40 protein-coding genes, 7 tRNA genes, 6 rRNA genes and 1 riboswitch (1 of these 54 only partly in view) are annotated in these 57,671 nt (G+C 55.8%); of the genes, 43 read left to right on the top strand and 10 right to left on the bottom strand.

Annotated features, from left to right (window positions below; translation table 11 throughout):
* Positions 1-97: 97 nt before the first annotated feature.
* From tatA to tatD, 4 genes are all read left to right on the top strand, one after another.
* Positions 98-352: a Sec-independent protein translocase subunit TatA gene (tatA, locus tag J1C59_RS18015; protein WP_111139746.1), complete on the top strand. Its 255-nt coding sequence runs from the start codon at positions 98-100 to the stop codon at positions 350-352.
* A gap of 3 nt (positions 353-355) precedes the next feature.
* Complete coding sequence (tatB, locus tag J1C59_RS18010; RefSeq protein WP_140917367.1) at positions 356-1,021, top strand: Sec-independent protein translocase protein TatB; 666 nt, start codon at positions 356-358, stop codon at positions 1,019-1,021.
* Positions 1,021-1,779, top strand: a complete 759-nt coding sequence (tatC, locus tag J1C59_RS18005) for a Sec-independent protein translocase subunit TatC (protein WP_128086368.1) — start codon at positions 1,021-1,023, stop codon at positions 1,777-1,779. Before tatB ends, tatC begins: the two co-directional genes overlap by 1 nt.
* 90 nt (positions 1,780-1,869) lie before the next feature.
* Positions 1,870-2,652, top strand: coding sequence for a 3'-5' ssDNA/RNA exonuclease TatD (gene tatD, locus J1C59_RS18000; RefSeq protein WP_128086369.1), 783 nt, complete (start codon positions 1,870-1,872; stop codon positions 2,650-2,652).
* Here the strand turns inward: tatD and rfaH are convergent.
* Positions 2,649-3,137: a transcription/translation regulatory transformer protein RfaH gene (rfaH, locus tag J1C59_RS17995; protein ID WP_128086370.1), complete on the bottom strand. Its 489-nt coding sequence runs from the start codon at positions 3,135-3,137 to the stop codon at positions 2,649-2,651. The genes tatD and rfaH overlap by 4 nt on opposite strands.
* A 269-nt stretch (positions 3,138-3,406) precedes the next feature.
* Between rfaH and ubiD the strand changes: the two genes are divergently transcribed.
* Together ubiD and fre are read left to right on the top strand one after the other, a co-directional pair.
* The gene (ubiD, locus tag J1C59_RS17990) at positions 3,407-4,891 is read left to right on the top strand and encodes a 4-hydroxy-3-polyprenylbenzoate decarboxylase (RefSeq protein ID WP_111139741.1); all 1,485 of its coding nucleotides are present in this window, start codon (positions 3,407-3,409) and stop codon (positions 4,889-4,891) included.
* Between the two features lie 41 nt (positions 4,892-4,932).
* A complete protein-coding gene (fre, locus tag J1C59_RS17985; protein ID WP_128086371.1) occupies positions 4,933-5,634 on the top strand; it encodes an NAD(P)H-flavin reductase in 702 nt (233 codons plus the stop codon).
* A gap of 79 nt (positions 5,635-5,713) precedes the next feature.
* Here the strand turns inward: fre and fadA are convergent, their stop codons facing one another.
* Complete coding sequence (gene fadA / locus J1C59_RS17980) at positions 5,714-6,877, bottom strand: acetyl-CoA C-acyltransferase FadA (RefSeq protein ID WP_128086372.1); 1,164 nt, start codon at positions 6,875-6,877, stop codon at positions 5,714-5,716.
* Positions 6,878-6,887: 10 nt separating this feature from the next.
* Positions 6,888-9,071 carry a fatty acid oxidation complex subunit alpha FadB gene (gene fadB / locus J1C59_RS17975; RefSeq protein ID WP_140917370.1) on the bottom strand — a complete coding sequence of 728 codons (2,184 nt, stop codon included), beginning with the start codon at positions 9,069-9,071 and terminating at the stop codon, positions 6,888-6,890.
* A gap of 186 nt (positions 9,072-9,257) precedes the next feature.
* Between fadB and pepQ the strand changes: the two genes are divergently transcribed.
* From pepQ to birA, 10 genes are all read left to right on the top strand, one after another.
* Positions 9,258-10,589 carry a Xaa-Pro dipeptidase gene (gene pepQ, locus J1C59_RS17970; RefSeq protein WP_128086373.1) on the top strand — a complete coding sequence of 444 codons (1,332 nt, stop codon included), beginning with the start codon at positions 9,258-9,260 and terminating at the stop codon, positions 10,587-10,589.
* 1 nt (position 10,590) lies between these two features.
* On the top strand, positions 10,591-11,208 hold the full coding sequence (locus J1C59_RS17965; protein ID WP_128086374.1) for an IMPACT family protein: 618 nt from the start codon (positions 10,591-10,593) through the stop codon (positions 11,206-11,208).
* A 32-nt stretch (positions 11,209-11,240) separates the two neighbouring features.
* Positions 11,241-12,692: a Trk system potassium transporter TrkH gene (gene trkH / locus J1C59_RS17960; RefSeq protein WP_128086375.1), complete on the top strand. Its 1,452-nt coding sequence runs from the start codon at positions 11,241-11,243 to the stop codon at positions 12,690-12,692.
* A 17-nt stretch (positions 12,693-12,709) separates the two neighbouring features.
* The gene (gene hemG / locus J1C59_RS17955; protein ID WP_128086376.1) at positions 12,710-13,243 is read left to right on the top strand and encodes a menaquinone-dependent protoporphyrinogen IX dehydrogenase; all 534 of its coding nucleotides are present in this window, start codon (positions 12,710-12,712) and stop codon (positions 13,241-13,243) included.
* Between the two features lie 410 nt (positions 13,244-13,653).
* A 16S ribosomal RNA gene (locus J1C59_RS17950) occupies positions 13,654-15,195 on the top strand.
* Positions 15,196-15,283: 88 nt separating this feature from the next.
* A tRNA-Glu gene (locus J1C59_RS17945) sits at positions 15,284-15,358 on the top strand.
* Positions 15,359-15,583: 225 nt separating this feature from the next.
* Positions 15,584-18,490 (top strand): 23S ribosomal RNA (locus J1C59_RS17940).
* Positions 18,491-18,580: 90 nt separating this feature from the next.
* Positions 18,581-18,696: ribosomal RNA gene (gene rrf, locus J1C59_RS17935) — 5S ribosomal RNA — on the top strand.
* The 16S, 23S and 5S rRNA genes sit together here with 1 tRNA gene alongside, the layout of an rRNA operon.
* A gap of 150 nt (positions 18,697-18,846) precedes the next feature.
* A complete protein-coding gene (murB, locus tag J1C59_RS17930) occupies positions 18,847-19,884 on the top strand; it encodes a UDP-N-acetylmuramate dehydrogenase (protein ID WP_128086822.1) in 1,038 nt (345 codons plus the stop codon).
* Positions 19,881-20,840 carry a bifunctional biotin--[acetyl-CoA-carboxylase] ligase/biotin operon repressor BirA gene (gene birA, locus J1C59_RS17925; RefSeq protein WP_128086823.1) on the top strand — a complete coding sequence of 320 codons (960 nt, stop codon included), beginning with the start codon at positions 19,881-19,883 and terminating at the stop codon, positions 20,838-20,840. The genes murB and birA overlap by 4 nt, the downstream gene beginning before the upstream one ends.
* 42 nt (positions 20,841-20,882) lie before the next feature.
* On the opposite strand, the gene coaA is transcribed toward birA, so the two are convergent.
* Positions 20,883-21,830, bottom strand: a complete 948-nt coding sequence (coaA, locus tag J1C59_RS17920) for a type I pantothenate kinase (RefSeq protein WP_128086824.1) — start codon at positions 21,828-21,830, stop codon at positions 20,883-20,885.
* 767 nt (positions 21,831-22,597) lie between these two features.
* Here coaA and J1C59_RS17915 point away from each other — a divergent pair.
* From J1C59_RS17915 to rpoC, 13 genes are all read left to right on the top strand, one after another.
* Positions 22,598-22,673, top strand: a tRNA-Thr gene (locus tag J1C59_RS17915).
* 7 nt (positions 22,674-22,680) lie between these two features.
* A tRNA-Tyr gene (locus tag J1C59_RS17910) sits at positions 22,681-22,765 on the top strand.
* A gap of 190 nt (positions 22,766-22,955) precedes the next feature.
* A tRNA-Gly gene (locus J1C59_RS17905) sits at positions 22,956-23,030 on the top strand.
* A 5-nt stretch (positions 23,031-23,035) separates the two neighbouring features.
* Positions 23,036-23,111, top strand: a tRNA-Thr gene (locus J1C59_RS17900).
* Between the two features lie 108 nt (positions 23,112-23,219).
* Complete coding sequence (gene tuf, locus J1C59_RS17895) at positions 23,220-24,404, top strand: elongation factor Tu (protein WP_167429651.1); 1,185 nt, start codon at positions 23,220-23,222, stop codon at positions 24,402-24,404.
* Positions 24,405-24,635: 231 nt separating this feature from the next.
* Positions 24,636-25,019, top strand: coding sequence for a preprotein translocase subunit SecE (gene secE, locus J1C59_RS17890; protein WP_111142233.1), 384 nt, complete (start codon positions 24,636-24,638; stop codon positions 25,017-25,019).
* Position 25,020: 1 nt separating this feature from the next.
* Entirely contained in the window at positions 25,021-25,566 is a 546-nt protein-coding gene (gene nusG, locus J1C59_RS17885) for a transcription termination/antitermination protein NusG (RefSeq protein WP_003848088.1), read from the top strand.
* A 149-nt stretch (positions 25,567-25,715) separates the two neighbouring features.
* Positions 25,716-26,144 (top strand): 50S ribosomal protein L11, encoded by a 429-nt coding sequence (rplK, locus tag J1C59_RS17880; RefSeq protein ID WP_006121495.1) that lies wholly within the window; start codon positions 25,716-25,718, stop codon positions 26,142-26,144.
* A gap of 3 nt (positions 26,145-26,147) precedes the next feature.
* Complete coding sequence (gene rplA, locus J1C59_RS17875) at positions 26,148-26,852, top strand: 50S ribosomal protein L1 (RefSeq protein WP_009092662.1); 705 nt, start codon at positions 26,148-26,150, stop codon at positions 26,850-26,852.
* A 363-nt stretch (positions 26,853-27,215) separates the two neighbouring features.
* Positions 27,216-27,713, top strand: coding sequence for a 50S ribosomal protein L10 (rplJ, locus tag J1C59_RS17870; RefSeq protein ID WP_003848098.1), 498 nt, complete (start codon positions 27,216-27,218; stop codon positions 27,711-27,713).
* A 66-nt stretch (positions 27,714-27,779) separates the two neighbouring features.
* Positions 27,780-28,142 (top strand): 50S ribosomal protein L7/L12, encoded by a 363-nt coding sequence (rplL, locus tag J1C59_RS17865; RefSeq protein WP_009092660.1) that lies wholly within the window; start codon positions 27,780-27,782, stop codon positions 28,140-28,142.
* A gap of 329 nt (positions 28,143-28,471) precedes the next feature.
* On the top strand, positions 28,472-32,500 hold the full coding sequence (rpoB, locus tag J1C59_RS17860) for a DNA-directed RNA polymerase subunit beta (protein ID WP_111141251.1): 4,029 nt from the start codon (positions 28,472-28,474) through the stop codon (positions 32,498-32,500).
* Between the two features lie 129 nt (positions 32,501-32,629).
* The gene (gene rpoC / locus J1C59_RS17855; protein ID WP_128085723.1) at positions 32,630-36,853 is read left to right on the top strand and encodes a DNA-directed RNA polymerase subunit beta'; all 4,224 of its coding nucleotides are present in this window, start codon (positions 32,630-32,632) and stop codon (positions 36,851-36,853) included.
* A gap of 55 nt (positions 36,854-36,908) precedes the next feature.
* On the opposite strand, the gene J1C59_RS17850 is transcribed toward rpoC, so the two are convergent.
* On the bottom strand, positions 36,909-37,091 hold the full coding sequence (locus tag J1C59_RS17850) for a DUF1127 domain-containing protein (protein ID WP_128085724.1): 183 nt from the start codon (positions 37,089-37,091) through the stop codon (positions 36,909-36,911).
* Between the two features lie 171 nt (positions 37,092-37,262).
* Between J1C59_RS17850 and J1C59_RS17845 the strand changes: the two genes are divergently transcribed.
* Positions 37,263-38,720: an aminotransferase-like domain-containing protein gene (locus J1C59_RS17845; protein ID WP_140917105.1), complete on the top strand. Its 1,458-nt coding sequence runs from the start codon at positions 37,263-37,265 to the stop codon at positions 38,718-38,720.
* A gap of 179 nt (positions 38,721-38,899) precedes the next feature.
* Here J1C59_RS17845 and thiE read toward each other — a convergent pair whose 3' ends face one another.
* The 3 genes from thiE to rsd form a co-directional block, all read right to left on the bottom strand.
* A complete protein-coding gene (gene thiE, locus J1C59_RS17840; protein WP_128085725.1) occupies positions 38,900-39,535 on the bottom strand; it encodes a thiamine phosphate synthase in 636 nt (211 codons plus the stop codon).
* Positions 39,536-39,537: 2 nt separating this feature from the next.
* Positions 39,538-41,460: a phosphomethylpyrimidine synthase ThiC gene (gene thiC, locus J1C59_RS17835; protein WP_128085726.1), complete on the bottom strand. Its 1,923-nt coding sequence runs from the start codon at positions 41,458-41,460 to the stop codon at positions 39,538-39,540.
* 87 nt (positions 41,461-41,547) lie between these two features.
* Positions 41,548-41,648, bottom strand: a riboswitch (TPP riboswitch).
* A 151-nt stretch (positions 41,649-41,799) separates the two neighbouring features.
* A complete protein-coding gene (gene rsd, locus J1C59_RS17830; RefSeq protein WP_128085727.1) occupies positions 41,800-42,306 on the bottom strand; it encodes a sigma D regulator in 507 nt (168 codons plus the stop codon).
* An 89-nt stretch (positions 42,307-42,395) separates the two neighbouring features.
* Between rsd and nudC the strand changes: the two genes are divergently transcribed.
* From nudC to J1C59_RS17800, 6 genes are all read left to right on the top strand, one after another.
* The gene (gene nudC / locus J1C59_RS17825; RefSeq protein WP_128085728.1) at positions 42,396-43,166 is read left to right on the top strand and encodes an NAD(+) diphosphatase; all 771 of its coding nucleotides are present in this window, start codon (positions 42,396-42,398) and stop codon (positions 43,164-43,166) included.
* 40 nt (positions 43,167-43,206) lie between these two features.
* Positions 43,207-44,274, top strand: coding sequence for a uroporphyrinogen decarboxylase (hemE, locus tag J1C59_RS17820; protein WP_128085729.1), 1,068 nt, complete (start codon positions 43,207-43,209; stop codon positions 44,272-44,274).
* A gap of 2 nt (positions 44,275-44,276) precedes the next feature.
* The gene (gene nfi, locus J1C59_RS17815; RefSeq protein WP_128085730.1) at positions 44,277-44,945 is read left to right on the top strand and encodes a deoxyribonuclease V; all 669 of its coding nucleotides are present in this window, start codon (positions 44,277-44,279) and stop codon (positions 44,943-44,945) included.
* 63 nt (positions 44,946-45,008) lie between these two features.
* Positions 45,009-45,599, top strand: coding sequence for a YjaG family protein (locus J1C59_RS17810; RefSeq protein WP_111141241.1), 591 nt, complete (start codon positions 45,009-45,011; stop codon positions 45,597-45,599).
* Between the two features lie 188 nt (positions 45,600-45,787).
* On the top strand, positions 45,788-46,060 hold the full coding sequence (hupA, locus tag J1C59_RS17805; protein ID WP_003850136.1) for a nucleoid-associated protein HU-alpha: 273 nt from the start codon (positions 45,788-45,790) through the stop codon (positions 46,058-46,060).
* A 69-nt stretch (positions 46,061-46,129) separates the two neighbouring features.
* Positions 46,130-46,792, top strand: coding sequence for a DUF1481 domain-containing protein (locus J1C59_RS17800; RefSeq protein ID WP_128085731.1), 663 nt, complete (start codon positions 46,130-46,132; stop codon positions 46,790-46,792).
* Between the two features lie 32 nt (positions 46,793-46,824).
* Here J1C59_RS17800 and purD read toward each other — a convergent pair whose 3' ends face one another.
* Together purD and purH are read right to left on the bottom strand one after the other, a co-directional pair.
* On the bottom strand, positions 46,825-48,105 hold the full coding sequence (gene purD, locus J1C59_RS17795; protein WP_128085732.1) for a phosphoribosylamine--glycine ligase: 1,281 nt from the start codon (positions 48,103-48,105) through the stop codon (positions 46,825-46,827).
* A 19-nt stretch (positions 48,106-48,124) separates the two neighbouring features.
* Positions 48,125-49,714, bottom strand: coding sequence for a bifunctional phosphoribosylaminoimidazolecarboxamide formyltransferase/IMP cyclohydrolase (purH, locus tag J1C59_RS17790; protein WP_128085733.1), 1,590 nt, complete (start codon positions 49,712-49,714; stop codon positions 48,125-48,127).
* 632 nt (positions 49,715-50,346) lie between these two features.
* Here purH and J1C59_RS17785 point away from each other — a divergent pair.
* The 7 genes from J1C59_RS17785 to aceB form a co-directional block, all read left to right on the top strand.
* Positions 50,347-51,886 (top strand): 16S ribosomal RNA (locus tag J1C59_RS17785).
* A gap of 73 nt (positions 51,887-51,959) precedes the next feature.
* Positions 51,960-52,036: transfer RNA gene (locus J1C59_RS17780), tRNA-Ile, on the top strand.
* A 138-nt stretch (positions 52,037-52,174) separates the two neighbouring features.
* Positions 52,175-52,250, top strand: a tRNA-Ala gene (locus J1C59_RS17775).
* A 206-nt stretch (positions 52,251-52,456) separates the two neighbouring features.
* Positions 52,457-55,363 (top strand): 23S ribosomal RNA (locus J1C59_RS17770).
* 88 nt (positions 55,364-55,451) lie between these two features.
* Positions 55,452-55,567 (top strand): 5S ribosomal RNA (rrf, locus tag J1C59_RS17765).
* A gap of 179 nt (positions 55,568-55,746) precedes the next feature.
* Complete coding sequence (metA, locus tag J1C59_RS17760) at positions 55,747-56,676, top strand: homoserine O-acetyltransferase MetA (protein ID WP_140916789.1); 930 nt, start codon at positions 55,747-55,749, stop codon at positions 56,674-56,676.
* Between the two features lie 262 nt (positions 56,677-56,938).
* Positions 56,939-57,671 carry the beginning of a malate synthase A gene (gene aceB / locus J1C59_RS17755; protein WP_140916790.1) on the top strand. 887 nt of this gene lie beyond the right edge of the window, so 733 of the gene's 1,620 nt are visible here — the first part of the coding sequence; the start codon lies at positions 56,939-56,941; its stop codon lies off the right edge, out of view.

Here is a 57,671-nt window from a genome sequence, read left to right as displayed (position 1 = left end):
GCAAAAAAAAGGTAATGTCGCTGGTTCAGGCCCGGTTAAAAAGGGCTCGCTGTGGTGCATTACCTCATCATTTTCACAGAACATCAGAGGCTATCTCATGGGCGGTATCAGTATCTGGCAATTATTAATCATTGCCGTGATTGTTGTACTTCTGTTCGGTACCAATAAGTTACGTAATCTGGGGTCAGATTTAGGTTCGTCGATTCGTGGTTTCAAAAAAGCCATGAGCGATGAGGATGACAAAAAGGATCAACCGAAAGATCAGGATGCTGACTTCGCGGCGAAAACGCTGGCGGACAAACAGCCCACGTCGGCTAACAAAGAAGAAGCCAAGAACGACAAGCAGGTGTAAACCGTGTTCGATATTGGTTTTAGTGAACTGGTTTTGGTGTTCGTTATCGGGCTGATTGTTCTCGGCCCGCAACGTTTACCGGTTGCGGTGAAAACCGTGGTCGGCTGGATCCGGGCGATTCGTTCGCTGGCAGCCAATGTACAACATGAACTGGCGCAGGAGCTGAAACTGCAGGAGCTGCAGGACAGCCTGAAAAAGGTGGAAGAGGCGAGCCGCGGCACACTCTCCCCTGAGCTGAAAGAGTCGATGGAAGAGCTGCGTAAAACCGCGGATTCAATGAAGCGCTCGGTCAGCCAGAGCATCGACATTGAAAAAGAGGAAGACGAGGCTAACACCATCCATTCTGCCCGGCACACCGTCGCGCCACAGCCGGCTTCCGAGCCTGCGGCGACTCCGGCAACGACAGAACAGCAGGCCAGCGCTCCGGCGCAGGCACCCGCTGCGGTCTCCGCCGATCCGGCTGTGCACACCCCGGCTGCCGCGTCCGGTGCGGCCAGCGCTCCGGCGCAGGCACCGGCTGCGGGCTCCGCCGATCCGGCTGTACGCGCCCCGGCTGCCGCTTCCGGTGTCGCCAGCGCCCCCGCGCAGGCACCCACGGGCGAGGTGACCAGAAACGCCGATTCCGGGCGGCCTGCCGCACCCTCCTCTTCTGCAAGTGATGAACGATAATGGCCGTTGAAGATACCCAACCGCTCATCAGCCATCTGATTGAGCTGCGTAAGCGATTACTGAACTGCATCATCGCCGTCTTAGCCATTTTTCTGGTGCTGGTTTTCTTCGCCAACGACATCTACCAGCTGATTGCGGCCCCGTTAATCAGCCAGATGCCGGTCGGCTCCAGCATGATTGCGACCGATGTGGCTTCGCCTTTTTTCACCCCGATTAAGCTGACCATCATCGTGTCGGTGTTTCTTGCAGTGCCGGTGATCCTCTATCAGGTCTGGGCTTTCGTCGCCCCGGCGCTATACCGGCATGAACGCCGGCTGGTGATGCCGCTGCTGTTTTCCAGCACCTTCCTGTTCTACTTCGGCGTAGCCTTTGCCTATTTCGTGGTCTTCCCGCTGGCATTCGGCTTCTTCACCAAGACCGCGCCGATTGGCGTCACCGTCGCGACCGATATCGCCAAGTATCTCGATTTTGTCATGACGCTGTTTATGGCCTTTGGTGTGGCGTTTGAGGTGCCGGTGGCGATCGTGCTGCTCTGCTGGACCGGCATTACCAGCCCGGAAGATCTGAAAAAGAAACGTCCCTATATTCTGGTAGGCGCGTTTGTGGTCGGGATGCTGCTCACACCACCGGATGTTTTTTCCCAAACTTTGCTCGCTATTCCGATGTACTGCCTGTTTGAAGTCGGCGTATTCTTTTCCCGTTACTACGTGGGTAAAGGCCGCCGCTTGCAGGATGAGGACGAGAACACCGACTCCTGACGCTGACAGTCTTACCCGCCCTGGCGGGAAGCTATCGCTGCAAACCGCCCTGATGGGCGGTTTTTTGTTTTATAAACTATGGGAAAAATTATGTTTGATATCGGTGTAAACCTGACCAGCACGCAATTCGCCGCCGATCGGCAAAAGGTGGTTAAACGCGCGCGTGATGCGGGCGTCACCGGCATGCTGATTACCGGCACCAATGCGCTGGAGAGCCAGCAGGCGCAGCGGCTGGCTGAAGATCAACCGGGTTTCTGCTGGTCCACCGCGGGCGTTCACCCGCATCACGCCAGCGAGTGGTCGGCGGAGATCGCCAGTACCCTGCGTCGTCTGGCTGAAAAACCGGAAGTGGTGGCTATCGGTGAGTGCGGGCTCGATTTCAACCGCAACCTCTCCGCTCATGAGCAGCAGGAGTATGCGTTTGACGCGCAGCTGGCGCTGGCGGCAGAACTCAATATGCCGGTGTTCCTGCACTGTCGCGAAGCCCATGCGCGTTTCGCCGCGGTCCTGGCACCCTGGCTGCCAAAACTGCCGGGCGCAGTGATCCACTGCTTTACCGGCACGCGCGATGAGCTGGAAGCCTGTCTGGCGATGGGCTTATCGGTAGGGATTACGGGCTGGGTATGCGATGAACGACGCGGGCTGGAGCTGCGCGAGCTGCTGCCACTGATTCCGGCCGATCGTCTGCTGCTGGAGACGGATGCGCCCTATCTGCTGCCGCGCGATATGCGCCCGCGTCCGACCTCGCGCCGCAACGAGCCCTGCTTTTTACCGCATATTGTGAATCAGGTGGCGACATGGCGTGGCGAACATGCTGAGGCGCTGGCGGCCCGCGTCGATCAAAATGCGCGGACGCTGTTCAGACTGGCTTAAACCTTGCGGAACTGCTTGTTATCGACGCTGCGCATCACCTGCTTGTTCAGCAGATTGAGCAACAGAATAGAGCGCGTTTCACCATCCGGTTCGGCAAAGATGGCGCGCAGCCCCTCAAATGTGCCTTCGGTGATCACCACTTCATCGCCGCTTTGAGGGGTTTCCGGATCGAGCAGGATTTGCGGAACGTCGGTTTCCAGCGCTTCAATCACGGCCGACGGCACCGTGGCGGGCGTGGTGCCGAAGCGCACAAAGTGGCTGACGCCGCGCGTGCTGCTGATCGTCGTCGTGTGAATCGCTTCCGGATCGAACTCGATGAACAGGTAATTAGGAAACAGAGGCTCACTCACGGTGGTGCGTTTACCGCGCACGATCTTTTCCAGAGCGATCATCGGGCTCAGGCAATGCACTTCCTGCCGCTCCAGATGCTCCTTCGCGCGTAATAGCTGTCCACGTTTGCAATAGAGTAAGTACCAGGATTCCATAACTGCTCCCATCGAATGGACGCTAAGAATAGCAAACCTGCTGCCAGAGTTATAGCGCAGGGGCAGCGTAAAGCGTCCCCTGGTGAAAATAAACTGAGACTTTTCTTAACCTGCCGGATCGCGGCAGAAAGGGCGACGGAAAATTGACGTCAGCCACCGCGCTGTATCAGACTCGATAACCATCACGGCGGCTGTCGTATAAACCTCAGCATATCCGCCTAATCAGACCTATAATGGCCGATTCACTCTGGCCGGAAAGTTAAAGCCGCATGAAATATCACGATTTAAGAGACTTTCTCGCGCTGCTCGAACAGCGCGGTGAGCTAAAGCGCATTACCCAGTCGATCGATCCCGAACTGGAGATGACCGAAATTGCCGACCGCACCCTGCGCGCCGGTGGCCCCGCTCTGCTGTTTGAAAACCCGAAAGGGTATGACATGCCGGTGCTGTGCAACCTGTTTGGCACGCCAAAGCGCGTGGCCATGGGCATGGGTCAGGAGGATGTCAGCGCCCTGCGTGAAGTGGGTAAGCTGCTGGCCTTCCTGAAAGAGCCGGAGCCGCCAAGAGGCTTCCGCGATCTGTTCGACAAGATGCCGCAGTTTAAGCAGGTGCTGAATATGCCGACCAAACGGCTGCGTAATGCGCCCTGTCAGGAGGTGGTGTTCAGCGGCGATGAGGTCGATCTGACGCGCATCCCGGTGATGCGGTGCTGGCCGGGCGATGCGGCTCCGCTGATTACCTGGGGCCTGACCGTGACACGCGGACCGCACAAAGAGCGGCAGAACCTCGGCATCTATCGCCAGCAGGTGATTGGCAAAAACCGGCTGATTATGCGCTGGCTGTCGCACCGTGGTGGCGCGCTGGATTATCTGGAGTGGACGAAGGCGCATCCGGGCGAGCGTTTTCCGGTGTCAGTGGCGCTGGGTGCCGATCCGGCCACTATCCTCGGTGCCGTAACGCCGGTGCCGGATACCCTGTCGGAATATGCCTTTGCCGGCCTGCTGCGCGGTAACAAAACCGAAGTGGTGAAGTGCCTGTCGAACAACCTCGAAGTGCCCGCCAGCGCGGAGATCGTGCTCGAAGGGTATATCGAAGCGGGCGATATGGCCCCTGAAGGCCCTTACGGCGACCACACCGGCTACTACAATGAAGTGGATAGCTTCCCGGTCTTTACCGTCACGCATATTACACAGCGTCGTCAGGCCATCTATCACTCCACCTACACCGGCCGTCCGCCGGATGAGCCTGCGGTGCTGGGTGTGGCGCTGAACGAAGTGCTGGTGCCGATTCTGGTGAAGCAGTTCCCGGAGATCGTGGACTTCTATCTGCCGCCAGAAGGATGCTCTTACCGGCTGGCTGTCGTCACCATTAAAAAGCAGTACGCAGGACACGCCAAACGTGTCATGTTTGGCGTCTGGTCGTTTTTACGGCAGTTCATGTACACCAAATTTGTTATTGTGTGTGACGATGATGTTAATGCGCGTGACTGGAACGATGTGATCTGGGCGATTACGACGCGAATGGATCCGGCCCGCGATACGGTATTAGTGGAAAATACCCCGATCGATTATCTCGATTTCGCTTCACCTGTCTCCGGACTGGGGTCGAAGATGGGGATGGACGCAACCAATAAGTGGCCGGGTGAAACGCAGCGCGAATGGGGTACCCCCATCGTTAAAGATCCTGCGGTGACGGCGCGCATTGATGCTATCTGGGATGAGCTAGGTATTTTTGATCAGCCGCCACAGCGTTGATGGCGAGCACAACCATAAAGACGACCCGACAGAGGGAACGCATGACAACGTTAAGCTGTAAAGTAACTTCGGTTGAGGCGATTACCGACACGGTCTATCGCGTTCGCCTGATCCCCGAAGCGGAATTCACCTTTCGCGCGGGACAGTATCTGATGGTAGTGATGGATGAGCGTGACAAGCGTCCCTTCTCACTGGCCTCCACGCCGATGGAAAAAGAGATCATTGAGCTGCACATCGGTGCCTCCGATCTCAATCTCTACGCCATGGCGGTGATGGATCGGATCCGCAACGATCGTCAGATCACGGTAGATATCCCGCACGGCGATGCCTGGCTGCGCGAAGAGAGCCGCAAGCCGCTGATTCTGATCGCAGGCGGCACCGGCTTCTCCTATGCCCGCTCGATTCTGCTGACCGCGCTGGCGGAACAGCCTGAGCGCGATATCGCCATTTACTGGGGCGGACGTGAACTCAAGCACCTGTACGATCTGGACGAGCTGGATGCGCTGGCCGTGAAGCATCCCAACCTGAAGGTCATTCCGGTGGTCGAGCAGCCTGAAGCGGGCTGGCAGGGTCGTTCAGGTACGGTCCTGACGGCAGTGATGCAGGACTTCAGCACGCTGAGCGAGCATGAGATCTACATTGCCGGTCGTTTTGAGATGGCGAAAATCGCCCGCGATCGCTTCTGTGCCGAACGCGGCGCCGTGGAATCACAGATGTATGGCGATGCGTTTGCCTTTATCTGAGGCCCGGTAGCGGTCTGCCGCAGACAGAAAAAACCCGCCGGTAACGGCGGGTAAATCTGACAAAGTAAGACTCAACGTATTACAGACGTTCGAACACGGTGGCGATCCCCTGGCCCAGCCCGATACACATGGAGGCCAGACCAAAACGGGCATCCCGTCGTTCCATAATATTCAGCAGCGTCGTACTGATGCGTGCGCCGGAGCAGCCGAGCGGATGACCCAGCGCGATCGCGCCACCGTTCAGATTGACCTTCTCATCCATCATCTCCAGTAAACCCAGATCTTTAATGCAGGGCAGCGTCTGCGCGGCAAAGGCTTCGTTCAGTTCAAAGACATCAATGTCGCTGACGCTCAGTCCCGCCCGTTTCAGTGCCAGCCGGCTTGCCGGTACCGGTCCGTAGCCCATGATCGACGGATCGCAGCCTACCACCGCCATGCTGCGGATGCGGGCGCGTGGCGTCAGCCCCAATTCACGGGCGCGTGATTCACTCATCACCAGCATTGCGGCTGCGCCATCTGACAGCGCTGATGAGGTGCCGGCCGTAACGGTGCCATTCGCCGGATCGAACGCGGGTTTCAGCGCGGCGAGGCCTTCGGCGCTGGTCTCCTCGCGGATCACCTCATCGAACGTATAGCGTTTAAGGATGCCGTCACTGTCATGGCCATAGGTCGCGACAATCTCGTTTGCAAAGTCCCCGCGCTGTGTCGCCTGCCAGGCACGCTGATGGGAGCGCAGGGCAAAGGCATCCTGCTGCTCACGGCTGATGTGATGCATACGCGCCAGCATTTCGGCGGTTAAGCCCATCATGCCCGCCGCTTTCGCCACGGTGCGGCTCAGGCCCGGATGAAAGTCGACGCCGTGACTCATCGGTACGTGCCCCATATGCTCCACGCCCCCAATCAGGCAGCTCTGCGCATCACCGACCATAATGGCGCGGGCCGCGTCGTGCAGTGCCTGCATAGAGGAGCCGCATAACCGGTTAACGGTCGTGGCGGGCACCGAATGCGGTATTTCGGCCAGCAGCGCGGCGTTACGCGCGATATTAAACCCCTGTTCCAGCGTCTGCTGAACGCAGCCCCAGACGATATCGTCCAGGGATGCCGGATCCACCGCCGGGTTGCGGCTCAGGATTTCACGCATCAGATGCGCAGAGAGATCTTCAGCACGCACATGACGAAAGGCGCCGCCTTTTGAGCGGCCCATCGGCGTACGCACCGCATCAACAATCACCACATTTTCCATTTTTATGCCCTCAGGCGCTTTTCAGCGCGGCTTCGTCAATCGGTTTGGCGGCGGGATACCAGCTTTCATGCTGATGGGCTTTCTCTACCAGGAGCGCGGGCAGGGCGTACAGGCCGCCGAGCGCGCTGTAGCGCCGGGCCTGATCGACAACGTTGCTGTTGCCCAGCGTATCGAGGTAGCGGAAAGCCCCGCCACGGAAAGGCGGGAAGCCGAGACCGTAAACCAGCGCCATATCGGCTTCTGCAGGCGAAGCGATGATCTTCTCTTCCAGACAGCGCACGACCTCATTCAGCATCGGCAGCATCATACGGTTCAGGATCTCTTCATCGCTGAAGGCCCGTGCGGGCTGGCAGACCTGCTGCAGCAGCGTATCCACCTCTGCATCCGGCACTTTCTTCAGCTTGCCCTTTTTGTCATCTTCCCAGCGCCAGAACCCTTTGCCATTTTTCTGGCCAAAGCGCCCGGCTTCAAACAGCAGGTCGATCGCATCGCGGTAGTCATGCTTCATACGATCCGGGAAACCATCAGCCATCACGCTTTGCGCGTGGTGCGCGGTATCAATGCCGACCACATCCAGCAGCCAGGAGGGCCCCATCGGCCAGCCGAACTGTTTTTCCATTACCTTATCGATCTGGCGGAAGTCGGCGCCGTCGCGCAGCAGCAGGCTGAATGCGGCGAAGTAGGGGAACAGCACCCGGTTAACGAAGAAGCCGGGGCAGTCATTCACCACAATCGGGGTTTTCCCCATCTTACTGGCCCAGGCCACCACTTTGCTCAGGGTCGCTTCGCTGGTTTTCTCGCCGCGCACCACTTCAACCAGCGGCATACGCGGCACCGGATTAAAGAAGTGCATGCCGCAGAAGTTTTCGGGGCGCTGCAACGCCTGAGCCAGCTGGCTGATCGGAATCGTCGAGGTGTTAGAGGCGAGAATCGCATCCTCACGCAGATGCTGTTCGGTTTCGGCCAGCACTCTGGCTTTGATCTGCGGGTTCTCGACCACCGCCTCGACCACCACATCAGCCTGTTCAAAACCGGCGTAGTCCAGTGTCGGCTGGATGGTGGCAATCACGCTGGCGAGTTTATTACCGTCGATTTTGCCGCGCGTCAGCAGCTTATTCAGCAACTTGCTGGCTTCGTTCATCCCCAGCGTTAACGCCTGCGGATTAATGTCTTTCATTCTGACCGGCACGCCTTTCCACGCAGACTGGTAGCTGATGCCACCTCCCATAATCCCGGCGCCCAGCACCGCAGCCTGGGCGGGCGCGCCGCTTTCGGCGGCTCGCTTTTTCGCCAGACTTTTAACGTATTGATCGTTGAGAAAGATGCCGACCAGGGCACGCGCTTCATCGGATTGCGCCAGCGGCACAAACGCGGCAGTTTCGAGTTTCAGGGCGTCATCGCGACCCAGCGTGGCCGCCGCATCGATGGTTTTCACGGCCATCAGCGGCGCGGGATAGTGCTTACCGGCGGTCTGCATCACCATGGCTTTGGCGATCGTAAAACTCATGGCCGCTTCGATCGGGCTGAGTTTTAACGGAGCCAGTTTAGGTGCGCGGCGCGCGCGCCAGCTGCCATCGCTGGCCACGGCTTTGAGCATGATGATGCCCGCCTCGCGCAGTTTGTCGCGGGCAACCACCGCATCGACCAGACCGAGTTTAAGGGCTGCGGCTCCGTCGACATCTTTGCCTGCGGCGATGATCTCCAGCGCGCTGTCGGCGCCCAGCAGGCGCGGCAACCTGACGCTGCCGCCAAAGCCCGGCATGATGCCGAGTTTTGTCTCCGGCAGACCGATGCGGGCGTCCGCAGTAGCGATACGCAGATCGGTGGCCAGCACGCATTCACATCCTCCGCCCAGCGCATAGCCGTCGATGGCGCACAGGGTCGGCACCGGCAGATCTTCCAGGCGGTTGAAGATGCTGTTGGCGTAGCTCAGCCACTGGCTCAGCTTTTCGGTCGGGGCATCAAACAGCGAGAGAAACTCGGTGATGTCCGCGCCGACAATGAAAGCGGGTTTAGCGGAGCTCAGCAGCAGGCCGCGCAGGTCGGGCTGCTGTTCCAGCACGGCGATCGCCTCGCCCAGACTGGCGACAGTCTGCGTATCAAGCTTGTTGACCGAGCCGGTAGCGTCAAAAACCAGCTCGGCGATGCCATCGTCCAGCCAGTGAAGAGTAAGGTTAGCGCCTTGGTAGAGCATGTGCGTCTCCTGAAACCGCGAAAGGTGATCTGGTCATACCAGATGATCGTGAGTGTGGGAGCGATGTTAATTTTTTGCAAACGGGTCTTTGCTTATTTGCTAACAAGATCACAGCTGCGCCAGCTTCGTCATCTGTGCAAGGGGTGTGCTAAACTGCGGCCATTTCGCGACACTGGAGAGACGTCAATGGATTCACTGAAGACCTTGTATCACGCGCACATCGCCACGTTGCAACAACGGGCGCAGCAGGTGCTGGCACGCAATAAACTGGATGCGATGTTGATCCATTCCGGTGAGCTGTTGACGGTGTTTCTGGATGATCACACCTATCCCTTCAAGGTGAACCCCCAGTTTAAAGCCTGGGTTCCGGTGACGCAGGTTCCAAACTGCTGGTTATGGATCGACGGGGTGAACAAACCGAAACTCTGGTTCTACTCGCCGGTCGATTACTGGCATAACGTGGAGCCGCTGCCGGATAGCTTCTGGACGAAAGATGTTGAGGTTATTGGCCTGAAAAATGCGGATGAGATCGGGCAGTTGCTGCCTGCTCAGCGTGATAACGTCGCCTATATCGGCCCGGTCAGCGCGCGCGCCACCCAGCTCGGCATCGCCTCCGGCAATATCAACCCCAAAGCGGTTATCGACTTCCTGCACTTCCACCGCAGCATTAAAACAGATTATGAGCTGGCCTGTATGCGCCAGGCGCAAAAGCTGGCCGTGGCGGGCCATCGGGCAGCGAAAGAGGCCTTTTCGGCGGGATTAAGCGAGTTCGACATCAATCAGGCTTACCTGACCGCGACCGGCCACCGCGACACCGACGTGCCATACGGCAATATCATTGCGCTGAATGAACACGCCGCGGTGCTGCACTACACCCGTCTGGACCATCAGCCGCCCGCGAAACGTCACAGTTTTCTGATTGATGCCGGCGCTGAGTATCTGGGCTATGCCGCCGATCTGACCCGCAGCTATGCCGCCCAGAGCAGTTCTCTCTATGCCAGAATGGTGGAGGCGATGAATGCTGAAGAGCTGGCGCTGATCGCCACGCTGAAACCCGGCGTGCGTTACACCGATTATCATCTTCAGATGCACCATCGTATTGCGAAGATGTTGCTGAAGTTCGAGCTGGTGCGTGGAATCAGCGAAGAGGCGCTGGTGGCGGAAGACCTGACCGGGCCGTTTATGCCGCACGGTCTGGGGCATCCTCTGGGTCTGCAGGTGCACGATGTGGCCGGTTTCATGCAGGATGAGCAGGGCACCCATCTGGCTGCGCCTGCGCAGTATCCTTATCTTCGCTGCACGCGCGTCCTGCAACCGGGCATGGTGTTAACCATCGAGCCGGGCTTCTATATTATTGATTCGCTCCTGGCACCGCTGCGCGAAGGGCGTTTCAGTCAGCACTTCAACTGGCAGGCGATCGATGCGCTGCGGCCTTATGGCGGCATTCGTATCGAGGATAACGTGGTGATCCATGCGCATCGCGTTGAGAACATGACCCGCGATCTGCATCTGGCCTGACATGGAGGCCTTTGATATTCCGGCTGTGCCAGTGAGCAGCAGTGAAGAGACCATCAAGAAGAGTCGCTTCATTACGCTACTGGCACACACCGAGGGAGCAGAGGCGGCGCGTGCTTTTGTTCAGCAGGTGAAAAGTGAGCATCCCACTGCCCGCCATCACTGCTGGGCCTGGGTCGCGGGCGCGCCGGATGACTCTCAGCAGCTCGGCTTCTCCGATGATGGTGAGCCGTCGGGCACGGCGGGGAAGCCGATGCTGGCGCAGCTGATGGGCGCCGGGATTGGCGAGATTACCGCCGTGGTGGTGCGCTATTACGGCGGCATCATGCTGGGAACCGGCGGCTTAGTGAAAGCGTATGGCGGCGGCGTCCAGCAGGGCCTTAAGCAGCTGCCCCGGCAGCGTAAAGTGCCGATGAAATACTTCACTCTGCAATGTGACTATCCGCAGCTGAGTGATATCGAACGGCTGGTACAGCGTTTCGACGCGAAGGTGACGGAGAGCGACTATCAGGATCGTATCGCGTTGACGCTGGCCGTGCCTTACGGGCAGATCGACGGTTTCAAACAAAATCTGTCAGACTTTAGTCGGGGAGCGTTATCGCTTATCCCGCTCACACCCTGATCTTCATCTCTTTTATTTAAAGGAACGGCTGAATGCACTTTCGCGCCATTACCCGCATAGTCGGTCTGCTGGTGATCCTCTTTTCAGTGACGATGATTTTGCCTGGCCTGGTCGCATTGATCTATCGCGATGGCGCAGGACGGGCGTTTAGCCAGACCTTTATGATGGCGCTGGTGATCGGCTCGCTGCTGTGGTGGCCGAACCGCAAAAAGAAAACCGAGCTTAAGCCGCGGGAAGGATTTCTGATCGTCGTGCTGTTCTGGACGGTGCTGGGCAGCGTGGGGGCGATGCCCTTTATCTTTGCCGAGCAGCCGCATCTTTCGGTGACGGACGCCTTCTTTGAATCTTTCTCCGGCCTGACGACCACCGGTGCCACGACCCTGGTGGGGCTGGACTCGCTGCCTAAAGCAATCCTCTTCTACCGGCAGATGCTGCAGTGGCTGGGCGGGATGGGGATCATCGTGTTAGCGGTGGCGATTCTGCCGATTCTGGGCGTCGGCGGCATGCAGCTCTATCGTGCTGAGATGCCGGGGCCGCTAAAAGATAACAAGATGCGGCCACGTATTGCCGAGACGGCGAAAACACTCTGGCTGATCTACGTTCTGCTGACGGTCGCCTGTGCACTGGCGTTGTGGCTGGCGGGCATGCCGGCGTTCGATGCCATCGGTCACAGTTTCTCAACCATCGCTATCGGCGGCTTCTCAACCCACGATGCCAGCATCGGCTATTTTAACAGTGGCACCATCAACACTATCGTGGCGGTGTTTCTGCTGATCTCCGGCTGTAACTATGGTCTGCACTTTGCCATGCTCAGCGGACGCAATCCGCGCGTCTACTGGCGCGACCCGGAGTTCCGCATGTTTATTGGCGTACAGCTGACGCTGGTGCTGATCTGCACGCTGGTACTCTGGTTCCACCATGTCTACTCGGATGGCTGGCAAACGCTGAACCAGGCCTTTTTCCAGGTGGTGTCGATGGCCACGACGGCGGGATTCACTACCGACAGCATCTCGCGCTGGCCGCTGTTCCTGCCAGTGCTGCTGTTGTGCTCTGCCTTTATCGGCGGATGTGCCGGTTCAACCGGCGGTGGCCTGAAGGTGATCCGTATCCTGCTGCTGTGCAAGCAGGGCAACCGTGAACTTAAGCGTCTGGTTCACCCGAATGCGGTTTACACCATTAAGCTGGGCAACCGCGCGCTGCCGGAACGTATCCTCGAAGCCGTATGGGGATTCTTCTCGGCGTATGCGCTGGTATTCCTGGTCAGTATGCTGGCGATCATCGCCACAGGCGTAGATGATTTCTCGGCTTTTGCCGCCGTTGCCGCCACCCTGAATAACCTCGGGCCAGGCTTAGGGGTGGTCGCCGATAACTTCACTTCGATGAATGACGTAGCGAAATGGATACTGATCTCGACTATGTTATTCGGACGCCTCGAGGTATTTACCTTGCTGGTGCTGTTCACGCCGACTTTCTGGCGTGAATAATTAATAAGGATGCTGAAATGAAAGCCCTGATTCTCTATTCGACCCGTGACGGACAAACCCGGAAGATTGCCTCTGCGCTTGCTGAAGCGATCCGTACGCAGCAACCCTGTGACCTGATGAACATTCAGGATGCGCCGCAGCCGGTATGGGCAGACTACGATCGCGTGCTGATCGGCGCCTCTATTCGTTACGGTCATTTTCAGCCGGTCGTCGAAACCTTTGTGAAGCAACATCTCCAGGCGCTGCAGCAGTGTACCAGCGGATTCTTCTCGGTGAACCTGACGGCGCGTAAACCGGAGAAGCGCTCTCCCGAGACGAATGCCTATACCCGGAAGTTCCTGGCGGCGTCACCGTGGCAGCCCGATTGCTGCGCCGTCTTCGCCGGAGCGCTCTACTATCCGCGCTATCGCTGGTTTGATCGGGTCATGATTCAGCTCATTATGCGGATGACTGGCGGAGAAACCGATTCAACGAAAGAAGTGGAGTACACAGACTGGGCGCAGGTCCGTGCTTTTGCTCAGGAATTTGCACAGTTACCAGGCAAATCGTAGCGAAATAACGCGATTTGATGAAAATTACTTCGAACAGTAATCTTTTTGCAATAAACGCTTGTCAGGGCGCGCGAACTCCCTATAATGCGCCTCCATCAACACGGCACACCGGCAACGGGAAACGGGCTGAGAGGCACAGGAGACTGCGCCGCCGGAGAAAACTTCTGAAAAAAGAGGTTGACTCTGAAGGAGGAAAGCGTAATATACGCCACCTCGCGACAGGACGCTAACGCACTGTTCGCACTGCTCTTTAACAATTTATCAGACAATCTGTGTGGGCACTCGCAGGATTGATATCAGCGTCTCCGGACGCAAAAAAATATTAAGCCTCACGAGTGAACACATAATGAAATTCATTATGACGTTTTACAGATGAGCATCGCTGGACTTGTTCCGGCAAATCAAACTTTAAATTGAAGAGTTTGATCATGGCTCAGATTGAACGCTGGCGGCAGGCCTAACACATGCAAGTCGGACGGTAGCACAGAGGAGCTTGCTCCTCGGGTGACGAGTGGCGGACGGGTGAGTAATGTCTGGGGATCTGCCCGATAGAGGGGGATAACCACTGGAAACGGTGGCTAATACCGCATAACGTCGCAAGACCAAAGAGGGGGACCTTCGGGCCTCTCACTATCGGATGAACCCAGATGGGATTAGCTAGTAGGCGGGGTAATGGCCCACCTAGGCGACGATCCCTAGCTGGTCTGAGAGGATGACCAGCCACACTGGAACTGAGACACGGTCCAGACTCCTACGGGAGGCAGCAGTGGGGAATATTGCACAATGGGCGCAAGCCTGATGCAGCCATGCCGCGTGTATGAAGAAGGCCTTCGGGTTGTAAAGTACTTTCAGCGGGGAGGAAGGCGGTGCGGTTAATAACCGCGCCGATTGACGTTACCCGCAGAAGAAGCACCGGCTAACTCCGTGCCAGCAGCCGCGGTAATACGGAGGGTGCAAGCGTTAATCGGAATTACTGGGCGTAAAGCGCACGCAGGCGGTCTGTTAAGTCAGATGTGAAATCCCCGGGCTTAACCTGGGAACTGCATTTGAAACTGGCAGGCTTGAGTCTCGTAGAGGGGGGTAGAATTCCAGGTGTAGCGGTGAAATGCGTAGAGATCTGGAGGAATACCGGTGGCGAAGGCGGCCCCCTGGACGAAGACTGACGCTCAGGTGCGAAAGCGTGGGGAGCAAACAGGATTAGATACCCTGGTAGTCCACGCCGTAAACGATGTCGACTTGGAGGTTGTTCCCTTGAGGAGTGGCTTCCGGAGCTAACGCGTTAAGTCGACCGCCTGGGGAGTACGGCCGCAAGGTTAAAACTCAAATGAATTGACGGGGGCCCGCACAAGCGGTGGAGCATGTGGTTTAATTCGATGCAACGCGAAGAACCTTACCTACTCTTGACATCCAGCGAACGGGGCAGAGATGCCCCGGTGCCTTCGGGAACGCTGAGACAGGTGCTGCATGGCTGTCGTCAGCTCGTGTTGTGAAATGTTGGGTTAAGTCCCGCAACGAGCGCAACCCTTATCCTTTGTTGCCAGCGATTCGGTCGGGAACTCAAAGGAGACTGCCGGTGATAAACCGGAGGAAGGTGGGGATGACGTCAAGTCATCATGGCCCTTACGAGTAGGGCTACACACGTGCTACAATGGCGCATACAAAGAGAAGCGACCTCGCGAGAGCAAGCGGACCTCACAAAGTGCGTCGTAGTCCGGATCGGAGTCTGCAACTCGACTCCGTGAAGTCGGAATCGCTAGTAATCGTGGATCAGAATGCCACGGTGAATACGTTCCCGGGCCTTGTACACACCGCCCGTCACACCATGGGAGTGGGTTGCAAAAGAAGTAGGTAGCTTAACCTTCGGGAGGGCGCTTACCACTTTGTGATTCATGACTGGGGTGAAGTCGTAACAAGGTAACCGTAGGGGAACCTGCGGTTGGATCACCTCCTTACCTTAAGATACCTTCCCGCGCAGTGCTCACACAGATTGTCTGATAAAAAGTAATGAGCAGGACGGCTGCGAAGTCGTGACACTATCGTGTCCCCTTCGTCTAGCGGTTAGGACTCCGCCCTTTCACGGCGGCAACAGGGGTTCGAATCCCCTAGGGGACGCCACCTGCTTGGTGACAGGTGAAAGGTGTCTCCACAGTATCTCAAAACCGGTTCGGCTGCGTAAGCGGCGGAGACGCGTTTGAGATATTTGCTCTTTAACAATCCGGAACAAGCTGAAAATTGAAACGACGTAGCGCGTCATCCCTCCGTAATAAGGGATGGCAGAGCGATACGGTCGGGTCTCTCAATGCTTGCAGTCCGCAGCGTGAAAACGCCTGTGGGTTGTGAGGTTAAGCGACTAAGCGTACACGGTGGATGCCCAGGCAGTCAGAGGCGATGAAGGACGTGCTAATCTGCGTAAAGCGACGGTAAGGTGATATGAACCGCTACAGCCGTCGATGTCCGAATGGGGAAACCCGGTGCACTCTGTGCATCATTGCAGCATGAATACATAGTGCTGCAAGGCGAACCGGGGGAACTGAAACATCTAAGTACCCCGAGGAAAAGAAATCAACCGAGATTCCCCCAGTAGCGGCGAGCGAACGGGGAGCAGCCCAGAGCCTGAATCAGCCTGTGTGTTAGTGGAAGCGTCTGGAAAGTCGCAGGGTACAGGGTGATACTCCCGTACACAAAAACACACGGTCTGTGAGCTCGATGAGTAAGGCGGGACACGTGGTATCCTGTCTGAATATGGGGGGACCATCCTCCAAGGCTAAATACTCCTGACTGACCGATAGTGAACCAGTACCGTGAGGGAAAGGCGAAAAGAACCCCGGCGAGGGGAGTGAAACAGAACCTGAAACCGTGTACGTACAAGCAGTGGGAGCCTCTTTTATGGGGTGACTGCGTACCTTTTGTATAATGGGTCAGCGACTTATATTCTGTAGCAAGGTTAACCGTATAGGGGAGCCGCAGGGAAACCGAGTCTTAACTGGGCGTTAAGTTGCAGGGTATAGACCCGAAACCCGGTGATCTAGCCATGGGCAGGTTGAAGGTTGGGTAACACTAACTGGAGGACCGAACCGACTAATGTTGAAAAATTAGCGGATGACCTGTGGCTGGGGGTGAAAGGCCAATCAAACCGGGAGATAGCTGGTTCTCCCCGAAAGCTATTTAGGTAGCGCCTCGTGAACTCATCTCCGGGGGTAGAGCACTGTTTCGGCTAGGGGGCCATCCCGGCTTACCAACCCGATGCAAACTGCGAATACCGGAGAATGTTATCACGGGAGACACACGGCGGGTGCTAACGTCCGTCGTGAAGAGGGAAACAACCCAGACCGCCAGCTAAGGTCCCAAAGTCATGGTTAAGTGGGAAACGATGTGGGAAGGCACAGACAGCCAGGATGTTGGCTTAGAAGCAGCCATCATTTAAAGAAAGCGTAATAGCTCACTGGTCGAGTCGGCCTGCGCGGAAGATGTAACGGGGCTAAACCATGCACCGAAGCTGCGGCAGCGGCGCGTATGCGTTGCTGGGTAGGGGAGCGTTCTGTAAGCCGTCGAAGGTGTGCTGTGAGGCATGCTGGAGGTATCAGAAGTGCGAATGCTGACATAAGTAACGATAAAGCGGGTGAAAAGCCCGCTCGCCGGAAGACCAAGGGTTCCTGTTCAACGTTAATCGGAGCAGGGTGAGTCGACCCCTAAGGCGAGGCCGAAAGGCGTAGTCGATGGGAAACAGGTTAATATTCCTGTACTCGGTGTTACTGCGAAGGGGGGACGGAGAAGGCTATATCAGCCGGGCGACGGTTGTCCCGGTTTAAGCGTGTAGGCGGAGGGTCCAGGTAAATCCGGACTCTTTTAACGCTGAGGCGTGACGACGAGGCACTACGGTGCTGAAGTGATAAATGCCCTGCTTCCAGGAAAAGCCTCTAAGCATCAGGTAACACAGAATCGTACCCCAAACCGACACAGGTGGTCAGGTAGAGAATACCAAGGCGCTTGAGAGAACTCGGGTGAAGGAACTAGGCAAAATGGTGCCGTAACTTCGGGAGAAGGCACGCTGGCGCGTAGGTGAAGGGACTTGCTCCCGGAGCTGAAGCCAGTCGAAGATACCAGCTGGCTGCAACTGTTTATTAAAAACACAGCACTGTGCAAACACGAAAGTGGACGTATACGGTGTGACGCCTGCCCGGTGCCGGAAGGTTAATTGATGGGGTTATCCGTAAGGAGAAGCTCTTGATCGAAGCCCCGGTAAACGGCGGCCGTAACTATAACGGTCCTAAGGTAGCGAAATTCCTTGTCGGGTAAGTTCCGACCTGCACGAATGGCGTAATGATGGCCAGGCTGTCTCCACCCGAGACTCAGTGAAATTGAACTCGCTGTGAAGATGCAGTGTACCCGCGGCAAGACGGAAAGACCCCGTGAACCTTTACTACAGCTTGACACTGAACATTGAGCCTTGATGTGTAGGATAGGTGGGAGGCTTTGAAGCGCGGACGCCAGTCTGCGTGGAGCCATCCTTGAAATACCACCCTTTAATGTTTGATGTTCTAACGTGGCCCCGTAATCCGGGGTGCGGACAGTGTCTGGTGGGTAGTTTGACTGGGGCGGTCTCCTCCTAAAGAGTAACGGAGGAGCACGAAGGTCAGCTAATCACGGTCGGACATCGTGAGGTTAGTGCAATGGCATAAGCTGGCTTGACTGCGAGAGTGACGGCTCGAGCAGGTGCGAAAGCAGGTCATAGTGATCCGGTGGTTCTGAATGGAAGGGCCATCGCTCAACGGATAAAAGGTACTCCGGGGATAACAGGCTGATACCGCCCAAGAGTTCATATCGACGGCGGTGTTTGGCACCTCGATGTCGGCTCATCACATCCTGGGGCTGAAGTAGGTCCCAAGGGTACGGCTGTTCGCCGTTTAAAGTGGTACGCGAGCTGGGTTTAGAACGTCGTGAGACAGTTCGGTCCCTATCTGCCGTGGGCGCTGGAGAATTGAGGGGGGTTGCTCCTAGTACGAGAGGACCGGAGTGAACGCACCACTGGTGTTCGGGTTGTCATGCCAATGGCACTGCCCGGTAGCTAAGTGCGGAAAAGATAAGTGCTGAAAGCATCTAAGCACGAAACTTGCCCCGAGATGAGTTCTCCCTGACTCCTTGAGAGTCCTGAAGGGACGTTGAAGACGACGACGTTGATAGGCCGGGTGTGTAAGCGCAGCGATGCGTTGAGCTAACCGGTACTAATGACCCGTGAGGCTTAACCTTACAACGCCAGAGGCGTTTTTTGAGAGACGATTTTCAGCCTGAACCGGATAAGTCTGCGCGGCCCCAGGGCGGCGCGGAAGACAGAATCTGCCTGGCGGCTTTAGCGCGGTGGTCCCACCTGACCCCATGCCGAACTCAGAAGTGAAACGCCGTAGCGCCGATGGTAGTGTGGGGCCTCCCCATGCGAGAGTAGGGAACTGCCAGGCATTGTATAAGTGAAGAAGCCCCGCACGCGAGTGCGGGGCTTTTTTACGTCTGTCGATCGTGAAAAACCTCATCCCGATCCCCGAAAACAGCCTGAGAACCCCTCTCTGATACGGTAAACTACGGCCAGATAACTCAGTAAAGGCCGTCAAATGTCCAGCCAGTATCCTTCCTTAAAAGCCGACAATACGCTCGGACTCGAAGTACATACACAAAAACGCATCGTCGCTGAGACGCCAGCGGCCATTCTGGCGGCCTGGCAGGCCAGCCAGCAGGATCAGACACCCTTCCTGGTGCTGGGCGAAGGTAGCAATGTCCTCTTCCTTGAAGATTTTGCCGGAACCGTCGTATTAAACCGTATTCAGGGCATCCGCATTCAGGATGACAACGAACAGTGGCGATTACATGTCGGCGCCGGTGAGAACTGGCATCAGCTGGTCAAAAGTACGCTGGAAAAAGGGATCACTGGCCTGGAAAACCTGGCGCTGATCCCGGGAATGACGGGCTCTGCACCCATTCAGAATATCGGCGCTTACGGAGTCGAGTTAAAAGATGTCTGCGACTACGTCGACGTCCTGAATCTGCACAATGGCCAGACAGAGCGTCTCGATTGCCAGGCGTGTGAGTTTGGCTATCGCGACAGCATTTTTAAGCATCGCTATCAGTCAGGCTATGTGATCGTCGCGGTAGGGTTCATATTGGCTAAGCATTGGCAGCCGGTACTGACCTACGGCGATTTGAAGACGCTCGATCCGCTGACTGCCAGTGCCTGGGATGTCTATCATGCGGTGTGCCGGATGCGCCAGAGCAAGTTACCTGACCCAAAAGTCACCGGCAACGTCGGCAGTTTCTTCAAAAATCCGGTGATCTCCGCAGCGCAGTGCCGTTCACTGCTGGCGCAGTTCCCGGCGATGCCACACTATCCGATGCCGGATGGCGAAACCAAGCTGGCCGCAGGGTGGCTTATCGACCAGTGCCAGCTGAAAGGTTATCGCATCGGAGGCGCAGCCGTTCATCAGCAACAGGCGCTGGTCCTGATCAATGCCGATAACGCCACCTCAGAGGACATCGTGGCGCTGGCAAAAGCCGTGCGCGCCCGGGTAGGGGAAAAATTTGATGTCTGGCTGGAGCCTGAAGTGCGCTTTATCGAGGCGCGGGGCGAGTGTAACGCCGTCGGAGTAATCGCATGAAAGACCACAGTGTTCCGCTAAAGCTGGTCGATATTTTATCTGATGGTGAATTTCATTCCGGTGAGCAGCTAGGCGAAACGCTGGGGATGAGCCGGGCTGCCATCAATAAGCATATCCAGACCCTGAAAAGCTGGGGACTTGACGTTTTTACCGTAACAGGAAAGGGCTATAGCCTCTCTGCGCCGATTCAGTTGCTGGATGAGCAGCTGATTCTCTCACTGGTCAAACAGGGCAACGTCTCAGTGATCCCGGTCATTGATTCGACGAATCAGTATCTGCTGGAGCGGATGAACGAACTGGCGTCGGGCGCTGCCTGCATCGCGGAATATCAGCAGGCTGGTCGCGGCCGTCGTGGCCGTCAGTGGTTCTCTCCCTTTGGGGCCAATCTTTACATGTCCATGTACTGGCGTCTGGAGCAGGGACCCGCTGCGGCGATGGGTCTGAGCCTGGTGATTGGGATTATCATGGCGGAGACACTGCGCTCGTCAGGTGCCAGCGACGTCCGCGTTAAGTGGCCTAATGATATCTATCTGAACGATCGCAAACTGGCCGGGATCCTGGTTGAGTTGACAGGCAAAACCGGCGATGCTGCGCAGATTGTGATGGGGGCCGGGATTAATCTGGCGATGCGTTCAGCGGATGCCGCCCAGATAAATCAGGGCTGGATCAACCTGCAGGAGGCCGGGGTCACCGTGAATCGCAATGAACTGGCGGCCCGCCTGATTAACAGCCTGCGTGATGCCCTGCCGCTCTTCGAACAGGAGGGGTTAACGCCCTTTATTGAACGCTGGGCCGCGCTGGATAATTTTATCAACCGGCCGGTTAAGCTGCTGATTGGCGAACGGGAAGTGCACGGCATCGCGCGGGGGGTCGACAGTCAGGGTGGCCTGCTGCTGGAACAGGAGGGCGAAATCAAATCCTGGGTAGGCGGTGAGATATCGCTGCGGCCGGTGTGAGTCAGCGAGCCTGCATGAATGCAGGCTCTCAGACGGTAGCGTCTATTTACGCAGGCGAACCCTGTCGACCGCATGGTCGCCGCTTTTAGTCATAATCAGGCTGGCCCGTTCACGTGTCGGCAGGATATTCTCCTGCAGGTTGAGCCAGTTGATTTCTTTCCATAAATTCCCTGCAACCTCAATCGCTTCCGCTTCTGAAAGCCGGGCATAGTGATGGAAGTAGGAGTCGGGATCGGTAAAGGCGCCCTGACGGAATTTCAGGAATCGATTGATATACCAGTTCTGCAGGAGATCTTCTTCCGCATCCACATAGATAGAGAAATCGACGAAGTCTGACACAAAGACATGATGAGGATCGTGGGGATAGTCCATCCCGCTCTGCAATACATTCAGGCCTTCAAGAATAAGAATATCAGGCTGCTGGATCACTTTATCCCCATCAGGGATGACATCATAAATCAGATGCGAATAGACCGGAGCGGTGACCTGACTGGCGCCCGACTTTAAGTCAGACACGAAATTAACCAGCCGGTGCATATCATAGGATTGCGGAAACCCTTTCTTCTTCATCAGGCCACGCTCTTTCAGCACGGCATTAGGATGAAGGAAGCCGTCCGTGGTGATCAATTCCACCTTACGGTGTTCAGGCCAGCGGCTCAGCAACGCCTGCAATACACGCGCCGTGGTGCTTTTCCCGACCGCTACGCTGCCCGCAATACTGATGATATAGGGGATCTTCTGGCCATTCGTGCCGAGGAACTGCTCCAGTACCGCCTGCCGGCGAACATTCGAACTGATATAAAAATTAAGCAGACGCGAAAGCGGCAGATAAATTTCTGCCACCTCTTCCAGTGAGAGATCCTCGTTAATACCTTTCAGCTGCGCGATCTCATCTTCTGACAGTGTCATAGGAACAGAATCACGTAATGCAGCCCACTGCTCGCGAGTGAACTCCAGATAAGGCGTTGTCAGGGGTGTCGTTTTATCCATAAGCATGCATCTGACCGCAGATTCAGTGCAATCAACCGCGCGTTATCCGATAAGCAGGACAGCACAGGTGAATTGGATCACGAATCGCTGGTTTATCAGTGAGAACAATGGGCTGGAGGGTATCACCAGTATGGCTTTCAACAGAAGTAAAAAGATAGAGGCGATCTCGCTTTCGTCGGCATACCCACAAAACGTGACGATAGTCGCTGTTTTCGCCGAACCGGGGTTGTTTATTCTCTTATCGCGCTTCACAGCCACAGGGTGACGATTATCCCTTTTATCTGATTACGGGCCTCGCCTGCGAGCGTGAACGCGGGAGAGCAGCGTAAAGCGGACGGGGGAAAGAGAAAACCCGATGCCGGATGATATCCCCGGCAAAACCGGCTGCCTTTCTGAGACCGCGTTCGTCACGGTGGCACCAAAAAAACGGGTTTTTTTAGTCGCAAAGCGGTTTTCTTTTCTGCTGAAGCACGACGGTGAATAAAAAAATGCGGCAGCATGGTTCAAAAAAGCATCACTCAGTTCGTACAGGTAAAATAAATGCGCAGGCCGTGGATCATTTATCTGCCTGAAAGCGCACTTTCGCGCGGAGTGAAGCGTTGGTCAGAACCGGCTGAGATGCTAAAAACAGGGCCGGATTGCACAAATATTCTGCAGGAAATCGCGAAAATGCGACGATTTGCACAAATAGTAAGCGATAGAAAAAAAATATGCGATTTTTTAGTTGCATCCGGCGCCCGACCTTCCTAGAATGCGCACCACTTGATGCCGGCTTAGCTCAGTTGGTAGAGCAACTGACTTGTAATCAGTAGGTCACCAGTTCGATTCCGGTAGCCGGCACCATCAAGTAGGTGGGATTCCCGAGCGGCCAAAGGGAGCAGACTGTAAATCTGCCGTCACAGACTTCGAAGGTTCGAATCCTTCTCCCACCACCATCTCAGCCTCGCGGTTGAGTACAGATAGACAACCTGTTTATCTGTCAGGTGAGTCATCTATCACCCTGAATTCAGACTGAGCGTTAGCGAAGTCAAAGCCGGTCAGCTTCGCTGGCAGGCAGTAGATAACAGAGAGTCATTCTCTGTTTTCTGCAAGCTACAGAAAGAACAGGTAGCCGAGTTCCAGGATGCGGGCATCGTATAATGGCTATTACCTCAGCCTTCCAAGCTGATGATGCGGGTTCGATTCCCGCTGCCCGCTCCAGATGTGCTGATATGGCTCAGTTGGTAGAGCGCACCCTTGGTAAGGGTGAGGTCCCCAGTTCGACTCTGGGTATCAGCACCACTTCCTTTAATCTCCCTCCTGATTTTCTCTGTAACTTCCTTGCAGTCAGGCATTGCCTGGTTAATGTGATGATATCATTGATATATCCGTGTCTTAGAGGGACTAGCGATGGCTAAAGAGCAATTTCAACGTAACAAACTGCACGTAAACGTGGGCACCATCGGTCACGTTGACCACGGTAAAACCACCCTGACTGCAGCTATCACTACCGTACTGGCTAAAACCAACGGCGGCCAGGCGCGTGCATTCGACCAGATCGACAGCACCCCTGAAGAAAAAGCCCGCGGTATTACCATCAACACCGCACACGTTGAGTATGAGACGGCTTCACGTCACTATGCTCACGTTGACTGCCCAGGCCACGCCGACTATGTGAAAAACATGATCACCGGTGCTGCGCAGATGGACGGCGCGATCCTGGTTGTTGCTGCGACTGATGGCCCGATGCCACAGACCCGTGAGCACATCCTGCTGGGTCGTCAGGTTGGCGTTCCTTACATCATCGTGTTCCTGAACAAGTGTGACATGGTTGATGATGAAGAGCTGCTGGAGCTGGTTGAGATGGAAGTTCGTGACCTGCTGTCACAGTACGACTTCCCAGGCGATGACACTCCAATCGTTCGTGGTTCTGCGCTGAAAGCGCTGGAAGGCGAAGCGGAGTGGGAAGCTAAAATCATCGAGCTGGCTGAACACCTGGACAACTACATCCCGGATCCAGTCCGTGCGATCGACATGCCGTTCCTGCTGCCAATCGAAGACGTCTTCTCAATCTCTGGCCGTGGTACCGTTGTTACCGGTCGTGTTGAGCGCGGCATCGTTAAAGTCGGCGACGAAGTTGAAATCGTTGGTATCAAAGATACTGCGAAATCAACCTGTACCGGTGTTGAGATGTTCCGTAAGCTGCTGGACCAGGGTCAGGCAGGCGAAAACTGTGGTGTTCTGCTGCGCGGTATCAAGCGTGAAGACATCCAGCGTGGTCAGGTTCTGGCTAAGCCAGGCACCATCAAGCCACACACCCAGTTCGAGTCAGAAGTTTACGTTCTGTCTAAAGACGAAGGTGGCCGCCATACTCCGTTCTTCAAGGGCTACCGTCCACAGTTCTACTTCCGTACCACTGACGTGACCGGTTCAGTAGAGCTGCCAGAAGGCGTTGAAATGGTTATGCCAGGCGACAACATCAAAATGGTTGTTACCCTGATCCACCCAATCGCTATGGACGAAGGTCTGCGCTTCGCAATCCGCGAAGGTGGCCGTACCGTTGGCGCGGGTGTTGTTGCTAAAGTTATCGCATAATTACCGATAACGTTTGACGCAATGCACACGGAAAGGGCATCATTTGATGCCCTTTTTGCACGCTGTTTTATAGAACCTGGCTCATCAGTGATTTTTTCGATCATAATCATTGCTGAGACAGGCTCTGTCATGCGGCGTTAGATACCGAGTTACGCCTCAAAAGCTCATTCGGTTTGGACGCCTCGCACTGCGGGGCAGAATAGTTTCTGAATTATTGTGGCAGGTTGGTTTATGAGTGCGAATACCGAAGCTCAAGGGAGCGGGCGTGGCCTGGAAGCGGTAAAGTGGGTAGCAGTCGTGGTACTGCTGCTTGCGGCGATTGTAGGTAACTACCTCTATCGTGATGTGTCACTGCCACTGCGCGCGTTAGCCGTAGTTGTACTGATTGCAGCGGCTGGCGGCATTGCGCTTTTAACGACCAAAGGCAAAGCGACCGTGGCTTTTGCTCGTGAAGCAAGAACAGAAATGCGTAAGGTTATCTGGCCAACCCGCCAGGAAACGCTGCACACCACGTTAATCGTTGCCGCGGTGACTGCCGTGATGTCACTGATTTTGTGGGGGCTGGATGGTATTCTGGTCCGTCTGGTATCGTTTATCACTGGCCTGAGGTTCTGAGATGTCTGAAGCTCCAAAGAAACGCTGGTACGTCGTACAGGCGTTTTCCGGTTTTGAAGGCCGCGTAGCCCAATCGCTGCGCGAGCATATCAAATTGCACAACATGGAAGAGCTGTTTGGCGACGTCATGGTTCCGACTGAAGAAGTCGTTGAGATTCGTGGTGGCCAGCGTCGTAAGAGCGAGCGCAAGTTTTTCCCGGGATACGTACTGGTTCAGATGGTGATGAATGACGCCAGCTGGCACCTGGTGCGCAGTGTCCCGCGCGTGATGGGTTTCATCGGCGGGACCTCTGACCGTCCGGCACCGATCAGCGACAAAGAAGTTGATGCGATCATGAACCGTCTGCAGCAGGTCGGTGACAAGCCGCGTCCGAAAACGCTGTTTGAGCCAGGTGAAATGGTTCGCGTTAACGATGGTCCCTTTGCTGACTTTAACGGTGTCGTTGAAGATGTGGATTACGAGAAGAGCCGCCTGACGGTTTCCGTTTCCATCTTCGGACGTGCAACGCCGGTTGAACTCGACTTCGGTCAGGTGGAGAAAGGTTAACCTCTTTCCGCTCACAAATTAGCTGTTGCAGCAGGCGCGAAATTTAACTACAATTTCGCGCCTTTTGTTTTTATGCGCTGGCAACAGCGTATAAATCGTTATCACGGGGAGCCTTTTTACAGGCGCTATAACCCAATTGAGGAAATATCATGGCTAAGAAAGTCCAAGCCTACGTCAAGCTGCAGGTTGCAGCTGGTATGGCGAACCCAAGTCCACCGGTTGGTCCAGCTCTGGGTCAGCAGGGTGTTAACATCATGGAATTCTGTAAAGCGTTCAACGCGAAGACCGAATCTCTGGAAAAAGGTCTGCCGACTCCTGTTGTTATCACCGTATACAGCGACCGCTCTTTCACTTTCATTACCAAAACGCCTCCGGCTGCCGTACTGCTGAAAAAAGCAGCGGGCATCAAGTCTGGTTCTGGTAAGCCGAACAAAGATAAAGTCGGTAAAGTGACTCGTGCTCAGGTACGTGAAATCGCAGAAACCAAAGCTGCGGACATGACTGGTTCTGACGTTGAAGCGATGACTCGCTCAATCGAAGGTACTGCTCGTTCCATGGGCCTGGTAGTAGAGGACTAAGAAATGGCTAAGCTGACCAAGCGCATGACCGTAATTCGCGACAAAGTTGACGCGACCAAGCAGTATGACATTGCTGAAGCTGTTGCTCTGCTGAAAGAACTGGCTACTGCCAAGTTCGTTGAAAGCGTTGACGTTGCTGTCAACCTCGGCATCGATGCACGTAAATCTGATCAGAACGTACGCGGCGCGACCGTTCTGCCACACGGTACTGGTCGTTCAGTACGTGTGGCTGTCTTCACCCAGGGTGCTAACGCTGAAGCGGCTAAAGCTGCCGGCGCTGAGCTGGTTGGTATGGAAGACCTGGCTGAGCAGATCAAGAAAGGCGAAATGAATTTTGACGTTGTTATTGCTTCTCCGGATGCAATGCGCGTTGTTGGCCAGCTGGGCCAGATTCTGGGTCCACGTGGCCTGATGCCAAACCCGAAAGTCGGTACTGTAACCCCTAACGTTGCTGAAGCGGTTAAGAACGCTAAAGCGGGTCAGGTTCGTTATCGTAACGACAAAAACGGCATCATCCACACTACCATCGGTAAAGTGGACTTTGACGCTGACAAACTGAAAGAAAACCTGGAATCTCTGCTGGTTGCGCTGAAAAAAGCAAAACCCTCTCAGGCGAAAGGCGTGTACATCAAGAAAGTCAGCCTTTCAACCACCATGGGCGCCGGCGTTGCCGTTGACCAGGCTGGTCTGAACGCAACAGCAAACTAATTGCTGCTTGAAACGGGCGAAAAATTCACCTAGAATCTTACGCCCGTTGTTCTGTTATTAGCAGAACAGGACACCAGAGAGCCGGAACGGAGTAGGGCGTTATCGCTTTTCCCTCTGACTCTGCTGCGTCGCACAGAATTTAGGTTGGAGCCAGGCCTTATCCTGGCCTCCGTCCAAGACCGCAGGAGCCGCTTATCTCCGGATAAATGGCTTAATATCCTGCGTAGACGGTGACAGAACCAAAAGAATTTTTTCTTAGCTGGATTCTGCTCACCGTGTTCGAGCGCTTATTTTCCTTCGGGGGGATAAGTGAAGTGAGTTCCGGGGAAATCCTTTCCCGGTCAAATCCAGGAGCAAAAGCTAATGGCATTAAATCTTCAAGACAAACAAGCGATTGTTGCTGAAGTCAGCGAAGTAGCCAAAGGTGCGCTTTCAGCGGTTGTTGCGGATTCCCGTGGCGTTACCGTTGATAAAATGACCGAACTGCGTAAAGCAGGTCGTGAAGCTGGCGTTTACATGCGTGTTGTTCGTAACACCCTGCTGCGCCGCGTCGTTGAAGGTACTCAGTTTGAGTGCCTGAAAGACACGTTTGTTGGTCCGACCCTGATTGCATATTCTATGGAACACCCGGGCGCTGCTGCTCGTCTGTTCAAAGATTTCGCGAAAGCGAATGCAAAATTTGAGGTCAAAGCTGCAGCCTTTGAAGGTGAGCTGATCACGGCGGCCAATATTGACCGTCTGGCAACGCTGCCGACCTACGAAGAAGCACTGGCACGTCTGATGTCGACCATGAAAGAAGCCGCTGCTGGCAAACTGGTCCGCACTCTGGCTGCTGTACGCGACGCAAAAGAAGCGGCTTAAGGCCAGCCTCTTTTCCTTCGTGTTTGCTAACGTATAAACTTTTTCTGATTCTTAGGAACAATTGTTATGTCTATCACTAAAGACCAAATTCTGGAAGCTGTTGCAGCTATGTCCGTAATGGAAGTAGTTGAGCTGGTTTCTGCTATGGAAGAAAAATTCGGCGTTTCTGCTGCTGCTGCTGTAGCTGTTGCTGCGGGCCCGGCTGAAGCTGTTGAAGAAAAAACTGAATTCGACGTCGTACTGAAAGCTGTTGGCGCGAACAAAGTAGCAGTAATCAAAGCCGTACGTACTGCAACTGGTCTGGGCCTGAAAGAAGCCAAAGATCTGGTTGAAGCAACTGGCGTGATCAAAGAAGGCATCAGCAAAGACGACGCAGCTGCACTTGAAGCTGCTCTGAAAGAAGCTGGCGCTGAAGTTGAAGTTAAGTAAGACAACCCTCGGGTTGCAGTCTGAGTAGTTTCAGACTGATGGCTGGTGACTTTTTGGTCACCAGCCTTTTTGCGCTACAGGGTTTCAATGGGGTTTCACACTGTTTGTCCATTGCTACTCTTCAATATCTTTCTCTATCGACGACTTAATATACCGCTTTCCTGAGTGGGTTCCCTGCCTTCGCAAAAGCGATGAAATGATTTAAGCGTGATAGAAAGAGGTATTGCACTGCTGCCCCGCAGCCAGTGAATCAAACAAAATCGTGTTGCATGAACTGTCCTGTCAGGACGGACAGCGTGGGTCGACTTGTCAGCTAGCTGAGGAACCCTATGGTTTACTCCTATACCGAGAAAAAACGTATTCGTAAGGATTTTGGTAAACGTCCACAAGTACTGGACATACCTTATCTCCTTTCCATCCAGCTCGACTCGTTCCAGAAGTTTATCGAGCAAGATCCAGAAGGTCAGTACGGGCTGGAAGCTGCATTCCGCTCTGTATTCCCTATTGCGAGCTACAGCGGCAACTCTGAGCTGCAGTATGTCAGCTATCGCCTGGGCGAACCTGTCTTTGACGTGAAAGAGTGTCAGATCCGTGGCGTGACCTATTCGGCACCGCTGCGCGTGAAACTGCGTCTGGTGATCTATGAGCGCGAAGCGCCAGAAGGCACCGTAAAAGATATTAAAGAACAAGAAGTCTACATGGGCGAAATTCCGCTCATGACCGACAACGGTACCTTTGTCATCAATGGTACCGAGCGCGTTATCGTTTCTCAGCTGCACCGTAGTCCTGGCGTGTTCTTTGATAGCGATAAGGGTAAAACCCACTCTTCGGGTAAAGTGCTTTATAACGCACGTATCATCCCTTACCGCGGTTCATGGCTCGACTTTGAGTTTGACCCGAAAGATAACCTGTTTGTCCGTATTGACCGTCGTCGTAAGCTGCCGGCCACTATCATCCTGCGTGCGTTACAGTTCACGACGCCTCAGATCCTCGATCTCTTCTTTGAGAAAGTGGTCTTTGAAATCCGTGACAACAAGCTGCAGATGGAGCTGGTGCCTGAGCGCCTGCGCGGTGAAACTGCGACCTTCGATATCGAAGCGAACGGCACCGTCTACGTCGAAAAAGGTCGCCGCATCACTGCGCGCCATATCCGTCAGCTGGAAAAAGATGGCATTCAGCACATCGAAGTCCCGGTTGAATATATCGCGGGCAAAGTGGTCGCTAAAGATTACATCGATGAGAGCACCGGTGAGCTGATTGTTGCAGCGAACATGGAGCTGTCGCTGGATCTGCTGGCGAAACTGAGCCAGTCCGGTCACAAGCGCATCGAAACGCTGTTCACCAACGATCTGGACCACGGTCCATATATGTCTGAGACCCTGCGTGTTGACCCAACCAGCGATCGCCTGAGCGCCCTGGTTGAGATCTACCGCATGATGCGTCCTGGTGAGCCGCCAACGCGTGAAGCCGCAGAGAACCTGTTCGAAAACCTGTTCTTCTCTGAAGATCGTTACGACCTGTCTGCTGTCGGCCGTATGAAATTCAACCGCTCATTGCTGCGTGATGAAATCGAAGGTTCAGGTATCCTGAGCAAAGAAGACATCATCGAAGTGATGAAGAAGCTGATCGACATCCGTAACGGTAAAGGCGAAGTGGACGATATCGACCACCTCGGCAACCGTCGTATTCGTTCAGTCGGCGAAATGGCTGAGAACCAGTTCCGCGTAGGTCTGGTACGTGTTGAGCGTGCGGTTAAAGAGCGTCTGTCACTGGGCGATCTGGATACCCTGATGCCACAGGACATGATCAACGCCAAGCCGATTTCGGCCGCGGTGAAAGAGTTCTTTGGTTCAAGCCAGCTGTCTCAGTTTATGGACCAGAACAACCCGCTGTCAGAGATCACGCACAAACGTCGTATCTCTGCTCTCGGCCCGGGTGGTCTGACTCGTGAGCGTGCCGGCTTCGAAGTGCGTGACGTACACCCAACGCACTACGGTCGTGTCTGCCCAATCGAGACCCCGGAAGGTCCGAACATCGGTCTGATCAACTCCTTGTCTGTTTATGCGCAGACCAATGAGTACGGTTTCCTTGAAACCCCGTATCGCCGTGTGATCGATGGCCTGGTCTCTGACGAGATTCATTACCTCTCTGCTATCGAAGAGGGTAACTACGTTATCGCACAGGCGAACGCCCCGCTGGATGACAACGGCGCGTTTGTGGATGACCTGGTCACCTGCCGTAGCAAAGGCGAATCGAGCCTGTTCAGCCGCGATCAGGTTGACTACATGGACGTTTCCACCCAGCAGGTGGTTTCTGTCGGTGCATCCCTGATCCCGTTCCTGGAACACGATGACGCCAACCGTGCTCTGATGGGTGCGAACATGCAACGTCAGGCCGTTCCGACTCTGCGTGCTGATAAGCCGCTGGTTGGTACCGGTATGGAACGTGCTGTTGCCGTTGACTCCGGTGTTACCGCCGTGGCCAAACGTGGCGGTACCGTTCAGTACGTTGACGCCTCACGTATCGTGATCAAGGTGAACGAAGATGAGATGTATGCTGGCGAAGCCGGTATCGACATCTATAACCTGACCAAATACACCCGTTCTAACCAGAACACCTGTATCAACCAGATGCCATGTGTCTCTCTGGGTGAGCCGGTTGAACGTGGTGATGTGCTGGCTGATGGCCCGTCCACCGATCTGGGTGAACTGGCGCTGGGTCAGAACATGCGCGTCGCGTTCATGCCGTGGAACGGTTACAACTTCGAAGACTCCATCCTGGTCTCCGAGCGCGTGGTGCAGGAAGATCGCTTTACCACTATCCACATTCAGGAACTGGCTTGCGTGTCGCGTGACACCAAACTGGGGCCGGAAGAGATCACCGCTGACATCCCGAACGTGGGTGAAGCTGCACTCTCTAAACTGGATGAGTCAGGCATCGTCTACATCGGTGCTGAAGTGACCGGTGGTGACATTCTGGTGGGTAAGGTAACGCCGAAAGGTGAAACCCAGCTGACGCCAGAAGAGAAACTGCTGCGCGCGATCTTCGGTGAAAAAGCCTCTGACGTGAAAGATTCGTCACTGCGCGTACCGAATGGCGTGTCAGGCACCGTGATCGACGTTCAGGTCTTTACCCGCGATGGCGTGGAAAAAGACAAACGTGCGCTGGAAATCGAAGAGATGCAGCTGAAGCAGGCGAAGAAAGACCTGTCTGAAGAGCTGCAGATTCTGGAAGCGGGCCTGTTCAGCCGTATTCAGAACGTCCTGATCTCCGGTGGCGTTGAAGCAGACAAACTGGACAAGCTGCCGCGCGAGCGCTGGCTGGAACTGGGTCTGAACGACGAAGCGAAGCAAAACCAGCTGGAACAGCTGGCCGAGCAGTACGACGAACTGAAGCACGAGTTTGAGAAGAAGCTCGAAGGTAAGCGTCGTAAGATCACCCAGGGCGATGATCTGGCACCAGGCGTGCTGAAAATCGTTAAGGTTTATCTGGCCGTTAAGCGTCAGATTCAGCCGGGTGACAAAATGGCTGGTCGTCACGGTAACAAAGGTGTTATCTCCAAGATCAACCCGATTGAAGATATGCCTTACGATGAAAACGGCACGCCGGTAGACATCGTTCTGAACCCGCTGGGCGTACCATCACGTATGAACATCGGTCAGATTCTGGAAACCCACCTGGGAATGGCAGCGAAAGGCATCGGCGAGAAGATCAACGCCATGCTTAAGAAGCAGGAAGAAGTCGCGAAACTGCGCGAATTCATCCAGCGCGCCTATGACCTGGGTACCGATCTGCGTCAGAGAGTTGACCTGAACACCTTCTCCGATGACGAAGTTCTGCGTCTGGCTGAGAACCTGAAGAAAGGTATGCCAATCGCTACGCCGGTGTTTGATGGCGCGAAAGAGAGTGAGATCAAAGAGCTGTTACAGCTCGGCGGCCTGCCTTCTTCCGGTCAGATTACCCTGTTTGACGGCCGTACCGGTGAGCAGTTCGAACGTCAGGTAACCGTTGGCTACATGTACATGCTGAAACTTAACCACCTGGTTGATGACAAGATGCATGCACGTTCTACCGGTTCCTACAGCCTGGTTACTCAGCAGCCGCTGGGTGGTAAGGCGCAGTTCGGTGGTCAGCGCTTTGGTGAGATGGAAGTATGGGCACTGGAAGCTTACGGTGCCGCGTATACCCTGCAGGAAATGCTTACCGTTAAGTCTGATGACGTCAACGGCCGTACCAAGATGTATAAAAACATCGTTGACGGCAACCATCAGATGGAACCGGGCATGCCGGAATCCTTCAACGTACTGTTGAAAGAGATTCGCTCGCTGGGTATCAACATCGAGCTGGAAGACGAGTAACCCCATTTCAGGCAGCGGTTCGCCGTTGCCTGAAAGCGCCGGGTTTAAAGCGCTCGCAATTGTACTGGTTACGGGGCGTTCAATTTCGGTTGGACGCCCCCTGAGTCTCACTCCGACGGGAGCTAATCCGTGAAAGACTTACTTAAGTTTCTGAAAGCGCAAACTAAGACCGAAGAGTTTGATGCGATCAAAATTGCGCTGGCTTCGCCAGACATGATCCGTTCCTGGTCTTTTGGTGAAGTGAAAAAGCCAGAAACCATTAACTACCGTACTTTCAAGCCAGAGCGCGATGGTCTGTTCTGTGCCCGTATCTTCGGGCCGGTAAAAGACTATGAGTGCCTGTGCGGTAAGTACAAGCGCCTGAAACACCGTGGTGTGATTTGTGAGAAGTGCGGCGTTGAAGTGACCCAGACTAAAGTACGCCGTGAGCGTATGGGCCACATCGAACTGGCGTCGCCAACCGCGCACATCTGGTTCCTGAAGTCACTGCCATCGCGTATCGGCTTACTGCTGGATATGCCGCTGCGTGACATCGAGCGCGTGCTCTACTTTGAATCTTACGTGGTAATCGAAGGTGGCATGACCAACCTCGAGAAGCGTCAGATCCTGACCGAAGAGCAGTACCTTGACGCACTGGAAGAGTTCGGTGACGAATTCGACGCCAAAATGGGCGCCGAAGCGATCCAGGCCCTGTTGAAAAACATGGATCTGGAGCAGGAGTGCGATCAGCTGCGTGAAGAGCTGAACGAAACGAACTCCGAAACCAAACGTAAAAAACTGACCAAGCGTATCAAGCTGCTGGAAGCGTTCGTACAGTCTGGTAACAAGCCAGAGTGGATGATCCTGACCGTGCTGCCTGTTCTGCCACCGGATCTGCGTCCGCTGGTACCGCTGGACGGTGGCCGTTTCGCAACGTCAGATCTGAACGATCTCTATCGTCGCGTGATCAACCGTAACAACCGTCTGAAGCGCCTGCTGGATCTGGCTGCGCCAGACATCATCGTGCGCAACGAAAAGCGTATGCTGCAGGAAGCGGTCGATGCTCTGCTGGATAACGGTCGTCGCGGTCGTGCGATCACCGGTTCCAACAAGCGTCCGCTGAAATCGCTGGCAGACATGATCAAAGGTAAGCAGGGTCGTTTCCGTCAGAACCTGCTGGGTAAACGTGTCGACTACTCTGGTCGTTCCGTTATCACCGTTGGTCCATACCTGCGTCTGCATCAGTGCGGCCTGCCGAAGAAAATGGCACTCGAGCTGTTCAAACCGTTCATTTACGGCAAGCTGGAACTGCGTGGCCTGGCCACCACCATCAAAGCCGCGAAGAAAATGGTTGAGCGCGAAGAAGCGGTTGTCTGGGATATCCTCGACGAAGTGATCCGTGAGCACCCGGTTCTGCTGAACCGTGCGCCTACGCTGCACCGTCTGGGTATTCAGGCCTTTGAACCGGTTCTGATCGAAGGTAAAGCGATCCAGCTTCACCCGCTGGTCTGTGCGGCCTATAACGCCGACTTCGATGGTGACCAGATGGCTGTCCACGTACCGCTGACGCTGGAAGCCCAGCTGGAAGCGCGTGCGCTGATGATGTCGACCAACAACATCCTGTCACCTGCGAACGGCGAGCCAATCATCGTTCCTTCTCAGGACGTTGTACTGGGTCTGTACTACATGACCCGTGACTGTGTTAACGCCAAAGGCGAAGGCATGGTGCTGACTGGCCCGAAAGAAGCTGAGCGTATTTATCGCGCTGGCCTCGCTTCTCTGCATGCTCGCGTGAAGGTGCGTATCACCGAACACGAGAAAAACGAGCAGGATGAGTGGGTCGCTAAAACCAGCCTGATCGACACGACTATCGGTCGCGCCATCCTGTGGATGATCGTGCCAAAAGGTCTGCCTTACTCCATCGTTAACCAGGCGCTGGGTAAAAAAGCTATCTCCAAAATGCTGAACACCTGTTACCGCATTCTGGGTCTGAAGCCGACCGTTATCTTCGCTGACCAGACCATGTACACCGGTTTCGCCTACGCTGCCCGTTCAGGCGCGTCAGTCGGTATCGACGACATGGTGATTCCAGAGAAGAAAGTGGAAATCATCACCGAAGCGGAAGCGGAAGTGGCTGAGATCCAGGAGCAGTTCCAGTCTGGTCTGGTTACCGCCGGCGAACGTTATAACAAAGTCATCGATATCTGGGCCGCCGCCAACGAACGTGTTGCCAAGGCGATGATGGAAAACCTCTCAACCGAAACCGTGATTAACCGTGACGGCGAAGAAGAGAAACAGGTTTCCTTTAACAGCATCTTTATGATGGCCGACTCTGGTGCGCGTGGTTCTGCTGCACAGATTCGTCAGCTGGCCGGTATGCGTGGTCTGATGGCGAAGCCGGATGGCTCAATCATTGAAACACCGATTACGGCGAACTTCCGTGAAGGGCTGAACGTACTCCAGTACTTCATCTCAACCCACGGTGCGCGTAAAGGTCTTGCGGATACCGCACTGAAAACAGCGAACTCCGGTTATCTGACGCGTCGTCTGGTTGACGTTGCTCAGGACCTTGTTGTGACTGAAGATGACTGTGGTACACACGAAGGCATCATGATGACGCCAGTCATCGAAGGTGGCGACGTGAAAGAGCCGCTGCGTGAACGTGTACTGGGTCGTGTGACCGCTGAAGACGTTCTGAAGCCGGGTACTGCGGACATTCTGGTTCCACGCAACACCCTGCTCGATGAGCACTGGTGTGACGTGCTGGAACTGAACTCCGTCGACAGCCTGAAAGTCCGCTCTGTTGTAGGTTGTGAAACCGACTTTGGTGTGTGTGCGCATTGCTACGGTCGCGACCTGGCACGTGGTCACATCATCAACAAAGGCGAAGCGATCGGTGTTATCGCGGCACAGTCCATCGGTGAGCCGGGTACACAGCTGACGATGCGTACGTTCCACATCGGTGGTGCGGCATCGCGTGCGGCTGCTGAATCCAGCATTCAGGTGAAGAACAAAGGTACCATCAAGCTGACCAACGCCAAGTCGGTAACGAACTCGGCCGGTAAGCTGGTGATCACCTCGCGTAACGTCGAACTGAAAATGATCGATGAATTTGGTCGTACCAAAGAGAGCTATAAAGTTCCTTACGGTTCTACCATGGCGAAAGGTGATGGTGAGCAGGTTGCTGCGGGCGAGACCGTTGCGAACTGGGATCCGCATACCATGCCAGTTATCACCGAAGTGGGCGGTTTCATTCGCTTCACGGACATGATCGATGGCCAGACCATTACCCGTCAGACAGATGACTTAACCGGTCTGTCTTCGCTGGTGGTTCTGGACAGTGCTGAGCGTACGTCAGGCGGTAAAGATCTGCGTCCTGCGCTGAAAATTGTTGATGCCAGCGGCAACGACGTTCTGATCCCGGGCACCGACATGCCGGCTCAGTACTTCCTGCCAGGTAAAGCGATTGTTCAGCTGGAAGATGGCGTGAAAATCAGTGCCGGTGACACCCTGGCGCGTGTACCGCAGGAATCGGGCGGTACCAAGGATATTACCGGTGGTCTGCCACGCGTTGCTGACCTGTTCGAAGCGCGTCGTCCGAAAGAGCCAGCTATCCTGGCGGAGATCAGCGGCATCATCTCCTTCGGTAAAGAGACCAAAGGTAAACGCCGTCTGGTGATCACTCCGCTGGATGGAAGCGAGCCGTACGAAGAGATGATTCCGAAATGGCGTCAGCTGAACGTGTTCGAAGGTGAACGTGTTGAGCGCGGTGACGTGGTTTCCGATGGCCCAGAGTCTCCACATGACATCCTGCGTCTGCGTGGCGTGCATGCGGTGACCCGTTACATCACTAACGAAGTGCAGGAAGTTTACCGTCTGCAGGGCGTTAAGATTAACGATAAGCACATCGAAGTCATCGTTCGTCAGATGCTGCGTAAAGCCACTATCGTGAGCGCAGGCGGTGCAGACTTCCTGGAAGGTGAGCAGGCTGAGTACTCTCGCATCAAGATCTCTAACCGTGATCTGGAAGCGAACGGAAAAGTGGGCGCAACCTACGTACGTGATCTGCTGGGTATTACCAAAGCGTCACTGGCTACCGAATCGTTCATCTCTGCCGCATCGTTCCAGGAGACCACCCGTGTCCTGACCGAAGCCGCAGTAGCGGGCAAGCGCGACGAACTGCGCGGCCTGAAAGAGAACGTGATCGTGGGTCGTCTGATCCCGGCCGGTACCGGTTATGCGTACCATCAGGATCGTATGCGTCGCAGAGCGGCAGGCGAAGTGCCAGTTGTACCGCAGGTGACTGCGGATGAAGCATCAGCCAGCCTGGCTGAACTGCTGAACGCCGGTCTCGGCGGCAACAAAGACGATTAATCGTCCTTTGTCTGATAAAAAACCCTGCTCCGGCAGGGTTTTTTTTTCGCTTTTTTCAGGCCTTCCACTCATTGCGGCGGATGCCAATATCCCTGAGCTGCTGGTCACTCAGCTTCGACAGAATGGCAGAGGTTTCCCGCCGCCGCTGCCAGCGTCTGAAACAGCGCCACAGAAAACGAACCAGGTGGTAAGGCGTGCCGGCAAACGGTTTAACTGCGCGATTCTCATCGTATCCCATGATAGTGCCCTCAGTGATGTGAGAGGCTATTTTCCGTAAAACGGTCTGTATGATACAGATTCAAAAATCACCTTTTTTTAACATACAGATTGCGGTAAACGGGGTCTGAATGGTAAAAACGGGACTCAACTGTACTGGTTACTGCTCACTACCTGAGCCGGAGTAAATACAATGACCCGTTATGAACATCTGGCTTCGCTGCTGGCTCAGCGCATTGAACAGGGCTTATACCGCAGTGGCGAACGCCTGCCGTCGGTACGAACCCTTAGCGCTGAACATGGCGTCAGTATCAGTACCGTGCAGCAGGCTTACCATCTGCTGGAAGAGAAGCAGATGATCACGCCGCAGTCACGCTCCGGCTACTTTGTTGCATCCTGCAAAGCGGCGCCGCCGATCCCGGCGCTGACGCGCCCCGTGCAGCGGCCGGTGGAGGTAACGCAGTGGGATGCAGTGCTGGAGCTGATTAATGGACGTCTGGAAGAGGATGTCCTGCAGCTGGGTAGCGGGATGCCCGATCTGACGCAGCCAACGCTTAAGCCACTCTGGAAAGCGTTCAGCCGCCAGGCCCAGAAGCAGGAAACCGCGTTGCTCAACTATGACAATCTCTATGGCGTACTTGCACTGCGGCAGCAGATTGCCCGGCTGGCGATCGACAGCGGCTGCCAGCTTACGGCCGATGACATTGTGATCACCACCGGCTGTCACGAAGCGTTATCCGTTGCCGTCCGGGCGGTCTGCGAGCCGGGTGACATCATTGCCGTCGAGTCGCCTTCGTTTCACGGCATTATGCAGACGCTGCGCGGCTTTGGCATCCGCGCCATCGAGATCCCGACCGATGCGGCGACCGGCATCAGTCTGGAGGCGCTGGAGCTGGCCTTTGATCAATGGCCGATCAAGGCCGTTGTGGTCGTGCCGAACTGTAATAATCCGCTGGGTTTTATCATGCCGGAGTCGCGTAAGCGGGCGTTGCTGGCGCTGGCGCAGCGGTTCGATGCCGCGATCATTGAAGATGATGTGTATGGTGAGCTGGCCTGGGACTATCCACGGCCACCGGCCATTAAAGCGTTTGATCTGGACGGCCGGGTTCTGCTCTGCAGCTCCTTTTCTAAAACGCTGGCACCGGGTTTACGGGTCGGCTGGGTGGTTCCCGGCCGCTATCGCGATCGCGTGCTGCATATGAAATATATCGTCACCGGTTCCACCGCCACGCAGCCTCAGCATGCGGTCTCCGAATTTATCCGTCAGGGACATTATCAGCCCCATCTGCGCCGGATGCGGCAGATCTATCACCGCAACTATGAACGCTTCAGCTGCTGGGTACGCCACTACTTTCCCTGTGGCATCTGCGTGTCGCGGCCTCAGGGCGGTTTTCTGATGTGGATCGAACTTCCCGACGCCTTCGATGCGGTCCGGCTCAACCGTGAACTGCGCGAGTCGAAAATACAGATCGCCGTAGGTTCGCTGTTTTCCGCCTCAGGTAAATACCGTAACTGCCTGCGTCTGAACTACGGCCTGCCCGTTACCGAACAGACTGAACAGGCACTGGCGCAGGTCGGGGCGGCCGTTGAACGCGCGATGATCGCCTGCCAGCATGAGACGCCAGGCCCGGCCTCCGCGCTGACATCGTGAACAAGGAGGCAGGGCCGGCAAGAGGAGTGAACCGGCCTTGGTCAGATAACCTTAACCTGACGACGTCCACGTTAAGCTGCCGCACCAGCACACGCCAGCGGCAACGTTCTCTTCTGCGACAGGCTTTCCGCAGAGCGTACCGGTGTTACCCGTTTTGCCGTCGCGCTGCGGGACAGGTCTCAGCATGCCTGCCCATCGCCTTCGGTCAGCGCCAGCAGCGTCGCGGTTGCGGCACGCCAGTCCTCCGCCTGAGTAATCGCGCTCACCACCGCAATGCTGCCCACGCCAGTGGCCAGCACCCCGGGCGCACGGGCTATCGAGATCCCGCCAATCGCCACGGTAGGGATGTCGGTCAGGCGGGCCAGATGCTGTTTCAGCTGCTCGAGGCCCTGTGGCGCAGACGGCATCGCTTTGGTCTGAGTCGGGAAGATATGGCCCAGCGCGATGTAAGAGGGCTGGATCGCCAGGGCGCGATCCAGTTCCGCATCATCATGGGTTGAGATCCCCAGCCGTAAGCCGGCCTGCCGAATGCGGTCAAGATCGGCGATATCCAGGTCCTCCTGACCCAGATGGACGCCATAGGCCCGATGCTTTATCGCCAGCGCCCAGTAATCGTTGATAAACAGGCGCGCATCGTAGCGCTGAGCCAGCGCAATCGCCTGCGCGATGGCAGGCTCAGCGATCGCCTCGGGCTGATCTTTTATGCGCAGCTGGATCGTGCGGACGCCCGCCTCCAGCAGGCGTGCGATCCAGTCGGGGCTGTCAACCACCGGATAAAGCCCCAGGCGCGGGGCGGTAGCAGGAAATGCAGGCATCGTTAATCCTCCTTCAGAGTGTCGGCGGGGTGATAGAGTTCACCGCCGTGGCGACGAAATCGGTCTGACATCTGCGCCATGCCTACGGTGACAGGCTCGGCGCGCGTATCCTGGCGGGCGGCGAACGCACGCACCTCCTGAGAAATTTTCATCGAGCAGAATTTCGGGCCACACATCGAGCAGAAGTGCGCCACCTTGCCCGACTCCTGCGGCAGGGTTTCGTCATGCATCGTCCGGGCAGTGTGGGGATCAAGGGCCAGATTGAACTGGTCCTCCCAGCGGAATTCAAAGCGCGCCTTGGACATCGCGTTATCGCGGATCTGCGCGCCCGGATGGCCTTTCGCCAGATCGGCGGCATGGGCCGCGATTTTGTAGGTAATCAATCCCTGTTTCACATCCTCCTTGTTCGGCAGACCCAGATGCTCTTTGGGGGTAACGTAACAGAGCATGGCGCAGCCAAACCAGCCGATCATGGCGGCACCGATACCGGAAGTGAAATGGTCATAGCCGGGCGCGATATCGGTAGTCAGCGGGCCAAGCGTGTAGAAGGGCGCTTCATCGCACAGGTCGAGCTGTTCGGTCATGTTGCGGCGGATCATATGCATCGGCACATGGCCCGGCCCTTCAATCATCACCTGAACGTCATATTCCCAGGCGATGCGGGTCAGTTCGCCCAGGGTGCGCAGCTCGGCAAACTGCGCCTCATCGTTGGCATCCTGAATCGAACCCGGACGTAAACCGTCACCCAGCGACAGGGAGACGTCATATGCGGCGCAGATTTCACAGATTTCCCGGAAATGCTGATAGAGGAAGTTCTCCTGATGGTGCGACAGGCACCATTTCGCCATGATCGAACCGCCGCGTGACACAATGCCGGTCAGCCGCTTCGCCGTCATCGGCACATAGCGCAGCAGCACGCCCGCGTGGATAGTGAAGTAATCCACCCCCTGTTCCGCCTGCTCAAGCAGCGTATCCCGGAAGATCGCCCAGTTCAGTGACTCGGCCACGCCATTTACTTTCTCCAGCGCCTGATAGATGGGGACGGTGCCGATGGGCACCGGGCTGTTGCGCAGGATCCATTCGCGCGTTTCATGGATATAGCGTCCGGTGGAGAGATCCATCACCGTATCGGCGCCCCAGCGGGTGGACCAGACCAGCTTCTCCACTTCCTCTTCAATGGAAGAGGTCACCGCGGAATTGCCGATGTTGGCGTTGACCTTTACCAGAAAGTTGCGGCCGATGATCATCGGTTCCGATTCAGGGTGGTTGATATTGGCCGGGATGATGGCGCGACCGGCCGCTACCTCCTGCCGCACGAACTCGGGCGTTATGGCAGCGGGCAGATGTGCGCCAAAACTGTGGCCCGGATGCTGTTGCAGCAGCACCTCCGCGCGGATGCGATCCCGGCCCATATTTTCCCGCAGGGCGATGAACTCCATCTCCGGGGTAACAATCCCCTGGCGGGCGTAGTGCAGTTGCGTGACGCAGCGGCCTGTCCGGGCGCGTCGCGGGATTGGCAGCTGGTCGAAGCGCAGGTGGTCCAGCCCCTCATCAGCCAGTCGCTGCTGGGTATAGCCGGAGCTGTTCTGGCTTAGGGGTTCACTGTCGTCGCGTTCAGCAATCCAGCCGGCGCGCAGCTTCGCCAGACCCCGATGCACGTCGATCTCTGCGGCGGGGTCGCCATAGGCACCCGCCGTGTCATAGACCGGCACGGCTTCATTCTGTTCATAGAGTGGCGCGTCTTTGCTGCCGCCGGTAGGGGTCGGCGTCATCGCGATTTCCCGCATCGGCACGCGGATATCGTCCCGGCTGCCGGTTATCCAGATACGACGGGAGCGGGGGAACGCACTGCCGCCCCGCAGGGAGTGGATAAATTCCTGCGCCTGGGCGCGTTGTTCACGACGGGTCATTTTAGGGTCAGACATAGCAATCTTCCTGTTAAAGGGGAACGATGCTTGTCCGGAGTTCGGAAGGAGTAAGCGTACAGACAGCGCACAACGGCTGGCAGACAGCGACTGATTACTCTTGTTCCCTTCGCAGGTTCTAACCTGATCAGGTTCCGCGGATCCCGAATTAACGGTCTCAGCCCGGATGGGCACTCCGACAAGAAGCGGTTTTTACGCGGGCGCTTAGCGCGGCCTCAGCGGTAAAAACGTGATATTTCAACGCACAAATAAAAAAGGTCCTTTGGCGTACCGGCCTCAGAACCTGTTCAGCATAAAAGGGCTACCGGATAATCACAATACCCCTGATGTGAATCGGCATTACGCCGGACGGGCAATCTGGCTGTCGTTGGCAACGGGCGGTTTGGCCAGCTGATTATCCCACGCAAGCTGAATCAGCTTATCTTCCAGCGTAAAGCGCGCTTCCAGCACTTCGCCCACTTCGGACAGCGCCTGCTGGAAGGTCATGCAGTTCTCATCGTCAATCGCCTGCTGCAGGTGACCATCATACAGCTGCATCAGACGCTCGGTGTTCGCTTCCAGCGGCGGGTAGATCTGCGCGGCGGCAATCATCGGGCTGTCGCCACTCATCTCGTTGATGACGCGCTCATAGATGCTGAAGTGACCTGCAGAGAGGTAATCGACCAGACCGTGACAGAAGTTGTCCAGCGCCTGCTCATCCAGACGCGTCAGCGCCTCTTTGTTGGGTTTAAGACCGACGAGGTGATAATAGTTCACCAGGAGCTGACGACGGGCTTCAAGCCATGAATCGACCAGTTCATTACTGCCACCTACGCGTTCAGCCAGGACTTCTAACTGGTTAAGCATATCTAACTCCATGTGAGTTATAGTTGTTTATCTACACACTTAACATCAGGGCTTCAGCGTGCGATTTGACGCTAAGGATGACGAAATAAATGCAATGCGAAATCTCAAGCGTAGACGCTGGATGGTGGATTGTCAGCCATGAACAGAAACTTTGGTTGCCACAAGGTGATTTACCCCACGGAAACGCCGAAAAATTTGGCTTAACGGGCAGTAAAGCCCGGACGATTGGGGAGTGGCAGGGTGAAAAAGTCTGGCTGATTTGCGAGCCGCGTCCAGCCGATATGTTTTCGGTACGGCAGCTGATCGATCAGGATGTGGAACTGTTTCAGCTGGCCGGGCGCGGCGTGCAGCTGGCAGAGTTCTACCGCTCTCATCGCTGGTGCGGCTACTGCGGGCATGAAATGCACCACAGCAAACATGAATTTGCCTGCCTGTGCAGTCACTGCCGCGAACGCTACTATCCACAGATCGCGCCCTGCATCATTGTGGCTATCCGCCGCGGCGATGAGATCCTGCTGGCAAACCATGCCCGGCATCGCAACAAGGTCTACACCGTGCTGGCGGGGTTTGTCGAAGTCGGCGAAACGCTGGAGCAGGCCGTCGCCCGTGAGGTGATGGAAGAGAGCAATATCCGCATCAAAAATGTCCGTTACGTGACCTCCCAGCCGTGGCCCTTCCCGCAATCGCTGATGACCGCCTTTATGGCGGAGTATGAGAGCGGCGATCTGCAGCACGACGGCAAAGAGCTGCTGGATGCGGCCTGGTTCCGGTTCGACGATCTGCCGCTGCTGCCTCCGCCGGGCACCGTGGCACGCCGCCTGATTGAAGATACCGTCGCCCTGTGCCGCGCAGAAGCGTGAAAGTGCTACACTACACGCCTGTTATTGAGAGAGTGTTGAGATGAGTGAACTGAAGAACGATCGTTATTTGCGTGCCCTGTTACGTCAGCCGGTCGATGTCACGCCGGTATGGATGATGCGACAAGCCGGGCGCTATTTGCCGGAGTACAAAGCGACGCGCGCCCAGGCGGGTGACTTTATGTCGCTGTGTAAAAACGCCGAGCTGGCCTGTGAAGTCACCCTGCAGCCGCTGCGCCGTTATCCGCTGGATGCCGCCATCCTCTTCAGTGACATCCTGACGATTCCGGATGCGATGGGACTGGGACTCTATTTCGAAGCGGGTGAAGGTCCGCGTTTCGCAAACCCTGTGACCTGCCGCGCGGACGTCGAGCGTTTACCGGTGCCCGATCCGGAAATGGAGCTGGGCTATGTGATGAATGCCGTTCGCACCATCCGTAAAAATCTCAACGGCGACCTGCCGCTGATCGGCTTCTCGGGCAGCCCCTGGACGCTGGCGACCTATATGGTCGAAGGCGGCAGCAGCAAGGCCTTTACCCGCATCAAGAAGATGATGTATGCCGAGCCCGCCACGCTGCACGCGATGCTGGACAAGCTGGCCGACAGCGTCATCCTCTACCTCAACGCGCAGATCCGCGCCGGTGCGCAGTCCGTCATGGTGTTTGATACCTGGGGCGGCGTGCTGACCGGTCGTGACTACCGCGAGTTCTCACTCCACTACATGCACAAAATTGTCGATGGCCTGCTGCGTGAAAACGACGGCCGCCGTGTGCCGGTGACGCTGTTCACCAAAGGGGGCGGACAGTGGCTGGAAGCGATGGCGGCCACCGGCTGTGATGCGCTGGGTCTCGACTGGACCACCGACATCGATGACGCACGCCGTCGCGTTGGCGACAAAGTGGCGCTGCAGGGCAACATGGACCCCTCTATGCTCTATGCGGCCCCTGAGCGTATCGAACAGGAAGTGGCGGGTATCCTTGAGCGCTTTGGCGCGGGCACCGGCCACGTCTTCAATCTGGGACACGGTATTCATCAGGATGTTCCGCCAGAAAATGCCGGCGTCTTTGTGGAGGCGGTGCACCGTCTGTCACGTCCCTGGCATCAGGAGTAATCATGGATATTGCCGCACTTCGCGCTGAGCAGCTTCAACGCGCCGCTGACGTGGTGCGTGAGGATGACTTCGACGTGCTGCCGCCCCGCTTTATTGGCGGGGCGGACGTGGGATTCGAGCAGGAAGGCGCGATCACGCGGGCGGCGATGGTCGTGCTGGAATATCCCTCGTTAACGCTGGTGGAGCATCGCATCGCCCGTATCGAGACCACCATGCCCTATATCCCGGGCTTCCTCTCGTTCCGGGAATATCCGGCGCTGATGGCGGCGTGGCAGATGCTGGAGCAGAAGCCGGACCTGCTGTTTGTGGACGGGCACGGCATCTCCCATCCCAGACGGCTCGGCGTCGCGTCACATTTTGGCCTGCTGGTGGATGTGCCGACGATAGGGGTGGCCAAGCGCCGCCTCTGTGGTCGTTTTGAGGAGCCGGACGCGCAGCCCGGCAGTCGTCAGCCGCTGATGGATAAAGGCGAACAGATAGGCTGGGTCTGGCGCAGCAAGCAGCGCTGCAATCCGCTGTTTGTCGCCACGGGGCACCGGGTCAGCCTGGATACCGCGCTGCAGTGGGTGGAAAACTGTACGCGCGGTTACCGTCTGCCGGAGCCGACACGCTGGGCAGATGCGGTTGCCTCTAACCGAACCGCTTTCCAGCGCTGGCAAAACGCGCTTTAACACTGTTTGTGCTGCGCTTTTGCAGTTACACTGCGGCCAGCGAAACGAATAAGAGCCACCTTTATGTTACAAAATCCCGTTCATCTGCGTCTGGCGAAGCTGCAAAGCTGGCAGCACCTGACTTTTATGGCCTGCCTGTGCGAACGCATGTATCCCAACTATCATGCATTCTGCGAGCAGACTGAATTTGCCGAACCGGCACTCTATCGTCGTATTCTTGATCTGATCTGGGAAAGCCTGACGGTCAAAGATGCGAAGATTAACTTCGACAGCCAGCTGGAAAAACTCGAAGCCGCCATTCCTGATGGGGATGCATTTGAGGTTTACGGCGTCTATCCGGCTATCGATGCCTGCGTGGCATTGAGCGAAGTCGTTCATGCGCAGCTGAGCGGGGAAACGCTTGAGCACGCCATTGAGGTCAGCAGGACCTCCATTACGACGGTGGCCATGCTGGAAATGACCCAGGCTGGACGCGAAATGACCGACGAAGAGCTGCGAGAAAACCCGGCTGTCATCGATGAGTGGGACCTTCAGTGGGAGATTTTCCGCCTGCTGGCGGAGTGTGAAGAGCGCGACCTGGAATTGATTAAGGGTCTGCGATCTGACCTGCGTGAAGCGGGAATTAGCAACATCGGTATAAATTTCCAGCAGTAAGGCGATAAAACGTGACTTCAGGCCCGAATTAGCGCGCCTGGAGGCTTCACATCGGCCCCCTCTCTGGTCTACATTTGGGGGGCTGAAAATTGTGGCTATCGGTGCGTGCAGGCAGAAGAGTGCCAGAATATGGCTTTTCCCTCGCACTCGTTGCTTAGCAAGCGATAAATACACTTTAAGGATAACTTATGAACAAGACTCAACTGATTGATGTGATCGCAGAAAAAGCTGACCTGTCTAAAACCCAGGCTAAGGCAGCGCTGGAATCAACTCTGGCTGCGATCACTGAGTCTCTGAAAGATGGTGATGCTGTACAACTGGTTGGTTTTGGTACTTTTAAAGTGAACCACCGCGCTGAGCGTACCGGTCGTAACCCGCAGACTGGCAAAGAGATCAAAATCGCTGCAGCAAACGTACCGGCATTCGTGTCTGGTAAAGCGCTGAAAGACGCCGTTAAGTAAGACGTCGCACTGCGGTTAAGCTTTAAAACAGGGGGCGTTTCGCCCCTTTTGTTTAAGAGGCCTGCCATCATGACCCCGCTGTTTCAGCGTTTATCTGTTCTGTCTCTCTCCCTGTTTCTTTTTGGCTGTAGTTCCACCCCGGATATTCCTCCCTTTTCTGCCAGCGGCTATCTTGCCGATCGCGGCGTCGTGCGCATCTGGCGCAAAAACAACGATCATCAGTCGGTGCATATCCGCACTCTCTATACGCCGTTCAGCGGCGGCGAGGGCGAGGTTACAGATTACGTCTGGCTGGAAGATGCCCTGACCAGCATTCAGCGTCAGGTAAAGGGGAGTGCGCCCGACGATGTGACCCTGCGCTTTGACCAGGCCGGTGGCCTTACCTTTATGCAGCGTCAGCTCGCAGGCCGCCGTGAAGCGGTCAGCCCTGATACGGTTGAGCTCTATAAGTTTGATGCGCAGCGGATGCGTAGCCTCAGCGATGCGCTGCTGAGCGGCCGTGTGTTCCTCAGGCAGGGACACTGGCAGGGGAACGGAATGCTGACGCTTTGTGAAGGCCAGCAGGTCAGACCGGCGTTTGACGCGGATGCGCTGCAGATGCTGACACAGCAGCAGAGTAACGCCCGGGCACCGCTGATGGTGTCATGGCTTGAAGCGCCGGAGGGTGTTCAGCTGTTGCGGATCAGCCAGCAGGATGCGTGCGCACAGCAGCCGACAGAAGACGACATGTGAAGGGAAAAGGGGGCACCGGGTGCCCCCTGAACTTATTTGCGATTGATGGCGCGGTAGCCGATATCGCGACGGCAGAAGCTGCCCTGCCAGGAGATAGGTCGGGTCAGCGCATAGGCACGCTGTTGAGCGGCTGCCACATCGTCACCCAGGGCGGTGACGCAGAGCACGCGGCCGCCGTTCGTCAGTACGCGATCTTCTTCCAGACGGGTGCCGGCGTGGAAGACTTTACCATCCGCGACCTCTTCCAGTGGCAGACCATGGATCTGATCGCCCTGTGCGTAGTCACCCGGATAACCTCCTGCCGCCAGCACCACGCCCAGCGCAGGACGGGGATCCCAGTCCGACGTTTTTTGATCCAGCTTACCTTCGCAGGCAGCCAGGCAAAGATCGACCAGATCCGACTGCAGGCGCAGCATGATCGGCTGTGTTTCCGGATCGCCAAAGCGGCAGTTGAATTCGATCACTTTCGGCTGGCCGGTGTGGTCGATCATCAGGCCGGCATAGAGAAAACCGGTGTAGACGTTGCCTTCAGCGGCCATGCCACGTACGGTCGGCCAGATCACCTGATCCATAATGCGCTGGTGGATCTCATCCGTCACAACCGGAGCCGGTGAGTAAGCCCCCATTCCGCCGGTATTCGGTCCGGTGTCACCGTCGCCGACACGTTTATGGTCCTGGCTGGTGGCCATCGGCAGCACATGCTCGCCATCGACCATAACGATAAAGCTGGCTTCTTCACCCTCAAGGAACTCTTCGATCACGATGCGGTGTCCGGCATCGCCAAAGGCGTTACCGGCCAGCATATCCTGCACCGCCTCTTCGGCTTCCTGCAGCGTCATCGCCACAATCACGCCTTTACCCGCCGCCAGGCCGTCGGCCTTAATAACAATCGGCGCGCCTTTCTCGCGCAGCCAGGCCAGAGCCGGCTCGACTTCGGTGAAGTTCTGGTAAGCGGCGCTGGGGATCTGATGGCGCGCCAGGAAATCCTTGGTAAAGGCTTTCGAACCTTCCAGCTGCGCGGCGGCCTGGGTCGGGCCAAAGATCTTGAGCCCGGCCTCGCGGAAGGCATCGACCACGCCAATCACCAGCGGGGCTTCCGGCCCGACAATCGTCAGATCGATCTTTTCACGCCGCGCAAACGCAAGCAGGGCAGGGATATCGGTCGCACTGATAGCGACATTCTGCAGCGCAGGCTCCAGTGCCGTTCCGGCGTTACCCGGCGCAACGAACACGGTTTCCGCCAGCGGCGACTGAGCGGCTTTCCAGGCCAGCGCATGTTCACGTCCGCCGTTGCCGATTACTAAAATTTTCATCTGTTACTCTCCGGAGTGATTAATGGCGGAAATGGCGCATGTCGGTGAAGATCATGGCAATGCCGTGCTCATCTGCAGCGGCGATCACTTCTTCATCGCGAATAGAGCCGCCAGGCTGGATCACACAGCTCACACCCACTGCGGCTGCAGCATCAATACCGTCGCGGAAGGGGAAGAACGCATCCGACGCCATCGCCGAGCCTTTGACTTCCAGACCTTCATCACCGGCTTTGATACCCGCAATCTTCGCGGAATAGACGCGGCTCATCTGTCCGGCGCCGATACCGATCGTCATGCCGTCGCGTGCATAAACGATGGCGTTCGATTTCACAAACTTGGCCACCTTCCAGCAGAACAGCGCATCACGCAGCTCCTGCTCTGACGGCTGACGCTTGCTGACCACGCGCAGCTGGCTGGCGTCAACCATGCCGAGATCGCGATCCTGAACCAGCAGGCCGCCGTTCACACGTTTGAAATCCAGCGCCGCCGTGCGGGTCTGCCACTGACCGCAAATCAGCACACGAACGTTCTGCTTAGCGGCGGTGATTTTCAGGGCCGCATCGGAAACGGCCGGAGCGATGATCACCTCGACGAACTGACGGCTGATAATCGCCTGCGCCGTGGCTTCATCCAGCTCGCGGTTTAAGGCGATGATGCCGCCAAATGCAGAGGTCGGGTCGGTCTGATAAGCGCGGTCATAGGCTGACAGCAGGCTGTCACCGGTTGCCACGCCGCAGGGGTTAGCATGCTTGACGATAACGCAGGCGGGCTCGCTGAACTCTTTCACACACTCCAGCGCCGCGTCTGTGTCGGCAATGTTGTTATAGGAGAGCGCCTTGCCCTGAACCTGCTGCGCTGTCGCTACCGACGCTTCGGCAATGTTCTCTTCTATATAGAAGGCGGCATCCTGATGGCTGTTTTCACCGTAGCGCATATCCTGTTTCTTAATGAAGTTCAGATTCAGGGTACGGGGGAAGCGGCCGGCGGGCTGATTACGTTCGCCGTGATAGGCGGGCACCAGGCTACCGAAATAGTTAGCGATCATGCTGTCATACGAGGCGGTGTGTTCAAACGCCTTAATCGCCAGATCGAAACGGGTTTCAAGCGTCAGGCCATTTTCGTGGGCATCCATCTCAGCGATGATCGCCTCGTAGTCGCCACTGCTGACCACGATCGCCACATCCTTATGGTTCTTGGCAGCCGAACGTACCATCGTCGGGCCACCGATATCGATGTTCTCAACGGCATCTTCCAGTGAGCACCCTTCACGGGCAACCGTCTGTGCAAAGGGATAAAGGTTAACGACCACCATGTCGATTGGGCTGATGTCATGCTGCGCCATAATGGCATCATCCTGGCCGCGACGACCCAAAATGCCGCCATGTACTTTCGGATGCAGGGTTTTGACACGTCCATCCATCATTTCCGGGAAGCCGGTATAGTCAGAGACTTCTGTGACAGCCAGACCCGCCTCCGCCAGCAGGCGAGCGGTTCCACCTGTAGAGAGCAGTTCGACACCGCGATGGGAGAGCGCCTGAGCAAATTCGAGGATACCGGCTTTGTCAGAGACACTGAGCAGGGCGCGGCGTACAGGACGAGGTTGTTGCATGGTGGTTTATCCCTTGGCTTTGTTTCGCGTATATAAGAGCGTTACATCAGGCTTTAGTGCACTTTTCTCTTCTCTGTAAGAAGTAAAAGATCAAAAACCTCAGGTAACGCCCCGAAAAGGGGTATCCGTAGCGATGCCCGGCATTGTAGCGAAAACGTTTGCGCGATGCTCGTCTAAATTCATTATGCCCGTGCAGTGTGGATAACCTTGTGCGTAACTGCGTATAACAGCGGCTTTTGCTGTGGAATGCAGCGAACACGCTTTTTTATGCAATTTATGGGTTGCGCCGCCTGAACAACTCCCTATAATGCGCCTCCATCAACACGGCACACCGGCAACGGGAAACGGGCTGAGAGGCACAGGAGACTGCGCCGCCGGAGAAAACTTCTGAAAAAAGAGGTTGACTCTGAAGGAGGAAAGCGTAATATACGCCACCTCGCGACAGGACGCTAACGCACTGTTCGCACTGCTCTTTAACAATTTATCAGACAATCTGTGTGGGCACTCGCAGGATTGATATCAGCGTCTCCGGACGCAAAAAATATTAAGCCTCACGAGTGAACACATAATGAAATTCATTATGACGTTTTACAGATGAGCATCGCTGGACTTGTTCCGGCAAATCAAACTTTAAATTGAAGAGTTTGATCATGGCTCAGATTGAACGCTGGCGGCAGGCCTAACACATGCAAGTCGGACGGTAGCACAGAGAGCTTGCTCTCGGGTGACGAGTGGCGGACGGGTGAGTAATGTCTGGGGATCTGCCCGATAGAGGGGGATAACCACTGGAAACGGTGGCTAATACCGCATAACGTCGCAAGACCAAAGAGGGGGACCTTCGGGCCTCTCACTATCGGATGAACCCAGATGGGATTAGCTAGTAGGCGGGGTAATGGCCCACCTAGGCGACGATCCCTAGCTGGTCTGAGAGGATGACCAGCCACACTGGAACTGAGACACGGTCCAGACTCCTACGGGAGGCAGCAGTGGGGAATATTGCACAATGGGCGCAAGCCTGATGCAGCCATGCCGCGTGTATGAAGAAGGCCTTCGGGTTGTAAAGTACTTTCAGCGGGGAGGAAGGCGGTGCGGTTAATAACCGCGCCGATTGACGTTACCCGCAGAAGAAGCACCGGCTAACTCCGTGCCAGCAGCCGCGGTAATACGGAGGGTGCAAGCGTTAATCGGAATTACTGGGCGTAAAGCGCACGCAGGCGGTCTGTTAAGTCAGATGTGAAATCCCCGGGCTTAACCTGGGAACTGCATTTGAAACTGGCAGGCTTGAGTCTCGTAGAGGGGGGTAGAATTCCAGGTGTAGCGGTGAAATGCGTAGAGATCTGGAGGAATACCGGTGGCGAAGGCGGCCCCCTGGACGAAGACTGACGCTCAGGTGCGAAAGCGTGGGGAGCAAACAGGATTAGATACCCTGGTAGTCCACGCCGTAAACGATGTCGACTTGGAGGTTGTTCCCTTGAGGAGTGGCTTCCGGAGCTAACGCGTTAAGTCGACCGCCTGGGGAGTACGGCCGCAAGGTTAAAACTCAAATGAATTGACGGGGGCCCGCACAAGCGGTGGAGCATGTGGTTTAATTCGATGCAACGCGAAGAACCTTACCTACTCTTGACATCCAGCGAACGGGGCAGAGATGCCCCGGTGCCTTCGGGAACGCTGAGACAGGTGCTGCATGGCTGTCGTCAGCTCGTGTTGTGAAATGTTGGGTTAAGTCCCGCAACGAGCGCAACCCTTATCCTTTGTTGCCAGCGATTCGGTCGGGAACTCAAAGGAGACTGCCGGTGATAAACCGGAGGAAGGTGGGGATGACGTCAAGTCATCATGGCCCTTACGAGTAGGGCTACACACGTGCTACAATGGCGCATACAAAGAGAAGCGACCTCGCGAGAGCAAGCGGACCTCACAAAGTGCGTCGTAGTCCGGATCGGAGTCTGCAACTCGACTCCGTGAAGTCGGAATCGCTAGTAATCGTGGATCAGAATGCCACGGTGAATACGTTCCCGGGCCTTGTACACACCGCCCGTCACACCATGGGAGTGGGTTGCAAAAGAAGTAGGTAGCTTAACCTTCGGGAGGGCGCTTACCACTTTGTGATTCATGACTGGGGTGAAGTCGTAACAAGGTAACCGTAGGGGAACCTGCGGTTGGATCACCTCCTTACCTTAAGATACCTTCCCGCGCAGTGCTCACACAGATTGTCTGATAAAAAGTAACGAGCAGAAAAAACCTCTACAGGCTTGTAGCTCAGGTGGTTAGAGCGCACCCCTGATAAGGGTGAGGTCGGTGGTTCAAGTCCACTCAGGCCTACCAAATTCGCACTCACGCTGCGTTATGTCTCCGGCTCGCATAGTTCACTATGCTTCGCGAAGACATGCCTTGCCTGAGCACGAATTGCACTTCTCACGAAGTGTACTCGGTTGGACGTAGTGGTCTCTGCAGTAACTGTATGGGGCTATAGCTCAGCTGGGAGAGCGCCTGCCTTGCACGCAGGAGGTCAGCGGTTCGATCCCGCTTAGCTCCACCATACCGTTTTAACTGTTTTTTCTGAATACCTCAGAGCGTACCGGCAACGGTGTGCTGCGAAGTATTATGCTCTTTAACAATCCGGAACAAGCTGAAAATTGAAACGACGTAGCGCGTCATCCCTCCGTAATAAGGGGTGGCAGAGCGATACGGTCGGGTCTCTCAATGCTTGCAGTCCGCAGCGTGAAAAACGCCTGTGGGTTGTGAGGTTAAGCGACTAAGCGTACACGGTGGATGCCCAGGCAGTCAGAGGCGATGAAGGACGTGCTAATCTGCGTAAAGCGACGGTAAGGTGATATGAACCGCTACAGCCGTCGATGTCCGAATGGGGAAACCCGGTGCACTCTGTGCATCATTGCAGCATGAATACATAGTGCTGCAAGGCGAACCGGGGGAACTGAAACATCTAAGTACCCCGAGGAAAAGAAATCAACCGAGATTCCCCCAGTAGCGGCGAGCGAACGGGGAGCAGCCCAGAGCCTGAATCAGCCTGTGTGTTAGTGGAAGCGTCTGGAAAGTCGCAGGGTACAGGGTGATACTCCCGTACACAAAAACACACGGTCTGTGAGCTCGATGAGTAAGGCGGGACACGTGGTATCCTGTCTGAATATGGGGGGACCATCCTCCAAGGCTAAATACTCCTGACTGACCGATAGTGAACCAGTACCGTGAGGGAAAGGCGAAAAGAACCCCGGCGAGGGGAGTGAAACAGAACCTGAAACCGTGTACGTACAAGCAGTGGGAGCCTCTTTTATGGGGTGACTGCGTACCTTTTGTATAATGGGTCAGCGACTTATATTCTGTAGCAAGGTTAACCGTATAGGGGAGCCGCAGGGAAACCGAGTCTTAACTGGGCGTTAAGTTGCAGGGTATAGACCCGAAACCCGGTGATCTAGCCATGGGCAGGTTGAAGGTTGGGTAACACTAACTGGAGGACCGAACCGACTAATGTTGAAAAATTAGCGGATGACCTGTGGCTGGGGGTGAAAGGCCAATCAAACCGGGAGATAGCTGGTTCTCCCCGAAAGCTATTTAGGTAGCGCCTCGTGAACTCATCTCCGGGGGTAGAGCACTGTTTCGGCTAGGGGGCCATCCCGGCTTACCAACCCGATGCAAACTGCGAATACCGGAGAATGTTATCACGGGAGACACACGGCGGGTGCTAACGTCCGTCGTGAAGAGGGAAACAACCCAGACCGCCAGCTAAGGTCCCAAAGTCATGGTTAAGTGGGAAACGATGTGGGAAGGCACAGACAGCCAGGATGTTGGCTTAGAAGCAGCCATCATTTAAAGAAAGCGTAATAGCTCACTGGTCGAGTCGGCCTGCGCGGAAGATGTAACGGGGCTAAACCATGCACCGAAGCTGCGGCAGCGGCGCGTATGCGTTGCTGGGTAGGGGAGCGTTCTGTAAGCCGTCGAAGGTGTGCTGTGAGGCATGCTGGAGGTATCAGAAGTGCGAATGCTGACATAAGTAACGATAAAGCGGGTGAAAAGCCCGCTCGCCGGAAGACCAAGGGTTCCTGTTCAACGTTAATCGGAGCAGGGTGAGTCGACCCCTAAGGCGAGGCCGAAAGGCGTAGTCGATGGGAAACAGGTTAATATTCCTGTACTCGGTGTTACTGCGAAGGGGGGACGGAGAAGGCTATATCAGCCGGGCGACGGTTGTCCCGGTTTAAGCGTGTAGGCGGAGGGTCCAGGTAAATCCGGACTCTTTTAACGCTGAGGCGTGACGACGAGGCACTACGGTGCTGAAGTGATAAATGCCCTGCTTCCAGGAAAAGCCTCTAAGCATCAGGTAACACAGAATCGTACCCCAAACCGACACAGGTGGTCAGGTAGAGAATACCAAGGCGCTTGAGAGAACTCGGGTGAAGGAACTAGGCAAAATGGTGCCGTAACTTCGGGAGAAGGCACGCTGGCGCGTAGGTGAAGGGACTTGCTCCCGGAGCTGAAGCCAGTCGAAGATACCAGCTGGCTGCAACTGTTTATTAAAAACACAGCACTGTGCAAACACGAAAGTGGACGTATACGGTGTGACGCCTGCCCGGTGCCGGAAGGTTAATTGATGGGGTTATCCGTAAGGAGAAGCTCTTGATCGAAGCCCCGGTAAACGGCGGCCGTAACTATAACGGTCCTAAGGTAGCGAAATTCCTTGTCGGGTAAGTTCCGACCTGCACGAATGGCGTAATGATGGCCAGGCTGTCTCCACCCGAGACTCAGTGAAATTGAACTCGCTGTGAAGATGCAGTGTACCCGCGGCAAGACGGAAAGACCCCGTGAACCTTTACTACAGCTTGACACTGAACATTGAGCCTTGATGTGTAGGATAGGTGGGAGGCTTTGAAGCGCGGACGCCAGTCTGCGTGGAGCCATCCTTGAAATACCACCCTTTAATGTTTGATGTTCTAACGTGGCCCCGTAATCCGGGGTGCGGACAGTGTCTGGTGGGTAGTTTGACTGGGGCGGTCTCCTCCTAAAGAGTAACGGAGGAGCACGAAGGTCAGCTAATCACGGTCGGACATCGTGAGGTTAGTGCAATGGCATAAGCTGGCTTGACTGCGAGAGTGACGGCTCGAGCAGGTGCGAAAGCAGGTCATAGTGATCCGGTGGTTCTGAATGGAAGGGCCATCGCTCAACGGATAAAAGGTACTCCGGGGATAACAGGCTGATACCGCCCAAGAGTTCATATCGACGGCGGTGTTTGGCACCTCGATGTCGGCTCATCACATCCTGGGGCTGAAGTAGGTCCCAAGGGTACGGCTGTTCGCCGTTTAAAGTGGTACGCGAGCTGGGTTTAGAACGTCGTGAGACAGTTCGGTCCCTATCTGCCGTGGGCGCTGGAGAATTGAGGGGGGTTGCTCCTAGTACGAGAGGACCGGAGTGAACGCACCACTGGTGTTCGGGTTGTCATGCCAATGGCACTGCCCGGTAGCTAAGTGCGGAAAAGATAAGTGCTGAAAGCATCTAAGCACGAAACTTGCCCCGAGATGAGTTCTCCCTGACTCCTTGAGAGTCCTGAAGGGACGTTGAAGACGACGACGTTGATAGGCCGGGTGTGTAAGCGCAGCGATGCGTTGAGCTAACCGGTACTAATGACCCGTGAGGCTTAACCTTACAACGCCAGAGGCGTTTTTGAGAGACGATTTTCAGCCTGAACCGGATAAATCTGCGCGGCCCAGGGCGGCGCGGAAGACAGAATCTGCCTGGCGGCTTTAGCGCGGTGGTCCCACCTGACCCCATGCCGAACTCAGAAGTGAAACGCCGTAGCGCCGATGGTAGTGTGGGGCCTCCCCATGCGAGAGTAGGGAACTGCCAGGCATTGTATAAGTGAAGAAGCCCCGCACGCGAGTGCGGGGCTTTTTTACGTCTGTACGCTGCCCGTTAAAGCTGAAACATTTTCATTTTCTGCATCAAACCTCGACAATCCCGACCGATCAGGCTAATGTTGGGCATCCAGATGTCTAAACGTTTATATGGTTGCAAGAGGTGCGCAGGCTATGCCAATCAGGATCCCCGACGAATTACCGGCAGTGAATTTTTTACGCGACGAAAACGTCTTTGTGATGACCTCGTCGCGCGCCAGTATTCAGGAGATCCGCCCGCTTAAAGTGCTCATACTCAATCTGATGCCGAAGAAGATCGAAACGGAGAATCAGTTTCTGCGTCTGCTGTCCAACTCACCGCTCCAGATCGATATTCAGCTGCTGCGTATCGACAGCCGTGAGTCACGCAATACGCCCTCTGAGCACCTCAACAACTTCTACTGCAATTTTGAAGATATCCAGCATGACAATTACGACGGCTTAATCGTTACAGGTGCGCCACTCGGGCTGGTCGATTTTAATGATGTCGCCTACTGGCCGCAGATCCAGCGCGTGCTGCACTGGGCCAACGAGCATGTCACCTCCACCCTGTTTGTCTGCTGGGCAGTGCAGGCCGCACTCAATATTCTGTATGGGATCCCCAAGCAAACCCGGCATAACAAACTGTCGGGCGTCTATGAACATCAGATTCTGCATCCTCATGCCTTACTGACGCGGGGATTTGATGATAATTTCCTGGCGCCCCACTCGCGCTATGCGGATTTTCCTTCTCAGCTGATCAGGGATTACACCGATCTTGAGCTGTTTGCTGAATCGGAACAGACGGGTGCCTATCTGATGGCGAGCAGGGACAAACGTCTGGTGTTCGTTACCGGCCATCCGGAGTATGACGCCCTGACGTTGTCAGGTGAGTATCATCGTGATTATGAAGCGGGCGTGAATCCGGACGTTCCCTATAACTATTTCCCGCAGGATAATCCGGCCCTGGCACCGCGTGCAACCTGGCGTAGCCATGGCAACCTGCTGTTCTCCAACTGGCTCAACTACTACGTTTACCAGATTACGCCATTCGATCTGCGTCATATGAACCCGACGCTGGAATAGTCCCGGTCCGGGATCAACTGAACCGTGTTAGCCACTGGCAGCACGGTTTTTTTTCGCCTGTACAACGTTGCTGAAAAGAGTTCCCTTATCTGTTCAGACTTTAACATCAGCAAATTCAGTAAGATAAACTCGCTTTATTATAAAAATGGAAATAGTTTTTGATTTAAGAAAATAAATGCTTATGCTCTGATCCTGTAGCTCATAAAACCAGCACCCTATGGATCCGCTGCAAACGATCCTTTGAATACAGGAGAGCGCCAGCATGACAGACTCAGTGATCAGCCATTCCCTGATTTTCAGCCAGCCCTTTAGCCATGCCGAACAGCGGGTGTTAACCCCCGACGCGATTGCCTTCCTTGAAAGCGTGGTCGCGCGCTTTGCCCCACAGCGCGAAGCCCTGTTATTGGCGCGTCAGCAGCGCCAGCTTCGTTACGATCAGGGCTATCTGCCGGACTTTGATATGGAAACCGCTTCCATAAGAGAAAGTGAGTGGCGCATTCAACCTATTCCGGCAGATTTAGTCGATCGCCGGGTTGAGATTACCGGTCCGCCCGATCGCAAAATGGTGATTAACGCGCTGAATGCCAACGTAAAAGTCTTTATGGCTGACTTTGAGGATTCGCTGTCGCCGGAATGGAAGAAACTGATCGAAGGTCAGCTCACACTGCAGGAGGCGGTGCAGGGCACGCTGAGTTTTACCAGCGATAACGGCAAAATCTATCAGTTAGGTGCCACTCCTGCGGTCCTGATGTGCCGGGTTCGCGGCCTGCATCTGTCAGAAAAGCATGTCAGCTGGCAGGGTGAGGCGATTCCGGGCGGTCTGTTCGACTTTGCGCTCTACTTCTTCCACAACGTTCGTCCCCTGCTGGCCAAAGGCAGCGGGCCATACTTCTATCTGCCAAAGACCGAGAGCTGGCAGGAGATCGCCTGGTGGCGTGAGATCTTCAGTTTCAGTGAGGATCACTTCGATCTTCCTCGCGGAACGATCAAGGCCA

Source organism: Pantoea deleyi, from assembly GCF_022647325.1.
In the GTDB taxonomy this organism is placed as follows: domain Bacteria; phylum Pseudomonadota; class Gammaproteobacteria; order Enterobacterales; family Enterobacteriaceae; genus Pantoea; species Pantoea deleyi.
This window is presented reverse-complemented; position numbering and strand designations above follow the sequence as displayed.

Bases quoted from the DNA above. Each gene is read 5' to 3' on its own strand.
- rsd (WP_128085727.1), bottom strand. From the start codon at position 42,306: ATGCTTAACCAGTTAGAAGTCCTGGCTGAACGCGTAGGTGGCAGTAAT.
- rplJ (WP_003848098.1), top strand. From the start codon at position 27,216: ATGGCATTAAATCTTCAAGACAAACAAGCGATTGTTGCTGAAGTCAGC.
- birA (WP_128086823.1), top strand. From the start codon at position 19,881: ATGAAAGACCACAGTGTTCCGCTAAAGCTGGTCGATATTTTATCTGAT.
- tatD (WP_128086369.1), top strand. From the start codon at position 1,870: ATGTTTGATATCGGTGTAAACCTGACCAGCACGCAATTCGCCGCCGAT.
- ubiD (WP_111139741.1), top strand. From the start codon at position 3,407: ATGAAATATCACGATTTAAGAGACTTTCTCGCGCTGCTCGAACAGCGC.
- purD (WP_128085732.1), bottom strand. From the start codon at position 48,105: ATGAAAATTTTAGTAATCGGCAACGGCGGACGTGAACATGCGCTGGCC.
- secE (WP_111142233.1), top strand. From the start codon at position 24,636: ATGAGTGCGAATACCGAAGCTCAAGGGAGCGGGCGTGGCCTGGAAGCG.
- metA (WP_140916789.1), top strand. From the start codon at position 55,747: ATGCCAATCAGGATCCCCGACGAATTACCGGCAGTGAATTTTTTACGC.
- J1C59_RS17810 (WP_111141241.1), top strand. From the start codon at position 45,009: ATGTTACAAAATCCCGTTCATCTGCGTCTGGCGAAGCTGCAAAGCTGG.
- hemE (WP_128085729.1), top strand. From the start codon at position 43,207: ATGAGTGAACTGAAGAACGATCGTTATTTGCGTGCCCTGTTACGTCAG.
- rplK (WP_006121495.1), top strand. From the start codon at position 25,716: ATGGCTAAGAAAGTCCAAGCCTACGTCAAGCTGCAGGTTGCAGCTGGT.
- trkH (WP_128086375.1), top strand. From the start codon at position 11,241: ATGCACTTTCGCGCCATTACCCGCATAGTCGGTCTGCTGGTGATCCTC.
- tatC (WP_128086368.1), top strand. From the start codon at position 1,021: ATGGCCGTTGAAGATACCCAACCGCTCATCAGCCATCTGATTGAGCTG.
- rplA (WP_009092662.1), top strand. From the start codon at position 26,148: ATGGCTAAGCTGACCAAGCGCATGACCGTAATTCGCGACAAAGTTGAC.
- hemG (WP_128086376.1), top strand. From the start codon at position 12,710: ATGAAAGCCCTGATTCTCTATTCGACCCGTGACGGACAAACCCGGAAG.
- J1C59_RS17965 (WP_128086374.1), top strand. From the start codon at position 10,591: ATGGAGGCCTTTGATATTCCGGCTGTGCCAGTGAGCAGCAGTGAAGAG.
- thiC (WP_128085726.1), bottom strand. From the start codon at position 41,460: ATGTCTGACCCTAAAATGACCCGTCGTGAACAACGCGCCCAGGCGCAG.
- fre (WP_128086371.1), top strand. From the start codon at position 4,933: ATGACAACGTTAAGCTGTAAAGTAACTTCGGTTGAGGCGATTACCGAC.
- nfi (WP_128085730.1), top strand. From the start codon at position 44,277: ATGGATATTGCCGCACTTCGCGCTGAGCAGCTTCAACGCGCCGCTGAC.
- rfaH (WP_128086370.1), bottom strand. From the start codon at position 3,137: ATGGAATCCTGGTACTTACTCTATTGCAAACGTGGACAGCTATTACGC.
- J1C59_RS17850 (WP_128085724.1), bottom strand. From the start codon at position 37,091: ATGGGATACGATGAGAATCGCGCAGTTAAACCGTTTGCCGGCACGCCT.
- fadA (WP_128086372.1), bottom strand. From the start codon at position 6,877: ATGGAAAATGTGGTGATTGTTGATGCGGTGCGTACGCCGATGGGCCGC.
- rpoB (WP_111141251.1), top strand. From the start codon at position 28,472: ATGGTTTACTCCTATACCGAGAAAAAACGTATTCGTAAGGATTTTGGT.
- murB (WP_128086822.1), top strand. From the start codon at position 18,847: ATGTCCAGCCAGTATCCTTCCTTAAAAGCCGACAATACGCTCGGACTC.
- coaA (WP_128086824.1), bottom strand. From the start codon at position 21,830: ATGGATAAAACGACACCCCTGACAACGCCTTATCTGGAGTTCACTCGC.
- tatA (WP_111139746.1), top strand. From the start codon at position 98: ATGGGCGGTATCAGTATCTGGCAATTATTAATCATTGCCGTGATTGTT.
- J1C59_RS17845 (WP_140917105.1), top strand. From the start codon at position 37,263: ATGACCCGTTATGAACATCTGGCTTCGCTGCTGGCTCAGCGCATTGAA.
- purH (WP_128085733.1), bottom strand. From the start codon at position 49,714: ATGCAACAACCTCGTCCTGTACGCCGCGCCCTGCTCAGTGTCTCTGAC.
- hupA (WP_003850136.1), top strand. From the start codon at position 45,788: ATGAACAAGACTCAACTGATTGATGTGATCGCAGAAAAAGCTGACCTG.
- pepQ (WP_128086373.1), top strand. From the start codon at position 9,258: ATGGATTCACTGAAGACCTTGTATCACGCGCACATCGCCACGTTGCAA.
- fadB (WP_140917370.1), bottom strand. From the start codon at position 9,071: ATGCTCTACCAAGGCGCTAACCTTACTCTTCACTGGCTGGACGATGGC.
- tuf (WP_167429651.1), top strand. From the start codon at position 23,220: ATGGCTAAAGAGCAATTTCAACGTAACAAACTGCACGTAAACGTGGGC.
- J1C59_RS17800 (WP_128085731.1), top strand. From the start codon at position 46,130: ATGACCCCGCTGTTTCAGCGTTTATCTGTTCTGTCTCTCTCCCTGTTT.
- nusG (WP_003848088.1), top strand. From the start codon at position 25,021: ATGTCTGAAGCTCCAAAGAAACGCTGGTACGTCGTACAGGCGTTTTCC.
- rplL (WP_009092660.1), top strand. From the start codon at position 27,780: ATGTCTATCACTAAAGACCAAATTCTGGAAGCTGTTGCAGCTATGTCC.
- nudC (WP_128085728.1), top strand. From the start codon at position 42,396: ATGCAATGCGAAATCTCAAGCGTAGACGCTGGATGGTGGATTGTCAGC.
- thiE (WP_128085725.1), bottom strand. From the start codon at position 39,535: ATGCCTGCATTTCCTGCTACCGCCCCGCGCCTGGGGCTTTATCCGGTG.